55 protein-coding genes (2 of these 55 only partly in view) are annotated in these 56,636 nt (G+C 63.3%); 36 read left to right on the forward strand and 19 right to left on the reverse strand.

All coding sequences use genetic code 11. The features are described from left to right. The 18 genes from EN807_RS01065 to EN807_RS01155 all read left to right on the forward strand — a co-directional run. Positions 1-40: the 3' end of an ABC transporter permease gene (locus EN807_RS01065; protein WP_135933547.1), read on the forward strand. It extends 968 nt beyond the left edge of the window; only the last 40 of its 1,008 coding nucleotides appear in the window; the start codon falls outside the window, past its left edge; its stop codon occupies positions 38-40. After that, complete coding sequence (locus EN807_RS01070; protein WP_135933548.1) at positions 33-881, forward strand: ABC transporter permease; 849 nt, start codon at positions 33-35, stop codon at positions 879-881. The genes EN807_RS01065 and EN807_RS01070 overlap by 8 nt, the downstream gene beginning before the upstream one ends. After that, positions 878-1,762: an ABC transporter ATP-binding protein gene (locus tag EN807_RS01075; protein WP_135933549.1), complete on the forward strand. Its 885-nt coding sequence runs from the start codon at positions 878-880 to the stop codon at positions 1,760-1,762. Before EN807_RS01070 ends, EN807_RS01075 begins: the two co-directional genes overlap by 4 nt. Beyond that, the gene (locus EN807_RS01080) at positions 1,755-2,585 is read left to right on the forward strand and encodes an ATP-binding cassette domain-containing protein (RefSeq protein WP_135933550.1); all 831 of its coding nucleotides are present in this window, start codon (positions 1,755-1,757) and stop codon (positions 2,583-2,585) included. Before EN807_RS01075 ends, EN807_RS01080 begins: the two co-directional genes overlap by 8 nt. A gap of 106 nt (positions 2,586-2,691) precedes the next feature. Continuing rightward, positions 2,692-3,303 carry a VOC family protein gene (locus EN807_RS01085; protein ID WP_135933551.1) on the forward strand — a complete coding sequence of 204 codons (612 nt, stop codon included), beginning with the start codon at positions 2,692-2,694 and terminating at the stop codon, positions 3,301-3,303. Between the two features lie 141 nt (positions 3,304-3,444). Then, the gene (locus EN807_RS01090; protein ID WP_135933552.1) at positions 3,445-5,739 is read left to right on the forward strand and encodes a bifunctional salicylyl-CoA 5-hydroxylase/oxidoreductase; all 2,295 of its coding nucleotides are present in this window, start codon (positions 3,445-3,447) and stop codon (positions 5,737-5,739) included. Further along, a complete protein-coding gene (locus EN807_RS01095) occupies positions 5,736-6,512 on the forward strand; it encodes an SDR family NAD(P)-dependent oxidoreductase (protein WP_135933553.1) in 777 nt (258 codons plus the stop codon). The genes EN807_RS01090 and EN807_RS01095 overlap by 4 nt, the downstream gene beginning before the upstream one ends. Then, a complete protein-coding gene (locus EN807_RS01100) occupies positions 6,506-6,976 on the forward strand; it encodes a MarR family transcriptional regulator (protein WP_029357027.1) in 471 nt (156 codons plus the stop codon). The genes EN807_RS01095 and EN807_RS01100 overlap by 7 nt, the downstream gene beginning before the upstream one ends. Continuing rightward, the gene (locus EN807_RS01105; RefSeq protein ID WP_135933554.1) at positions 6,973-7,785 is read left to right on the forward strand and encodes an enoyl-CoA hydratase family protein; all 813 of its coding nucleotides are present in this window, start codon (positions 6,973-6,975) and stop codon (positions 7,783-7,785) included. Before EN807_RS01100 ends, EN807_RS01105 begins: the two co-directional genes overlap by 4 nt. A 126-nt stretch (positions 7,786-7,911) precedes the next feature. Beyond that, entirely contained in the window at positions 7,912-9,060 is a 1,149-nt protein-coding gene (locus tag EN807_RS01110) for an acyl-CoA dehydrogenase family protein (protein ID WP_135933555.1), read from the forward strand. 77 nt (positions 9,061-9,137) lie between these two features. After that, positions 9,138-9,533 carry a RidA family protein gene (locus EN807_RS01115; protein ID WP_135933556.1) on the forward strand — a complete coding sequence of 132 codons (396 nt, stop codon included), beginning with the start codon at positions 9,138-9,140 and terminating at the stop codon, positions 9,531-9,533. Between the two features lie 371 nt (positions 9,534-9,904). Further along, complete coding sequence (locus EN807_RS01125; RefSeq protein ID WP_135933557.1) at positions 9,905-10,633, forward strand: GntR family transcriptional regulator; 729 nt, start codon at positions 9,905-9,907, stop codon at positions 10,631-10,633. 171 nt (positions 10,634-10,804) lie between these two features. Then, positions 10,805-11,944, forward strand: a complete 1,140-nt coding sequence (locus EN807_RS01130; RefSeq protein WP_135933558.1) for an aminotransferase class V-fold PLP-dependent enzyme — start codon at positions 10,805-10,807, stop codon at positions 11,942-11,944. A gap of 99 nt (positions 11,945-12,043) precedes the next feature. Next, positions 12,044-12,841, forward strand: coding sequence for an ABC transporter substrate-binding protein (locus EN807_RS01135; RefSeq protein ID WP_135933559.1), 798 nt, complete (start codon positions 12,044-12,046; stop codon positions 12,839-12,841). Positions 12,842-13,034: 193 nt separating this feature from the next. Next, positions 13,035-13,709: an amino acid ABC transporter permease gene (locus EN807_RS01140; protein WP_135933560.1), complete on the forward strand. Its 675-nt coding sequence runs from the start codon at positions 13,035-13,037 to the stop codon at positions 13,707-13,709. A 57-nt stretch (positions 13,710-13,766) separates the two neighbouring features. Continuing rightward, entirely contained in the window at positions 13,767-15,047 is a 1,281-nt protein-coding gene (locus EN807_RS01145) for a cysteine desulfurase-like protein (RefSeq protein ID WP_135933561.1), read from the forward strand. 461 nt (positions 15,048-15,508) lie between these two features. Beyond that, complete coding sequence (locus EN807_RS01150) at positions 15,509-16,204, forward strand: RNA polymerase sigma factor (protein WP_135933562.1); 696 nt, start codon at positions 15,509-15,511, stop codon at positions 16,202-16,204. Between the two features lie 216 nt (positions 16,205-16,420). Then, complete coding sequence (locus EN807_RS01155) at positions 16,421-17,773, forward strand: hypothetical protein (protein ID WP_135933563.1); 1,353 nt, start codon at positions 16,421-16,423, stop codon at positions 17,771-17,773. A gap of 130 nt (positions 17,774-17,903) precedes the next feature. Here the strand turns inward: EN807_RS01155 and EN807_RS01160 are convergent, their stop codons facing one another. Genes EN807_RS01160 through EN807_RS01180 form a run of 5 tightly spaced genes read right to left on the reverse strand, consistent with a single transcriptional unit; the run spans position 17,904 to position 23,186 of the window. Continuing rightward, on the reverse strand, positions 17,904-18,734 hold the full coding sequence (locus tag EN807_RS01160) for a dipeptide ABC transporter ATP-binding protein (protein WP_135933564.1): 831 nt from the start codon (positions 18,732-18,734) through the stop codon (positions 17,904-17,906). Continuing rightward, positions 18,731-19,606: an ABC transporter ATP-binding protein gene (locus tag EN807_RS01165; protein WP_135935741.1), complete on the reverse strand. Its 876-nt coding sequence runs from the start codon at positions 19,604-19,606 to the stop codon at positions 18,731-18,733. Before EN807_RS01165 ends, EN807_RS01160 begins: the two co-directional genes overlap by 4 nt. Positions 19,607-19,608: 2 nt before the next feature. Next, positions 19,609-20,526, reverse strand: a complete 918-nt coding sequence (locus EN807_RS01170; RefSeq protein ID WP_135933565.1) for an ABC transporter permease subunit — start codon at positions 20,524-20,526, stop codon at positions 19,609-19,611. A 1-nt stretch (position 20,527) separates the two neighbouring features. Further along, positions 20,528-21,535 carry an ABC transporter permease subunit gene (locus EN807_RS01175; RefSeq protein WP_135933566.1) on the reverse strand — a complete coding sequence of 336 codons (1,008 nt, stop codon included), beginning with the start codon at positions 21,533-21,535 and terminating at the stop codon, positions 20,528-20,530. A 58-nt stretch (positions 21,536-21,593) separates the two neighbouring features. Further along, a complete protein-coding gene (locus EN807_RS01180; RefSeq protein ID WP_135933567.1) occupies positions 21,594-23,186 on the reverse strand; it encodes an ABC transporter substrate-binding protein in 1,593 nt (530 codons plus the stop codon). A 149-nt stretch (positions 23,187-23,335) separates the two neighbouring features. Between EN807_RS01180 and EN807_RS35365 the strand changes: the two genes are divergently transcribed. From EN807_RS35365 to EN807_RS01190, 3 genes are all read left to right on the forward strand, one after another. Further along, complete coding sequence (locus EN807_RS35365; protein WP_164783741.1) at positions 23,336-23,494, forward strand: hypothetical protein; 159 nt, start codon at positions 23,336-23,338, stop codon at positions 23,492-23,494. Positions 23,495-23,617: 123 nt separating this feature from the next. Then, on the forward strand, positions 23,618-25,480 hold the full coding sequence (locus tag EN807_RS01185; RefSeq protein WP_135933568.1) for a long-chain fatty acid--CoA ligase: 1,863 nt from the start codon (positions 23,618-23,620) through the stop codon (positions 25,478-25,480). Positions 25,481-25,565: 85 nt separating this feature from the next. After that, positions 25,566-26,225, forward strand: coding sequence for a 50S ribosomal protein L11 methyltransferase (locus tag EN807_RS01190; protein WP_135935742.1), 660 nt, complete (start codon positions 25,566-25,568; stop codon positions 26,223-26,225). A gap of 10 nt (positions 26,226-26,235) precedes the next feature. Here the strand turns inward: EN807_RS01190 and EN807_RS01195 are convergent, their stop codons facing one another. Continuing rightward, positions 26,236-26,958, reverse strand: coding sequence for an HAD family hydrolase (locus tag EN807_RS01195; protein ID WP_135933569.1), 723 nt, complete (start codon positions 26,956-26,958; stop codon positions 26,236-26,238). 3 nt (positions 26,959-26,961) lie between these two features. Then, a complete protein-coding gene (gene pgi, locus EN807_RS01200) occupies positions 26,962-28,605 on the reverse strand; it encodes a glucose-6-phosphate isomerase (RefSeq protein ID WP_135933570.1) in 1,644 nt (547 codons plus the stop codon). 364 nt (positions 28,606-28,969) lie between these two features. Between pgi and EN807_RS01205 the strand changes: the two genes are divergently transcribed. Continuing rightward, positions 28,970-30,463: a PLP-dependent aminotransferase family protein gene (locus tag EN807_RS01205; RefSeq protein WP_135933571.1), complete on the forward strand. Its 1,494-nt coding sequence runs from the start codon at positions 28,970-28,972 to the stop codon at positions 30,461-30,463. 183 nt (positions 30,464-30,646) lie between these two features. Beyond that, the gene (locus EN807_RS01210; protein WP_135933572.1) at positions 30,647-32,236 is read left to right on the forward strand and encodes a trimethylamine methyltransferase family protein; all 1,590 of its coding nucleotides are present in this window, start codon (positions 30,647-30,649) and stop codon (positions 32,234-32,236) included. 21 nt (positions 32,237-32,257) lie between these two features. On the opposite strand, the gene EN807_RS01215 is transcribed toward EN807_RS01210, so the two are convergent. Genes EN807_RS01215 through EN807_RS01225 form a run of 3 tightly spaced genes read right to left on the reverse strand, consistent with a single transcriptional unit; the run spans position 32,258 to position 34,959 of the window. Then, positions 32,258-32,656: a hypothetical protein gene (locus tag EN807_RS01215; RefSeq protein ID WP_135933573.1), complete on the reverse strand. Its 399-nt coding sequence runs from the start codon at positions 32,654-32,656 to the stop codon at positions 32,258-32,260. Between the two features lie 54 nt (positions 32,657-32,710). Next, on the reverse strand, positions 32,711-34,078 hold the full coding sequence (gene chrA, locus EN807_RS01220; RefSeq protein ID WP_246683991.1) for a chromate efflux transporter: 1,368 nt from the start codon (positions 34,076-34,078) through the stop codon (positions 32,711-32,713). 56 nt (positions 34,079-34,134) lie between these two features. After that, complete coding sequence (locus EN807_RS01225; RefSeq protein WP_135935743.1) at positions 34,135-34,959, reverse strand: chromate resistance protein ChrB domain-containing protein; 825 nt, start codon at positions 34,957-34,959, stop codon at positions 34,135-34,137. Between the two features lie 189 nt (positions 34,960-35,148). Between EN807_RS01225 and EN807_RS01230 the strand changes: the two genes are divergently transcribed. Continuing rightward, complete coding sequence (locus EN807_RS01230; RefSeq protein ID WP_135933575.1) at positions 35,149-35,568, forward strand: GFA family protein; 420 nt, start codon at positions 35,149-35,151, stop codon at positions 35,566-35,568. A gap of 175 nt (positions 35,569-35,743) precedes the next feature. Here EN807_RS01230 and EN807_RS01235 read toward each other — a convergent pair whose 3' ends face one another. Next, positions 35,744-37,549, reverse strand: a complete 1,806-nt coding sequence (locus EN807_RS01235; RefSeq protein WP_135933576.1) for an IlvD/Edd family dehydratase — start codon at positions 37,547-37,549, stop codon at positions 35,744-35,746. A 157-nt stretch (positions 37,550-37,706) separates the two neighbouring features. Between EN807_RS01235 and EN807_RS01240 the strand changes: the two genes are divergently transcribed. Beyond that, entirely contained in the window at positions 37,707-38,168 is a 462-nt protein-coding gene (locus EN807_RS01240; protein ID WP_135933577.1) for a carbon monoxide dehydrogenase subunit G, read from the forward strand. A gap of 130 nt (positions 38,169-38,298) precedes the next feature. On the opposite strand, the gene EN807_RS01245 is transcribed toward EN807_RS01240, so the two are convergent. Next, entirely contained in the window at positions 38,299-39,492 is a 1,194-nt protein-coding gene (locus EN807_RS01245) for an Mrp/NBP35 family ATP-binding protein (protein WP_135933578.1), read from the reverse strand. Positions 39,493-39,734: 242 nt separating this feature from the next. Here EN807_RS01245 and EN807_RS01250 point away from each other — a divergent pair, with 242 nt between their 5' ends. The 9 genes from EN807_RS01250 (at position 39,735) to EN807_RS01290 (ending at position 48,181) form a co-directional block, all read left to right on the forward strand. Next, the gene (locus EN807_RS01250) at positions 39,735-40,112 is read left to right on the forward strand and encodes a VOC family protein (protein ID WP_135933579.1); all 378 of its coding nucleotides are present in this window, start codon (positions 39,735-39,737) and stop codon (positions 40,110-40,112) included. A 95-nt stretch (positions 40,113-40,207) separates the two neighbouring features. Further along, a complete protein-coding gene (locus EN807_RS01255; protein WP_135933580.1) occupies positions 40,208-41,107 on the forward strand; it encodes a LysR family transcriptional regulator in 900 nt (299 codons plus the stop codon). Positions 41,108-41,241: 134 nt separating this feature from the next. Continuing rightward, entirely contained in the window at positions 41,242-41,721 is a 480-nt protein-coding gene (locus EN807_RS01260) for a formate dehydrogenase subunit gamma (RefSeq protein WP_135933581.1), read from the forward strand. Beyond that, complete coding sequence (locus EN807_RS01265; protein WP_135933582.1) at positions 41,718-43,274, forward strand: NADH-quinone oxidoreductase subunit NuoF; 1,557 nt, start codon at positions 41,718-41,720, stop codon at positions 43,272-43,274. The genes EN807_RS01260 and EN807_RS01265 overlap by 4 nt, the downstream gene beginning before the upstream one ends. 12 nt (positions 43,275-43,286) lie before the next feature. Further along, positions 43,287-46,199: a formate dehydrogenase subunit alpha gene (gene fdhF, locus EN807_RS01270; RefSeq protein ID WP_135933583.1), complete on the forward strand. Its 2,913-nt coding sequence runs from the start codon at positions 43,287-43,289 to the stop codon at positions 46,197-46,199. Between the two features lie 2 nt (positions 46,200-46,201). Then, positions 46,202-47,029 carry a formate dehydrogenase accessory sulfurtransferase FdhD gene (fdhD, locus tag EN807_RS01275; RefSeq protein ID WP_135933584.1) on the forward strand — a complete coding sequence of 276 codons (828 nt, stop codon included), beginning with the start codon at positions 46,202-46,204 and terminating at the stop codon, positions 47,027-47,029. Further along, the gene (locus EN807_RS01280) at positions 47,019-47,339 is read left to right on the forward strand and encodes a formate dehydrogenase subunit delta (RefSeq protein WP_135933585.1); all 321 of its coding nucleotides are present in this window, start codon (positions 47,019-47,021) and stop codon (positions 47,337-47,339) included. The genes fdhD and EN807_RS01280 overlap by 11 nt, the downstream gene beginning before the upstream one ends. A 125-nt stretch (positions 47,340-47,464) precedes the next feature. After that, the gene (locus tag EN807_RS01285) at positions 47,465-47,617 is read left to right on the forward strand and encodes a hypothetical protein (RefSeq protein WP_245477779.1); all 153 of its coding nucleotides are present in this window, start codon (positions 47,465-47,467) and stop codon (positions 47,615-47,617) included. A 120-nt stretch (positions 47,618-47,737) separates the two neighbouring features. Continuing rightward, positions 47,738-48,181, forward strand: a complete 444-nt coding sequence (locus EN807_RS01290; RefSeq protein WP_246683992.1) for a nuclear transport factor 2 family protein — start codon at positions 47,738-47,740, stop codon at positions 48,179-48,181. Between the two features lie 100 nt (positions 48,182-48,281). On the opposite strand, the gene EN807_RS35370 is transcribed toward EN807_RS01290, so the two are convergent. The 7 genes from EN807_RS35370 to EN807_RS01325 all read right to left on the reverse strand — a co-directional run bounded on the left by EN807_RS35370 (position 48,282) and on the right by EN807_RS01325 (position 55,806). Further along, positions 48,282-48,791: a hypothetical protein gene (locus EN807_RS35370; RefSeq protein ID WP_189522315.1), complete on the reverse strand. Its 510-nt coding sequence runs from the start codon at positions 48,789-48,791 to the stop codon at positions 48,282-48,284. 261 nt (positions 48,792-49,052) lie between these two features. Further along, on the reverse strand, positions 49,053-50,480 hold the full coding sequence (locus EN807_RS01300) for a gamma-aminobutyraldehyde dehydrogenase (RefSeq protein ID WP_127318205.1): 1,428 nt from the start codon (positions 50,478-50,480) through the stop codon (positions 49,053-49,055). A gap of 29 nt (positions 50,481-50,509) precedes the next feature. After that, positions 50,510-51,325, reverse strand: a complete 816-nt coding sequence (locus EN807_RS01305) for an ABC transporter permease (protein WP_065005983.1) — start codon at positions 51,323-51,325, stop codon at positions 50,510-50,512. After that, positions 51,315-52,280, reverse strand: coding sequence for an ABC transporter permease (locus EN807_RS01310; protein WP_135933586.1), 966 nt, complete (start codon positions 52,278-52,280; stop codon positions 51,315-51,317). Before EN807_RS01310 ends, EN807_RS01305 begins: the two co-directional genes overlap by 11 nt. A 133-nt stretch (positions 52,281-52,413) precedes the next feature. Next, positions 52,414-53,412 carry an ABC transporter ATP-binding protein gene (locus EN807_RS01315; RefSeq protein WP_135933587.1) on the reverse strand — a complete coding sequence of 333 codons (999 nt, stop codon included), beginning with the start codon at positions 53,410-53,412 and terminating at the stop codon, positions 52,414-52,416. Between the two features lie 189 nt (positions 53,413-53,601). Further along, the gene (locus EN807_RS01320; RefSeq protein WP_135933588.1) at positions 53,602-54,753 is read right to left on the reverse strand and encodes an ABC transporter substrate-binding protein; all 1,152 of its coding nucleotides are present in this window, start codon (positions 54,751-54,753) and stop codon (positions 53,602-53,604) included. 126 nt (positions 54,754-54,879) lie between these two features. Further along, a complete protein-coding gene (locus EN807_RS01325; protein WP_127318221.1) occupies positions 54,880-55,806 on the reverse strand; it encodes a LysR substrate-binding domain-containing protein in 927 nt (308 codons plus the stop codon). Positions 55,807-55,894: 88 nt separating this feature from the next. On the opposite strand from EN807_RS01325, the gene EN807_RS01330 reads away from it, so the two are divergent. Continuing rightward, a complete protein-coding gene (locus EN807_RS01330; protein WP_135933589.1) occupies positions 55,895-56,344 on the forward strand; it encodes an Rrf2 family transcriptional regulator in 450 nt (149 codons plus the stop codon). Beyond that, on the forward strand, positions 56,334-56,636 hold the 5' end (the start) of the coding sequence (locus EN807_RS01335) for an NAD(P)/FAD-dependent oxidoreductase (protein WP_135933590.1). The gene runs 594 nt beyond the window's last position; the window shows 303 of its 897 coding nt (coding positions 1-303); its start codon is at positions 56,334-56,336; its stop codon lies beyond the right edge, outside the window. Before EN807_RS01330 ends, EN807_RS01335 begins: the two co-directional genes overlap by 11 nt.

Consider the following 56,636-nt stretch of genomic DNA (forward strand, 5'->3'; position numbering starts at 1 on the left):
GATGTATGCGCTGCTCAATCCGAGGCTGCGGCATGGATGAGGGCCGCATTTCAAGACATGGCTCGGGCGCAAGGCTGTGGCTGGCCGGCGGCTGGCTGCTGCTGGCTTTGCTTGCCGCGATCTTCGCGCCGCTGATCGCACCGCAGAACCCGCTGGCGCAAGATCTGATGTTCGAACGCCTGCCGCCCTTTTGGATGAGCGGCGCGGAGCCCGGCTTCTGGCTCGGCACCGACAGCCTCGGCCGCGATCTCCTGTCACGGCTGATCTTCGGCGCCCGCATCGCCTTCATCGTCGCCTTCGCGGCAGCCTTGGCCGCCTGCCTGGTCGGCTCGACGCTCGGGCTGATCGCAGGTTATTTCGGCGGCTGGGCCGATCGCATCATCTCGCGCATCGTCGACGTCTGGATGGCGTTTCCGCCGGTGCTGTTCGCCATCCTGCTGGTTGCCGTGCTCGGCACCGGTCTGAGCTCGGTCATTATCGCCATCGCGGTCATCGACTGGACGCGCTTCTGCCGGGTGATCCGTGCCGAGACCATGGGCCAGGCGCGCATGGACTATGTCGAGAACGCCCGCATCGCCGGCTACGGCCGCATCGGCATCATGCTGCGCGAAGTGCTGCCCAACGTGGTGCCATCGATCGTCGCGCTGCTGTCGCTCGAAATGGGCATCGCCGTGATCGTCGAGGCGATCCTGTCTTTCGTCAACCTGTCGATCTCGACCGACGATCCGACCTGGGGAGGCATCATCGCCGAGGGCCGCCTGTCGATCCATCAGGCGTGGTGGGTGCTGGTGTTCCCGCTGGTCACCCTGATCCTGACCGTGCTGTCGTTCAGCCAGTTCGGCGAGGGTCTCAAGGCGCGTTTCGATCCGGTGCTGCGATGAACGCAGCCGCTTGCCTCGACATCACCAACCTCAGCGCCGTGCTGCCGAATGGCGCGCGCGTGCTGCGGTCGGTGTCGCTCTCCGTTCAACCGGGCGAAGTCCGAGCGCTGGTCGGCGAGAGCGGCGCCGGCAAGACGATGATCGGCAAGGCGGTACTCGGCGTGCTGCCACCCAGCGTGCGCGTCGTCGAAGGCGATATGCTGCTCGAGGGCGAGGACCTCGGCCGGCTGCAGCCAAAGGCGAGGCGCACGCTGATCGGAGCGCGCACCGCACTGATCCCTCAAGACCCGCTGACCGCGCTCAATCCATCGCGCCGCATCGGTCCGCAGATGACCGACCGGCTGGTGCGCATCCTCGGATGGAGTGGGCCGCGAGCCGACGTCCGCATCCGCGAATTGCTCGACGAGGTGCAGATCCGAGACCCCGACCGCGTCCTCAAATGCTATCCGCACGAGCTTTCCGGCGGCATGCGCCAGCGCGTGCTGATCGCCGCAGCATTCGCCGCCGAGCCCCGGCTGATCGTCGCCGACGAGCCGACGACGGCGCTCGACGTGACCGTGCAGAAGCAGATCCTGCGGCTGATTGCGCAGTTGCAGCGCGAGCACGGCACGGCGATCCTGTTCGTCACCCATGACCTCGGCGTCGTCGCCAAGGTCAGCCAGAAAGTGTCGGTGCTCTATGCCGGCAAGGTGGTGGAAGAGGCCGAGACGGCAGCACTCTTCGCAGCGCCGAAGCACCCCTACACAAGAGCGCTGATGGCGGCGACACCGCGCTACACCGATCCATTCGCCTCGCTGAAACCGGTGGACGATGCGGTATTGGCCGGACTGGCCTCGGAGATCGCCGCTGCCGACCAGGCCTGGAGACGGCACCATGGCTGAGCCGGCGTTTTCCGTGCGCGGCCTGAAGGTCACGTTGCCCGATATGACGCGCAAACCACTGATCGGCCGGGCGCCGATGGTGCAGATCCTGAAAGGGCTGGACTTCGACCTGCCCAGGGGAGCGGTGACCGGCATCGTCGGCGAATCCGGATCGGGCAAATCGACGCTCGGCCGCGCTTTGGTGCGCCTCTTGGAGCCGAGCGCCGGCAGCATCATCTTCGACGGCCGCGATATCACGCATCTGCCGGAGGCGGAGCTCAGGCCGCTGCGCCGCAACCTGCAGATGATCTTCCAGGATCCGATGTCGTCGCTTAATCCGCGCCGCACCATTTTCAGCATCATCGCCGCCCCACTCAGGCAAAACGGGTTTGGCGACAATCTGAAGGGGCGTGTCGCGGAGGCGCTGCAGCGCGTCGGCCTGCCGCAAAGTTTCGCCAGCCGCTACCGTCACCAACTGTCGGGCGGCCAGCGCCAGCGGGTCGGCATTGCCCGCGCTTTGGCGCTGTCGCCGAAATTCGTGCTGGCCGACGAGATCGTCTCCGGCCTCGACGTCTCGACGCAGGCGCAAATCCTGACGCTGCTGGAAAATCTGGCCGCCGAAATGGGCCTGACAGTCGCCTTCATCAGCCACGACCTGTCAGTCATTCGGCGGCTTTGCCGGCAAGTGATCGTCATGCGCGAAGGCGTGATCGTCGAGGCAAGCGCGACGGACGCTTTGTTCGAGAAGCCACAGCAGGCCTACACGCGCGATCTTCTCGAAGCCATCCCGCTGCCCGAGATCGATGACGGCTGGCTGCTGCCCGCGGCGAAGGCGCCGGCATGACATCGGTCGCAACGATCATTCACAGCACATCTCATTCGCACGCCGAAGAGCGGGCCTCGGGCGTGCGCCCGGCAAGTCACCCATGTCCCGCGAGAGGATGACTGAGATGAAGAATGCACTCCTAACTGCAACGCTTGCGGCCGCCGTCCTGGGCACTATCGGTGGAACCATCAGCACAGCCTCAGCCGATTCCATTCCTGGCATGCGCGGACACGATCACACCGGGGTTACGGTGCCCGACATGAAGCAGGCTGTCGACTTCTTCACCGAGATTGTCGGCTGCAAGAAGGCAATGTCCTTCGGCCCGTTCGCCGACGACAAGGGCACGTTCATGCAGGATCTTCTGGGCGTCGACCCCAAGGCGGTGATCGAGGAGATCACCCTGGTCCGTTGCGGCCACGGTTCGAATATCGAGCTGTTCAAATACACAGCGCCGGACCAGAGAGACCTGCAGGCCCGCAACAGCGACATTGGCGGCTTCCACATCGCCTTCTATGTCGACGATATCGCTGCCGCGAAAGCCTATCTCGATGAGAAGGGCGTCAAGACGCGTATGGGGCCGCTGCCGGTTACCGAAGGCCCGGCGGCTGGACAGAGCATCCTCTATTTCCAGGCGCCCTGGGGCTTGCAGCTGGAAGCGATCAGCTATCCCAACGGCATGGCCTATGAAAAGGACGCAGAGACGGTGCTGTGGAGCCCGAAGACCCCGGAAAAATGATCCGGCAAGCGCGTGCTTGCGGGTCTGACCGCAGGCACGCCATAGGCATCTGAGACGAATCGCTTCAATTATGAAACTTCAAGCTTGAAATAATTTCCCTGAGGCACGATACTGGGCGAAAGCGAAGAGGAGATCGCACGAATGAAGGTTGCGGTTCTCGGCGGCGGACCAGCCGGCCTCTACTTTGCCATTTCGATGAAGCTCAGGGACGCCGCACACGAGGTGACGGTGTTCGAGCGCAACCGCGCCGACGACACATTCGGCTGGGGTGTCGTGCTGTCGGCCGAAACGCTCGACAATCTGACCAGGAACGATCCGGTCAGTGCCGTCTGGATCAGGAAGCATTTCGCCTATTGGGACGACATCGCCGTCATCCATGACGGCGTGCGGACGGTCTCGACCGGCCACGGCTTCTGCGGCATCGGCCGCAAGCGCCTGCTCACCCTGCTGCAGCGGCGGGCGCGCGAGCTCGGCGTCAAGCTGGTCTTCGAGACTGATATCGCCGACCCCAAGACGTACATGGAGAGCCACGATCTGGTGGTCGCCGCCGACGGTCTGAATTCGAAGGCACGGAGCGCCTTCGTCGACGTGTTCAAGCCCGATATCGACACCCGCAAATGCAAGTTCGTCTGGCTCGGCACGCAACAGAAGTTCGACGATGCCTTCACCTTCATCTTCGAGAAGACGGAGCATGGCTGGGTGTGGGCGCATGCCTACCAGTTCGACAAAGACACCGCGACCTTCATCGTCGAATGCAGCGAGCAGACCTGGGGGCGCTTCGGCTTCGGCGCGATGTCGCAGCAGGAATCGATCGCCGTCTGCGAACGGATCTTCGCCAGGCATCTCGGCGGCCACGCGCTCATGACCAATGCCAATCACATCAGAGGTTCGGCCTGGATCAATTTTCCACGCGTGCTGTGCGAGCGCTGGTCCTACAAGAATCTGGCGCTGATGGGCGACGCGGCGGCATCAGCGCATTTCTCGATCGGCTCCGGCACCAAGCTGGCGCTGGAAAGTGCGGTGGCGCTGGCCGACTATGTCGAGGCCGAGCCCGACCTCGAGGCCGCATTCCGCAAATATGAAGACGCCCGCCGCACCGAAGTGCTGAAGCTGCAGTCGGCGGCGCGCAACTCGCTCGAATGGTTCGAGGAGGTCGAACGCTATCTCGGCCTCGACCCGGTGCAGTTCAACTATTCGCTTTTGACGCGCTCGCAGCGCATAAGCCACGAGAATTTGCGGCTGCGCGACGCCGAATGGCTGGCCGGCGCCGAAGAGTGGTTCCAGCGCCAGGCGGGCGCCGGCGGCAATAGCCTGCGACGGGCGCCGATGTTCGCGCCTTTCCGGCTGCGTGACATGGCACTGCAGAACCGCATCGTCGTCTCGCCGATGGCGCAGTACAAGGCCGTCGACGGCTGCCCGACCGACTGGCACTTCGCCCACTATGCCGAACGCGCCAAAGGCGGCGCCGGCCTCGTCTATATCGAGATGACCTGCGTCAGCCCGGAAGGTCGCATCACACCAGGTTGTACCGGTTTTTACGCGCCCGAACATGAGGTCGCCTGGAAGCGGCTTGTTGATTTCGTCCATACCGAGACCGAGGCAAAAATCTGCGCGCAGATCGGCCATTCGGGCGCCAAGGGCTCGACCCGGCTCGGCTGGCAGGGAACCGACGTGCCGCTGACATCAGGCAACTGGCCTGTGATGGCGGCGTCGGCGGTGGCATGGTCGCCTGAGAATCAGCTGCCGAAGGCGATGGACCGCGCCGACATGGAAATGGTGCGCGACCAGTTCGTCGCTTCGGCCGAGATGGCGGCGCGCTGCGGCTTCGACATGCTGGAGATCCACGCCGCGCACGGCTATCTCCTGTCCTCCTTCATCACGCCGCTGACCAACCAGCGGACGGATGCCTATGGCGGCTCGCTCGAAAACCGCATGCGTTATCCCTTGGAAGTCTTCCATGCCGTGCGCGTCGCCTGGCCGGCGGAAAAGCCTGTTTCAATGCGCATCTCGGCCAATGACTGGGTCGGCATTGAAGGCGTGACGCCAGCCGATGCGGTCGAAATCGCGCGGCTGCTGCATGAGGCCGGCGTCGACATCTGCGACGTGTCGGCCGGCCAGACCTCGGCCGAGGCAAGGCCGGTGTATGGCCGCATGTTTCAGACGCCGTTTTCCGACCGCATCCGCAATGAGGTCGGCATGGCGACCATGGCGGTCGGCAACATCTACGAACCGGACCATGTCAATTCGATCCTGATGGCCGGCCGCGCCGATCTCGTCGCGATGGCAAGGCCGCATCTCGCCGATCCCTACTGGACGCTGCATGCGGCCGTCACGCTCGGCGACCGCGGCGTCAAATGGCCAGATCCCTATCTGCCTGGCCGCGACCAGATCTACCGGCTGGCCGAGCGCGACGCGGCAGCGGGGCTGAAAGTATGAGCGCCATCGCAAGGATAGGGGGACGGCATGCGCTCGTCACCGGCGGCGGCTCCGGCGTTGGTCGGGCCATCGCGCTGGCGCTCGCCGACGCCGGCGGCATCGATGTCACCATCTGCGGCCGGCGCGAGGCTGCACTTGCCGATGTCGCCAGGGGAAATGAACGCATTTTCGGCATCGCCGCCGACGTCACCAATGAGGCGGCGATGGCGTCGCTCTACAGCCAGGCCGAGGCGGCGCGCGGACCGATCGATATCGTCGTCGCCAATGCCGGCATGTCCGACAGCGCCCCGGCGCAGAAGACTTCGCTCACGGACTGGCAGGGCACGCTCGACGTCAACCTGACCGGCGCATTCCTGACGGTGAAGCCGGCGCTGGCCGGCATGGTCGCACGGAAGACAGGCAGGATCATCTTCGTTGCGTCGACGGCCGGGCTAAAAGGCTATCCTTATGTCGCCGCTTACGTTGCCGCCAAGCATGGCGTCGTCGGCCTGATGCGAGCGCTGGCGGTCGAGACGGCCAAATCCGGGGTGACGGTCAACGCCGTCTGCCCGGGCTTCGTCGAAACCGAGATGCTGGAAGGCGCCATCCAGCGTATCATCGAAAAGACCGGTCGCACGGTTGAAGAAGCAAGGACGAGCCTTGCCTCGACCAACCCGCAAGGCCGCTTCATCCAGCCCGAAGAGATTGCAGCAGCGGTGCTGTGGCTGTGCGGCGATGCTGCCCAATCGATCACCGGACAGACGATTTCGATCTCGGGAGGCGAGACATGGTAGCCGGTCCCCTGCCCGCGCCGTCCGGACCCGGCAAGGATCGGCTGCGGCTGTGGGTGCGGCTGTTGCGCGCCTCGCGCAGCATCGAGGCCGAGCTGCGCGAGCGCCTGCGGCAGGAATTCAACACGACGCTGCCGCGCTTCGACGTGATGGCGGCACTCTACCGCGCGCCGGAAGGCATGTTGATGAGCGACCTGTCGCGCTTCCTGCTGGTGTCCAACGGCAATGTGACCGGTATCGTCGACCGGCTGGTTTCGGAAGGGCTGGTTACCCGCGCCCGGCGCAATGGCGACCGCCGCACCTCGATGGTGCGGTTGACGGAGGAAGGTTCGAAGGCGTTCGCTGTGATCGCCGCCGCGCATGAAAGCTGGATCGGCGAGCTGCTGGGCAATGTGAGCGAGGACGAGGCGCGCCGGCTGACCGGCATGCTGAATTCCTTCCGCAGCAATTGGGAGGGACGGGAATGACAAAGATGGCCGGCCGCAAGCCGAAGCATTTCCTCTGGCAGGTCGAAGGCAAGGTCGCGACAATCCGGCTCGACCGGCCGGAGCGCAAGAACCCGCTGACCTTCGAAAGCTATGCCGAGCTGCGCGATACTTTTCGCGACCTCGTCTATGCCGACGACGTCGATGCGGTGGTGTTCCTGCCCAATGGCGGCAATTTCTGCTCGGGCGGCGATGTTCACGACATCATCGGCCCGCTGATGAAGATGGACATGAAGGAGTTGCTCGCCTTCACCCGAATGACCGGCGATTTCGTCAAGGCGATGCTGAACTGCGGCAAGCCTATCATTGCGGCGGTCGACGGCGTGGCGGTGGGCGCCGGTGCCATCATCGCCATGGCGTCCGATATCCGCATCGCGACGCCTGAGGCCAAGACCGCGTTCCTGTTCACGCGTGTCGGTCTTGCCGGCTGCGACATGGGCGCCTGTGCGATCCTGCCGCGTATTATCGGGCAGGGCCGCGCCGCAGAACTGCTTTACACCGGCCGGACGATGAGCGCGGCGGAAGGCGAGCGCTGGGGTTTCTACAACCGGCTGGTCGATGCGGCGGCACTTGACGCCGACGCACTCGACATGGCCGCGCGCATCGTTTCCGGCCCGACCTTCGCCCACGGCATCACCAAGACGCAGTTGAACCAGGAATGGTCGATGGGCCTCGACCAGGCGATCGAGGCGGAAGCGCAGGCGCAGGCGATCTGCATGCAGACCGGTGATTTCGAGCGGGCGTACGAGGCTTTTGTGGCCAAGGAAAAACCGGTGTTCGAGGGTAATTGAGGATGTTTTCTTCAATCAGAATGGACACGTTGGCGGGACAGCGCCCCCCTCTGGCCTGCCGGAATGTCCGGCAGGACAGAGGAGGGCGCCGTAGAGCGCGAGGCCCGAAGCATAGCGGAGGCAGAAATGCCTGACCGGTCCTTCCTCAACTGGCCGTTCTTCGAGGACCGCCATCGCGAGCTTGCCGAGCGGCTGGACGCCTGGTGCGCGAAAAACCTGCCGGTCGCGCATGACGATGTCGATGCCGCCTGCCGCGCGTTGGTGGCGAAGCTCGGCCAAGACGGCTGGCTGAAACCAACGGCGCTCGACACGGACAACCCCGGGCCGCTCGACGTGCGCACGCTGTGCCTGACGCGCGAGACGCTCGCCCGGCATGACGGGCTGGCCGACTTCGCCTTCGCCATGCAAGGGCTCGGCACCGGCGCGCCCAGCCTGTTCGGCACGCCCGACCAGCAGCGCTGGCTGGCGAAGACCCGCGCCGGCGAAGCGATTTCCGCCTTCGCGCTGTCGGAGCCACGCTCGGGATCAGACGTCGCCAGTATAGAGATGACTGCGACGCCTAACGGCGACGACTATGTTCTGTCAGGCGAAAAGACCTGGATTTCCAATGGCGGCATTGCCGATCTCTACGTCGTTTTCGCCCGCACTGGCGAGGCGCCCGGCGCCAAGGGGCTTTCCGCCTTCATAGTGCCTGCAGACACCGAGGGCCTCACTATCGCCGAGCGGCTGGAGGTGATCGCGCCGCATCCGCTTGCACGCCTGTTCTTCGACAATGTCCGCGTTCCGGCCTCGGCATTGATCGGCAAGCCGGGCGACGGTTTCCGCATCGCCATGTCGGTGCTCGACGTGTTCCGCTCGACGGTCGGCGCGGCGGCACTCGGCTTTGCCCGGCGCGCGCTGGACGAAAGCATCACAAGAGTGGCCGAGCGCAAACTGTTCGGCGCTGCGATGGCCGAGCTGCAGATGGTGCAGGGCCACATCGCCGACATGGCGCTTGATGTCGATGCCGCCGCCCTGCTGGTCTACCGCGCCGCCTGGGCAAAGGACATGGGCGCCGCCCGTGTCACCCGCGAGGCGGCGATGGCCAAGCTGTTCGCCACCGACAAGGCGCAAGAGGTGATCGACAAGGCCGTGCAGCTGTATGGCGGCGACGGCGTCCGCAAGGGCAACATCATCGAGAGCCTGTATCGCGAGATCCGTGCGCTGCGCATCTATGAGGGCGCGTCCGACGTGCAGAAGGTGGTCATCGCCAGGCAAGTGATGGGAGCGGCCTGAGACCGAGCTTGCGACAGAAAATTGCTCGTTTCGAATTTTGAACATTGCGACCGGGTTTGAGTATCGGGAGGCTTGACATGCACACCATCCTGCAGCCGGAAGGCTGGGCGAAACCAATCGGTTACGCCAATGGCGTCGCCGCGCGCGGGCAGCTGATCTTCATCGGCGGCCAGGTCGGCTGGACCGGGCAAGGCCAATTCGAAACCGATGATTTTGTCGGCCAGGTGCGACAGACGCTTACCAACATCGTCGCGGTGCTCGCCGAGGCCGGCGCCAAGCCTGAGCATATTACCTCGATGACCTGGTACTTTACCGACAAGGCCGAGTATCTGGCCAACCTCAAGGGGATCGGCGAGGCCTATCGCGAGGTCATCGGACGACATTTCCCGGCCATGGCCGCCATGCAGGTGATGGCGCTGGTCGAAGATCGCGCCAAGGTGGAGATCCAGGCGACAGCGGTGATCCCGGAGTAACGATAGCCCTCTTGAGGTAAGCAATTGTCGAAGTAGGCGCCGCCCCTCACCTGCCTGCCGGCATCCTCTCCCCGTAAACGGGGCGAGGGACGCTTTCACCAACGATTTCGCCAATCACCAGCGCTGCAGAATCAAGTGCCGAGGTTCCGGCCGGCTTCTTTCTCCCCGTTCACGGGGAGAAATGCCCGGCAAGGCAATGAGGGGCAGCACCAACATTCGGAACTTCGATCGTCATTGCCTCGGCCTTGACGGCCGAGTGACTTGGCTCCCCGCATATTCTGTGATCAGATGATCACGTCCTGCTTAGGCTGGGCGATCAAAGCGTGCCGCTTGCACATAGCTTCTGTCGAAACCCAAGGAAACCAAAAACCGTGGCTCTGGGATTTGAACCTGTATCGGGACGTGTGACCGTCCAGGATGGTGTCTACCAGCAGCTTCGGCATGCCCTGATGGTCGGCAGCTTCGATCCGGCCCAGGTGCTGACCATCGCCTCGCTGGCCGAAGCCTTCGGCACTTCGAACATGCCGGTGCGTGAGGCCTTGCGGCGGCTCGCCGCCGAGAATGCGCTGGAGATATCGCAGAACGGCTCGGCCTGCGTACCGGTCGTGACCCGCGCGCGGCTCGACGACCTCTGCCGGGCGCGTGTCGCCGTCGAAGGGCTGGCGGCCGAACTCGGAGCGCCGCGCCTGACCACTTCCGACATAACCACATTGCAGCAGATCACTGCCGACCAGCAGGCGATCGGGCGCAACGGCAGCGTTTACGAGCTGATCGCCAAGAACCAGCAGTTTCACTTCACCATCTACCGCGCCTCCGGCTCCGACGTGCTGTTCCAGCTGATCGAGACCCTGTGGCTGCGCTTCGGCCCCTATATGCGGCTGTTGTCAAACCATGTCGCGCCTTTGATGCGCGCCGGCACGATGGAGCCGTCCGGGCGGCACACCGCGATCATCGCAGCACTGAAGGATCGCGATTTTCCTCGTGCCCGCGAAGAGGTGGTTGCCGACATCAGGTCGACGCAGGAGACGCTGCGCGCGATCTGCCCCGACGTGCCGGAACCCAGGCCGGTCGAGTTCGCTGGATTCGGCAAGGCCTCCTGAAGCTCCGCTGCGGGTTGAACGCAAGATCGATGCCGGAAAGCGCCGAGCCGCGACCGCTCGTGGCCGGAAAAAATCGTCCGATTTTCGCTATTGGATCGCATTTCTTTCGCGGCCAGCGATTGAACCAGATTTCGTTCTGTGATCACATGATCACGAGGGAGCAAAAGCGTAGTGTCTGGTTATTTTCTCTACCATTCGATCGGAACGTTTCCCGGCAAAGCGGAGCGCATGGCTGCTGCCCTGTCGGAATTCTCGGGCGTCTGGTCGGCAGAAGACGACGGCCAGTGGCCGGCGGCCCTTGCCGCGCGGCAGCGCTTCGTCGATGCCTGGGGCCGGCTGATCGAAGCCCCGCAAGGTACCCTGACCACCGCCGAGAACGTCACGTCAGCCCTCTACAGCCTGATCGGCGCCCTGCCGTCAGAGCGTCTGGCGGGAAAGCGCCTGCTGGTCGCGGCCGACTGTTTTCCGAGCCTGCACTTCCTGCTTACCGGACTTGCCGACCGCTTCAACTTCGTGCTCGACACCGTGCCGCTGCGGCCGGGCGAGAGCTGGGTGCGCGACGAGGATTTCATCGCCCGCTGGCAGGACGATGTCGGTCTGGCCTTGCTGACCTTCGTCACCTCGACGGCCTCGCACCGCTGCGACGTGGCGCGGCTCGCAGAGCATGGCCGGGAGATGGGCAGCATCGTCGGTGTCGACATCACCCAAGGGGTCGGCGTGACGCCCTTCTCGATTGCGAAGACGCCAGTCGATTTCGTCGTCTCGACCTCATTGAAATGGCTGTGCGGCACTTCCGGCGCCGGCATCCTGCAAGTGGCGCCCGATCTTTTGGCAACATGCCGGCCTGAGCTCCGCGGCTGGTTCAGCCAGCCGAACCCGTTCTCCTGGGATCTCGACAGTTTTTCCTATGCCAGCGATGCGCGCCGTTTCGACCATGGCACGCCGGCCATCCTGGCCAGTGTTGCATCGCTGCCCGGCCTCGAATGGGTCGCCGAGACAGGCATCGACGCTATCCGCGCACAGAACGGCAACATGACCGAGCGCATCATAGGTTACGCGCTGGACAATGGCTGGGCGGTCCGCTCGCCGCTCGATCCAGACCAGCGCGGCGGCAGCGTCATGCTGGCCTTGCCGCAAGGCGTCGACCCGGTGAAAACGGTGTCGACGCTGCGCCGCGAGCGACTTTACTGCGACGCGCGCGGCGCGACGCTCAGGCTGTCGCCCGGTATGGTCACCACGGACGACGCGGTGGACGCACTGCTGCAGCGTCTGCAGCAGTTGATCGGCTCGCGGCAACGCCGCGCATCCTGACTTCAGGCGCCGCCTCGCCTGCAGTGCCCGGAAATACGGCGCTGAAAGCGGCGGACGTGAAAAGCGCCACAGGGAGTGGCCGAACCAGAGGGAACGAAAATGAGCTTCACTCGCCGTAATTTGCTTCTTCTCGCTGCCGCCCTCGGCATTGCCGCCGGCCCGGTCGCCGCCTATGCCCAAGAGACGCTGAATGTCGGCGCCTATCCGACCAATCCGCCTTTCGAATACAAGAACGAAAGCGGCGCTTTCGAGGGTTTTGAAGTCGACATCGTCAACGAGGCAGCCAAGCGCATCGGCATGACCACCGAAATTGCCGACCTCGGATTTCAGGCGCTGTTCGCCGCCACGACGTCGAAGCGCATCGATGTCGCCATCTCATCGATCACGATCACCCCTGAGCGCTTGAAGTCGCAGGCGTTCACGCAGCCCTACTATGATTCCGACATGGGCATCGCCGCCAAGGCCGACAGCCCGATCAAGTCCGAGGCCGACCTCAAGGGCAAGATCATTGGCGTGCTGTCCGGCTCGACCGGCGAAGCCTGGACCAAGCAGCACCAGGAGGCCGGCGGGTTCAGCGAGGTGAAGGGCTACGACACGCAGCAGAACCTGCTGCTCGATCTCAGCGCCGGTCGCGTCGACGCTGCAGTCAGCGACATTCCGGGCCTGGAATACTCCTTCACCCGGATGAAGGACCTCGCCGTAAAAGAGCGTATCAAGACCGGCGAGCAGTACGGCCTGATGATGGCCAAGGACCACCCGCTGCTCGGCAAGCTGAACGACGCGCTGACGGCGATGAAGAAGGACGGCACACTGGCCGCGATTCACAAGAAGTGGTTCGGCAGTGACGCACCCGCCGATTCTTCGACTGTCAAGGAAATGCCAATCCCGAAGGCCTGAGCGGCAGCGGCTGAAATCGAGCCGGCTTTCCACACCGGCACGATTTCACGGACAGCGTTGCTCGCCCTCCTGGACGTGCAACGGACGCCGTAGCCCTTCGACTTTCACTCATGATCCGTTCCGAAACCCGATTTCGGGTTTCGGCAGCATGCTTTAGCGTCGCGGGACGCCAAATCTTTCGGGAATGCTCCCCATGTCGCTGCTCGAGACCTTCTTCAACGCCGATGTCATGATCTCCAGCCTGCCGGCGCTGCTGCGCGGCTTCCTGAACACGCTGCTGCTCGGGCTGTTGAGCATCGGCATCGGTATTCCCGTCGGCCTGGCGATCAGCCTGATACGGCTCTACGCGCCGAAGCCGCTGCGGCTGCTGGCGGTCGGCTATATCGATATTTTCCGGGCGATGCCGGTGCTGGTCGTGCTGATCCTGATCTACTACGCGCTGCCGTTCCTCGGCATACGCCTGTCGTCCTGGACCTCCGCTGTAACGGCATTCGCCATCATCATGGCGGCTTATTCGGCCGAGGTGTTCCGGTCCGGCATAGAAAGCATTCCGCGCGGCCAGTTCGAGGCGGCGCAGGCACTCGGCCTGCCGTTTTTACTGACCTTGCGCAAGGTGGTGCTGCCGCAGGCGATCCGCGTGGTCATTCCGCCGATGACCAGCAACTGCGTTTCGATGTTCAAAGACACCTCGCTCGCCTCAACAGTGGCGCTGCCCGAATTGCTGAAGGAAGCGACCAACGCGCAGTCGCTCTACGCCAACCCGTCGCCGCTGATCGGCGCGGCGCTGGTCTATCTCCTCTTTCTCTGGCCGATGGTCCGCCTCGTCAGCCTGCTGGAACGCCGTTTCAAAACCGAAAAGACCCGCTGACGTCGCCAGTTTCCCATCTGTCAATTTCCCGTATCAGGCACTTCGCAGGAGACAATCTTGAACAAGCATCAGACCCACAATGCGAGCAACGTCTCCGCAATCTTCCCGGTCGACACGATCCGCTCCATGTTTCCAGCCCTGCAGCAGGCCGGCGACTTCATCTTCATGGACAATGCCGCCGGCGCGCAGATCCCGCAAAGCGTGCTCGACGCGGTAACCAACCATCTGGTCGCGCACAATGTGCAGCGCGGCGGCCGCTATAGCCGCAGCGTCACTGTGGACCAAGCGATCGCCGATGCGCGCGAAAGCGTGGCGCTGCTGATCAACGCCTATAGTCCTGCGGAAATCTGTTTCGGCATGAACGCCACGTCGTTCATTCGCCTCGTCAGCCTCGGCATCGGCCAGATGCTTCAGGAGCGAGACGAGATCGTCATCACCGACATGGATCACGACGCCAACATCGCGACCTGGCTGGCGCTGGCGCCAGCCGGCGCGAAGTTCAAATGGTGGCGGATGCGCGACGACGGCAATCTCCATGTCGACGATTTGCGCCCGCTCATCTCCGACCGCACCCGCCTCGTAGCTAGCACGGTGACGGCGCATTCGATCGGCTCGATCGTCGATGTCGCTGCGGTGGCTGACATTGCGCATGCGGCCGGCGCCGAAGTGTTCCTCGACTGCGTGCATTACGGGCCGCACGGGCTGATCGACGTGCAGGCCTGGGATTGCGACTATCTGGTCTGCTCCGGCTACAAGAATTTCTCGTCGCATATGGGCTTCCTGTGGGGCCGCTTCGAGACGCTGAAGCGGCTGCCGACCTTCCGCGAGGATTTCATTCCCGACGAGCCGCCCTACAAGGTCGAGGCCGGCACCTTCATCTACGAGAACGTCTCCGGGATGGATGCCGCGGTGCGCTATCTCGAATCGATCGGCCGCAACTTCCTGGCCGAGAACAACCGGTCGCGGCGCGACAATATCGTCGCCGGCATGAACGCCATCCGCGACTATGAGCTGGTGCTGGCGCGCAAAATGCTCGGCGTGCTCAAGGAGTGCGGCGCGACGATCTATGGCGTCACCGACGAGGCCCGCCTCAACGAGCGGGTGCCGACCTTCTGCTTCAACATCGGCGCGCTGTTGCCGCAGATGATCGTCGAGGCGATGGCCGAGATGCAGATCGGCATCCGCGATGGCCATATGTACGCGCCGCGGCTGATGAAGCGACTGAACCTCAGCATGGACAGCGGCGCCATCCGCGCCTCGCTGGTGCATTATAACACGGTCGGGGAAGTCCGGCGCTTCGGCGAGGCGCTGCGCGCCGCCATCGCAAAGCTGTCTTGATCGGCGTCTGGAGCGAGATGCATTTAGGTTGAACTCTCGCTCTATCTGTTTTTAGCCGCGCGAGTGCTTCCATTTGGCTGCAAAACGCTCCAGGTCAAAACTCGATTATCTTGCAGCCGCCAATGGCTACGAGGCGTCAGGAACGCGCCAGGTCAGCTCGTTGCGGAGAAGCTGGCCGAACACCCGCTATGGCGCAAAGCGGTCGCTCGTCACATCAGCACTCCATTGCATTCCGCCTCTCGGCGATAGCAGCCATCGTCTCAGGTTCGATGCACGGATCACGCGCCGCCGCTGCATGCGATTGCGATAGGGATGTACAATTCTCAGTAATCGGCGCCATTATCCACAGTTGGTCTTGGCAGCGCACAGGCCGTGCAGGACGCGAACATCTCTTCGGCAGGCACTCTCGTGTTGAGCTGGCCCGCACGCCACAGGTACCGGTGAAGCGCTTGGAGAGCACCATGACGAAGCCGATCGCACCGACCGAGGCAGTGAGAGTGGAAGACCTCGACGATGCGGCATTGGTCGATCGCGCGCAACAGCGCGACGGGGCTGCTTTCTGGTTGATCATAAAACGTCACAACCAGCGCCTCTATCGAATCGCTCGCGCCGTCCTAGATGACGACGCCGAGGCGCAGGACGTGCTCCAGGAGACCTACATCCACGCCTTCATGCATTTGTCCGAATTCCGCGCGGAGGCACAGCTCTCCACCTGGCTCACCCGGATCACGCTGAACGAGGCGCTGGGCCGCCGCCGGCAAAGGCGACCGACGGTCGACGTAAAGGCGATCAAAGCCATGCCCGCTCCGTTCAGCGCATACAACGCTGACCCGGAGGAGGCATCCGCCCTCGCCGAGATCCGCCGCCTGCTGGAACGCGCGGTCAGTGACCTTCCGGAGCACTTTCGCATCGTGTTTGTTATGCGCGATGTCGAGGAAATGAGCACTGAGGAGACGGCCCTCCTTCTCGGTTTGCGACCTCAGACTGTGAAGACTCGGCTGCATCGCGCGCGCCGGCTGCTGCGTGAGACGCTGCGGGACAAGCTTGCCACCGTGTTTACCGACACCTTTCCCTTTGCGGGCGCGCCTTGTGACCGCCTCATGCAATCGGTCCTCGACCGGCTTGGAATTAGTCTTCTGCAATTGCAGGCTCACTAGGCGGCAGAGCGACCGAGCACGGGTTGCGCGAGTCGTGCCGACTTCATCTTTAATCGCTCCTCGGAGGTCCTCCGGCGGGCAGCGGCGAAGTCGGGAACCTTTTGACAGTTGGGACCATCCAATGCTCATCGGCCGCAGAGCGCCGGTGAAGATCTGTGTTGGATCCGGCCAACCATGGAGGCTGCCGACCGGCAAATCTATTAGGGAGGACTGCCAATGCTCATGCGTGTTAAGGTAATCGCCTGCTTTTCCGTTCTCGTGCTCTCCTCAACTCTGATACCGACCGCTGCCCAAATGAGCGCGAAGGGATCGACAAGCGGGAAGGATTTTGACGACGCGGCCGCTGAGCAGGCTAAGCAGTATCTTGAAGAAGGCCGCGAGACATTCCGCTTCGATACGTTCGGCAGCGAGGATTTCTGGGGTGGAAAGCTCAAGCTTCACGACGCGATCGCTGGCGATAAGCTAGGTGGCGCAGGACCAGGGCTCAGCCCGCAAAAGGCCCTCGAACTCGGCCTGAAGGTCGATGTGAACGCCATCCCGAAGGATGTGGCCGAGGCACTTAACAAAGGTGAAGTCGATCTCGCGGACCCGGCCACCACGCTTCTCCTGCTCAAAGCCAACGCCGTTGTCGGAGTAACCGGTTTTTTTGGCGAGGACGGGAAGACGCTGACTTCCGTCGGCATTCAGTGCGCGGTGTGCCATTCGACGGTCGACGACTCATATGCGCCGGGCATCGGGCACCGACTCGACGGCTGGCCCAACCGAGACCTCAATATAGGGGCGATCGTGGCCTTGGCGCCGGATCTGACCGCCTTTGTAGAAATGCTGCAGATCCCCGAAGCGGAGGTGAAGAAGGCAGTAGAGGCTTGGGGGCCGGGAAAATTCGATGCGGAACTGAATCTCGATGGCAAGGCCTTCCGGCCAGACGGCAAGACTGCCGCCACGCTCAATCCGCCGGCCTTCGGGCTAGCGGGCGTAAACAACCACACGTGGACCGGCTCCTGGGGGACGGTGAGCTACTGGAACGCCTACGTAGGCAATCTCGAAATGCATGGGAAAGGCGTGTTTTACGATCCGCGGCTGGACGACGCCGAGAAGTATCCGGTCGCCGCCAGAACGAAGCAAGGCCACAAGCAGGACAGCGAAGACCGGATTACTGCCAAGCTGCCCGCCCTCCACTTCTACCAGCTCTCTCTGCCAACCCCAAAGCCGCCGGAAGGCTCGTTCGACAGTGCCGCTGCAGAGAACGGGATGGCGCTGTTCAACGAGAAGGCCAGATGCGCCACCTGCCATGTCCCGCCAATCTTCACGGAGCCGGGCTGGAACCTGCACACGGCGGAGGAGATCGGGATCGACGATTTCCAAGCGATGCGCTCTCCTGACGAGAGGTACCGAACCGCGCCGCTGCGTGCCCTGTGGGATGTCGAGAAGATCCACAAAGGCGGGTTTTACCACGATGGGCGGTTCGCCACGCTTGGTGACGTACTCGAGCACTACAACAGTCATCTCGGCCTCAATCTGACCGATCGGGAAAAGAGCGATCTAATCGAGTATCTGAAATCGATTTGATCTGAGGTTCGGCGTGAATCCGGTATTCCCTTTGCCAGTGCTAATGGGCTCGCTTCTTGACCTGCTGCTCTGCTTGTTGAAGGTCGCCTTCGGTCAAACTCGGTCATCTAGGAGTAGTTGGGCTTTGACTCTAGGCGGCCTTCTTCTTCGCCAGCCTTGCCTTGATGCTGGCCACGTCGGCGCGCGGCGTCGCCGCGAACAGCGTCTTGGTGTAGCTGTGCTTGGGGTCGGCAAAGACCTCGTCGCGGGAGCCATATTCGACGGCCTCGCCGAAATACATGACCATCACGTCGTCGGCGATGTAGCGCACCACCGACAGGTCGTGGCTGATGAAGACATAGGTCAGCTTGAACTCGTCCTGCAGGTCGGCGAGCAGGTTGAGTACCTGCGCCTGCACCGACAGATCGAGCGCCGAAACCGGCTCGTCCAGCACCAAAAGGCTCGGATTGAGCATCAGCGCGCGGGCAATGGCGATGCGCTGGCGCTGGCCGCCCGAGAACATGTGCGGGTAGCGGTTGTAATGTTCCGGTCCGAGGCCGACCTTCTTCAGCATCTTCATGGCGAGATCGCGCCGTTCGTCGGCCGGCTTGTCGGTGTTGATGAGCAGCGGCTCGCCCAGCACGTCGCCGATCTTCTGGCGCGGATTGAGCGAACCATAAGGGTTCTGGAAGACGATCTGCACCTTGCGGCGCATCTCCTTGGTCAAGCCATCCCTGGCGATGTCGACCTTGTTGCCGTCGATGAAGAGCTCGCCTGATGTCGCCGGATCTATCAGGGTGATGATGCGGGCGAGCGTTGACTTGCCGCAGCCGCTTTCGCCGACGATGGCCAGCGTCTTGCCCTTGTCGACGCTGAACGAGACGGCCTTGACCGCGTGCACTGTGCGCGAGGGACGAAACAGGCCGCCGCCGACATGATAATCGCGCACGATGTTCTTGCCTTCGAGAACCGTCACACTCATGGCGTGGCTCCCGTTGGAGAACCGGCTCCCGCAGCAGAGGGGGCCGGTTCGAACAGCATGTCGGAAATGGTCGGCAGCCGGTCGCCGACGGCGTTCTCCGGCAGCGCCGACAGCAGCGCGCGCGTGTAGTTGCTCTTCGGCTGCTCGAACAGCGACAGAACGTCGGCCTCTTCCATCTTGCGGCCCTTGTACTGGACGATGACGCGGTCCGCGGTCTCGGCCACCACGCCCATATTGTGGGTGATCATGATCAAGCCCATGCCGTATTTGGCCTGCAGCCCGACCAGAAGGTCGAGGATCTGCTTCTGGATGGTGACGTCGAGCGCGGTGGTCGGCTCGTCGGCGATCAGCAGCTTCGGATTGCAGGCAATGGCGATCGCGATCATGACGCGCTGGCACTGGCCGCCCGACATCTGGTGCGGGAACGAATTCAGCCGCTCTTCCGGATCGGCAATGCCGACCAGCTTCATCAGCTCGATGGCGCGGGCCCGGCGCTGGGCGCGGTCCATGCCCATATGGAAGCGGAGCACCTCCTCGATCTGAAAGCCGGCGGTGAAGCATGGATTGAGGCTGGCGATCGGCTCCTGGAAGATCATCGAGATGTCCTTGCCAACGATCTTGCGGCGCTCGGACAGACTGAGCTCAAGCAGGTCGATGCCGTCGAAGGCCATGCGGTCGGCCTTTACCGTCGCCGTATTCGGCAAAAGCCCCATCACCGCCAGCATCGCCACCGATTTGCCGGAGCCGGATTCGCCGACGATCGCAAGCACTTCGCGCGGCTCGATCGACAGGTCGATGCCTTGCACGGCCATGAACGGTCCGGCTGCGGTATCGAAGGACACGGTGAGGTTCTTGATCTCGAGAAGAGGCATGGTCACGACCTCTTCAGCTTGGGGTCGAGGGCATCGCGCAGGCCATCGCCGATCAGGTTGATGGCAAGCACGGTGATTAGAATGGCAAGGCCGGGAAAGGTCACCACCCATGGCGCGCGCAGGATGAACTCGCGCGCCGTGGCCAGCATCGTGCCCCATTCCGGCGTTGGCGGCTGCGCACCGACGCCAAGGAAGCCGAGAGCCGCGGCCTCGAGAATGGCGTTGGAGAAGGACAGCGTCGCCTGCACGATCAGCGGTGCCATGCAGTTCGGCAAGATCGTCTTCACCATCAGCCTGAGATGACTGGCACCGGCCACCTTGGCGGAGATCACATATTCGCGGTTCTTTTCGGCCATCACCGCCGCGCGCGTGAGCCGCGCGAAATGCGGCTGCAGCACCAGCGCAATCGCCAGCATGGCGTTGAACAGGCCAGGCCCGAGGATCGCCACCAGAACCAGGGCGAGGAGCAGCGACGGGAAGGCCAGAATGACGTCCATGATGCGCATGATCAGCGTATCGACCCAGCCGCGGAAATAGCCGGCGAGCACGCCGAGGACGATGCCGCTGGTCAGCGAGAAAACCACGACGACCAGACCGATGAACAGTGAGAACCGCGCCCCGAAAATCAGCCGCGAAAGCATGTCGCGGCCAACCGCGTCGGTGCCGAGCAGGAACATCGATTTGCCGCCCTCCTGCCAGACCGGGGGCGTCAGCAGCGCATCGCGAAACTGTTCGTCAGGCGAATGCGGCGCGACCAGCGGTGCGAAAATCGCGATCAGCACCAGAGCCGAGAACACGACAAGGCCGATGACGGCGCCGGTGTTCATCGAGTAGTAATGCCAGAACTCGGTGAAGGCGCGCTGCCGGCCGCCGGTCGGAATGGCGGCGGCGGTGGCTTCTGCCGTGGTTTGGTCGGTCATCTCACTGCACCCGGATACGTGGGTTGATGACGGCGTAGAGCACGTCGACGATCAGGTTCACCGCCATGACGATCAGGGCGATGATCAGCAAGCCGCTCTGGACGACGACATAGTCGCGCTTGGCGATCGCGTCGATCATCCACTTGCCGATACCGGGCCACGAAAAGATCGTTTCGGTCAGGATGGCGCCCGCCATCAGCGTGCCGACCTGCAGGCCGATGGTGGTAACGACGGGGATCAGCGCATTGCGAAAAGCGTGGAGCCCGATGACGCGGCGCGGCGCCAGGCCCTTGGCGCGGGCGGTGCGGACGTAGTCCTCGCCCAGCACCTCCAGCATCGCCGACCGCGTCTGGCGCGCTATAACGGCGAGCGGAATCGTCGCCAGCACGATCGCCGGCAGGACCAGATGACTGGCGGCGGACCTGAAAGCGCCGCTCTTGCCGGAGATCAGGCTGTCGATCAGCATGAATCCCGTCGTCGGCTTGAAGAAATACTGAAGGCCGATGCGGCCGGAAACCGGCGTCCAGCCGAGATAGCCGGAGAAGAAGATGATGAGCAGCAGCCCCCACCAGAAGATCGGCATCGAATAGCCGGTCAGAGCCACACCCATCGTCGCCTGGTCGAACCATGATCCGCGCTTGATCGCGGCGAAGATGCCGGCGGGAATGCCGACGAGCACGGCAATGATCAGCGCGATCGTTGCCAGTTCCAACGTCGCCGGAAATAGTGCCTGGAATTCACCGAGCACCGGCCGCTTGGTCGCGATCGAAATGCCGAAGTCGCCGGTCAGGACCCTGCCGATATACTCCAGATACTGGACGACATAAGGCCGGTTGTAGCCAAACCGCTCGATAAGCTCCGCATAGCGTTCGGGGCTGACGCCGCGCTCGCCGGCCAGGGCCAGGATCGGGTCGCCCGGCAGAAGCCGGACGAAAGCGAACGCAGCCAGCGATATGCCGAACACGGTCGGGATGATCAAGGCGAGCTTGTGGAGGAGATAGCGGAGCATCTTACTTCATAGAACGGCGGCGCCGGAAGTCCAGCGCCGCCGTCCAATCTCTGAGGAGTTATTCGGTGACGTCGACGCCGTCGAACCTATGAATGCCGAGCGGGTCCATGACGAAGCCGGTAACTTTCTTGTTCATCGGCATGAAGACCTTGGAATGGGCGATGGTCAGCCATGGCGCCTCACGCTTGAACACGACCTGAGCTTCCTCGTAGATCTTGGTGCGCTCGGCGACGTCCGTGGTTGCCTTGCCCTTCTGCAGCAGAGCCTCGAAGTCCTGGTTGCACCAGATCGCATAGTTGGACTGGCCGATGGCATCGCAGCCGAGCAGGAACAGGAAGTTGTCCGGATCGCCATTGTCGCCGGTCCAGCCGAGCTGGAAGGCGCCGTCACGATCCTTCTGCTTGCCGCGTTCGCGATACTCGGTCCATTCGTAGCTGACGATCTCGGCCTTCACGCCGATCTTGGCGTAGTCGGCCTGGATCAGTTCAGCGACTCTTTTGGCGTTCGGATTGTACGGGCGGCTGACCGGCATTGCCCAGATCTTCATCGAGAGATCCGTGACGCCGGCATCGGTCAGCATCTTCTTGGCCGCGTCAGGGTCGTACGGATCGTCCTTGATGTCCTTGTTATAGGACCACATCGTCGGCGGGATCGGGTTTATGGCCGCCTGGCCAGCGCCCTGATAGACCGCATCGAGAATGGCCTGCTTGTTGACAGCCATGTTGAGGGCCTTGCGGACCTCGACCTTGTCGAAGGGCGGCTGCGTCGTGTTGTAGGCCATGTAGCCGATGTTCAGGCCTTCCTGCTCGTCGACCTTGAGGTTTGGGTCAGCCTGCAGGCCGGCGATGTCGGCCGGCGCCGGGTACGACATGATATCGCACTCGCCTGCCTTCAGCTTCTGCGCGCGCACGGCCGGATCGGTCGTGATGGCGAAGATCAGATCGTCGATTTTCTGGCGGCCGCCATAGTAGCCGTCCCATGCCGCATAGCGGATGACCGCATCGACCTGGTAGTCGACGAACTGGAACGGACCGGTGCCGATCGGCTTCTGGGTGAATTGCTGCCTGGTGCCGGCCTTGTCGAGTTGGTCGGCATATTCCTTGGAGACGATCGAAGCAAAATCCATGCCGAGGTCCGGCAGGAAAGCGACCTCAGGCTTGTTCAGTACGAATTTCACCGTCAGGTCGTCGACCTTGACGATTTCCTTGAGAAGATCCGGGAAGCCCATGCCGGCAAAATATTCCCAGCCGGTGCCTGCCAGATAGTCGAACCACGGGTTTTCCTTCTTCCACTGGCGTTCGAAGGAGAAGATCACGTCGTCGGCGTTGAGATCGCGCGTCGGCGTGAAGTAGTCGGTGGTCTGGAACTTCACACCCGGCCGAAGCTTGAACGTGTATTCGAGACCGTCGTCGGAAACCGTCCAGCTCTCGGCGAGGCCGGGGGTGATGGTGGTCTTGCCGTGTTCGAACTCGACCAGGCGCGAATAGATGGTGCGCGAAGACGCGTCGAAGTCGTTGCCACCGCTCCACGGCGACGGGTCGAAGCCGGCCGGCGACGCCTCCGAGCAGTAGACAAGCTGTTTCGCATTGGCCATGCCGCCGAGGACGCTTGCGGCCAGCAACGCGGCCGCAAAAGTCAGTTTCTTTTTCATGGAGGACTCCCTGATGTTCTTCCAAGCCCCTCTATCAGGCTCGCGAAGCGCGCATATAAGCACCGTTTTTCCGGCTTTGGAACACCCCGTTTGCCTACCCCATGGGAAGCAGAATTCAGTTCTTCGGAATCCGCGAGAAAGAGAATGAAATGTCAATTTCTGCCGATCACGGTATTATTAACGACTGCATTTTTTTATTGATCTTCAACCCGGCGTTGGTGAGGAACCGCGACCATCGGCTTGTCGTCGGCGCAGAAGATTTTCTTTCCCGTCTTGCCGCAGGGGCAGACTTGCACGGCTGCCGATAGTCGCAATACATAGATGGCAGGCTGGATTTCCTGGATGCCGGCAGCAGCGGAGGATGTCTCTTGTCATTCGGAGGCAACGCGGCGGGTAAGCAGAGACAATAAGAACAACCGAGGGAGGGACAGGTGGCAAAAGCACCAAGGACAACGGCCCCCGCGAAAACGAGGGCCAAAACTGCCGCAAAACCGGCCAGCTCCGACAAGCCAAAGGCGCCGACGGCCAAAGCCGTTGCCAAGCCGAAAGCGGCACCGACATCGGCAACATCGGCGTCGAAGCCGGGTCCGGCCGAGAGATTGCCGAAAGCGGTTGGCGCCGGATCGCCGGAAAGGCCTTGGCTCAAGAGCTACCCGAAGGTCGTTCCTGCCGAAATCGGCGCCCTGCCCTTCGGCTCCATCGGCGATCTGCTCGCCGACGCCTGCAAGCAGTATGCCAGCCGGCCGGCCTTCACCTGCATGGGCAAGACCATCACCTATGCGGAAGTCGAGCGGCAATCGGCCGCCTTCGGCGCCTATCTGCAGTCTACGGGACTGCCGAAAGGCGCACGCGTGGCGCTGATGATGCCGAACGTGCTGCAATATCCGGTGGCGATGATGGCAGTGCTGCGTGCCGGCTATGTCGTGGTCAACATCAACCCGCTCTACACGCCGCGCGAGCTGGAACATCAGCTCAGGGATTCAGGCGCTCAAGCCATCGTCATTCTCGAAAATTTCGCCAACACCTTGCAGGCGGTGATCGCCCAAACGGCTGTCAAGCATGTCGTGGTCGCGGCGATGGGCGACATGCTTGGCGGCCTGAAAGGAACGATCGTCAATCTCGTCGTGCGCCGCGTGAAGAAGATGGTCCCGGCCTGGTCGCTGCCGGGCCATGTCAAGTTCAACGCTGCGTTGAAAGCAGGCACCGGCATGAATTTCAAGCCGGTGAAGGTCGCTGCCGACGATGTCGCATTCCTGCAATATACCGGCGGCACCACCGGCATCTCGAAGGGCGCGGTACTGCTGCACAGCAACGTGCTGGCCAATGTGGCGCAGAACGCGCTCTGGATCGAGGACGCCTTCACGGTCAAGCCGAAACCGGCGCATCTCAACTTCATCTGCGCGCTGCCGCTCTACCATATCTTCGCGCTGACGGTGAACGCACTGATGGGCATGCAGCTCGGCGGCCAGAACATACTCATTCCCAATCCGCGCGACATTCCCGGCTTCGTCAAGCAACTCGGCAAATATCCGATCCACATCTTTCCAGGCCTCAACACGCTGTTCAACGCGCTGCTCAACAATGAAGATTTCCGCAAGCTGGACTTCAAGCCACTGATCCTGACGCTGGGTGGCGGCATGGCGGTGCAGAAGGGTGTTGCCGAACGCTGGAAGGCGTTGACCGGCTGCCCGGTCACCGAGGGGTACGGGCTTTCGGAAACCTCGCCGGTGGCCACCGCCAACACATTCAGCAATGGCACCTTCACCGGCACGATCGGCCTGCCGCTGCCCTCGACCGAGATCGCCATCCGCGACGACGACGGCAACGATTTGCCGCTCGGCGAAGTCGGCGAGATCTGCATACGCGGACCGCAAGTGATGGCCGGCTACTGGAACCGGCCGGACGAGACCGCCAAGGTGATGACCAAGGATGGTTTCTTCAAGTCGGGCGACATGGGCTTCATGGATGAGCGCGGCTACACCAAGATCGTCGACCGCAAGAAGGACATGATCCTTGTGTCCGGCTTCAACGTCTATCCGAACGAACTCGAGGAAGTCGTGGCCCTGCATCCGGGCGTGCTCGAAGTGGCGGCGATCGGTGTGCCGGACGAGCATTCAGGCGAAGTGCCGAAGCTGTTCGTCGTCAAGAAGGACCCGTTGCTGACCGCTGAGGTGCTGACCGTCTATTGCCGCGAGAACCTGACCGGCTACAAGCGGCCAAAATACATCGAGTTTCGGACCGAACTGCCGAAGACGCTGGTGGGCAAGATTCTGCGGCGGGCGTTACGGGGATAGGAGAATTTTGGGCGATTGCCTTACTGTCGACGACGCGGCGGACACGCTTTCCCGTCACGATCCGCTGACATTCATAAAGGCGAACATGCGTATCGCCCCTGTTCCTGCGCTTCCCGAAATCCGGCTTTATGCAGCCCATCCCGCGAGCGGTCTGTGGCGGCTCACGCATCAAGTAGGACAAGCAGCCGAGCCGGAAGAAGAAGGAACCGAAGCCGACGAGGACGGGCCCGAGCCGCAGCCACCTTACTGGGCCTATGCCTGGGCCGGCGGCGCGGTGCTTGCCCGCTACATCCTCGATCGGCCGGAGTCCGTGGCCGGGCTTCGCGTGCTCGACCTTGGCGCCGGGTCGGGCCTCGTCGGCATCGCCGCGGCAAAGGCTGGAGCGCGCGAAGTGCTCGCGTCCGAGATCGACCGCAACGGCGTCGCCGCGCTCGGTCTCAATGCCGCGGCGAACAGCGTCGCAATCACAGTCGTCGGCCAGGACATCACCGCTGGTCCGCCGCCGCCGGTGGATGTCGTGGCAGCCGGCGACTTGTTTTATGGGCAAGATCTCGCCGACCGGGTCATCCCCTTCCTCGACCGCTGCCTGGCCGCACGCATCAATGTGCTGATCGGCGACCCGGGCCGGGCCTACCTGCCCCGCTCGCGGCTTCGGCTGCTGGCCGAATACCGCGTGCCGGATGTCGGCGAAGCAAAAGGCGCGGCGATGAAGCCGAGCGGTGTCTTCTCGTTCGAGCCGGAGTAGCCCTGCGAGTTCAGGTCGTTTCCTTGACCCTTGCCGAAAGAAAATCAGGCAGGTCGGCAACCGAATCCAGAATGACGTCGGCGATCTGCGATAGCGATTCCCGCGTGCCGGTGCCGGAGAGCACGCCGATTGCCAGACCGCAGCCGCCGGCCCGCGCCATCTCCAGATCGTGGCGATTGTCGCCGACCATGGCGATCGCGGCCGGTCTCAGGCCGGTCAGGTCCGAGAAGGCAAGGATCGTATCGGGCGCCGGTTTCGGATTGGCCACCGCGTCGTAACCATAGGCGGCATCGAACAGCTGCGCGACGCCGAGCGTCAGCAATGTCTTTTCCGCGCCAGTGGTCGAATCGTTGGTGGCGACGCCGAGCCGGTAGGATTTCCTGTGAAGAACGCCGAGCGTCTCGACGATGCCCGGCAGCGCCACCGCCATCGCCGAGCCCTGCACCGAGGTGATCTCGTTGAAGCGGGCGACGGCAAGCATCTGGTCTTCATCCGAGAGCCGCGGAAACCAAAGCTCGACGACATCCATGTTGGTGCCGGAGGCAAAGATGGAGTCGGGCTTGAAGCGTTTGGTGGCGAAATCGTAGCCCGCCGCGGCAAGCAGCCTGTCGGCCTTCCAGCGGTCGCCCTCCGAGGCATCCATAGCCATGAAATCAGCAACGCCGAGCCATGTAGCGTTGAAGTCGACAAGCGTGCCATCCTTGTCGAATAATATTCCCTTGATCTCGGCCAAGCCCTACTCCGATCCGCGCAATCGGTGGATATGTCCCACTAGTCCGGCGGTCGAAGCGTCCCGCTTTGCGGCATTCTCCTTGCCTTCCACGACAGGCAGCAGGCCGGTCGCCAGTTCCTTGCCGAGTTCGACGCCCCACTGGTCGAAGGAATTGATGTTGAAGAGCGTGCCTTCGACGAAGACGCGGTGCTCATAGAGCGCGATCAGCCGCCCGAACGTATGCGGATCGAGTTGTCTGTAGAGGATCGTCACCGAGGGCCGGTTGCCGGAGAAGACGCGGTGCGGGGCGATCCTGTCAACCTCGGCAGGCGTCATGCCTTTTGCCAGCATCTGCGCGCGCGCTTCCTCAAGCGTGCGACCCTTCATGAAGGCCTCCGACTGCGCCAGGCAGTTGGCGAGCAACAGATCGTGGTGATGCTTGAGATCCGGCTCATGGCCGATGGCGGCTGCGAGGAATTCGACCGGAATGAAATCGGTGCCCTGGTGCAGCAGCTGGAAGAAGGCGTGCTGGCCATTGGTGCCGGGCTCGCCCCAGACCAGTGGGCCGGTCGGCGTCGTCACAGCGCCGCCGTCGAGGGTGACGCTCTTGCCGTTCGATTCCATGTCGAGCTGCTGCAGATAGGCCGGCAGCCTGGACAGGCGCTGGTCGTAGGGGATGACGGCGCGGGCCGGGTATTGGCAGATCACCCGATGCCACCAGCCGACCAGCCCCATCAGCACCGGCAGGTTCCTGGCCAGCGGCGCCGTCTGAAAATGTTCGTCCATAGCATGCGCGCCGTCGAGAAAGGCGCGAAAATTCTTCGGGCCGACGGCGATCATCACCGGCAGGCCGATCGCGCCCCAGACCGAATAGCGTCCGCCGACCCAGTCCCAGAAGCCGAAGACGCGGTCGGAAGCGATGCCGAACTTGGCCACCAGCTCCAGCGCCGTCGAGACGGCGGCGAAATGCTTGCCGACCGCTTCCTTGCCGAGCGCCTTCTGGACCCATTCGCGCGCCGTCTCGGCATTGGTCATCGTCTCGACCGTGGTGAAGGTTTTCGAGGCGACGATGAACAGCGTGGTTTCGGCGGAAAGGCCCTTCAGCGTGTCGTGGATATGAGCGCCGTCGATGTTGGAGACGTAGTGCGTGCGCGGCCCGTCGTGATAGGGTGCCAGCGCCAGCGTCGCCATGGCCGGGCCAAGGTCGGACCCGCCGATGCCGATGTTGACGATGTCGGTGATCTTCTTACCTGTGGCGCCGGCCGCCATGCCGGAGCGCACGGCATCGGCGAAGACGCCCATCGCGTCGAGCACGGCGACAACCTCCGCCTTCACATCTTGACCGTCGAGCACGATGCCCTTGCCGTTCAGGTTGCGCAGGGCGGTGTGCAGCACGGCGCGGCCTTCGGTGACGTTGATCTTCTTGCCTGAGAACATCGCGGCGCGCCGGCCTTCGAGATCGGCGGCTCCCGCCAGCATCCCCAGCATATCCATCGTCTGCGCATCGACCGCGCATTTCGACCAGTCGAACAGCAGGTCGCCGTCGGTGGCGGAGAATTTTTCGAAGCGCTGCGGATCAGCGGCGAAAGCCTCGCGCATGCTGCCCGATTTGGCCGCACGGTGATCGCGCAGGGCGTCGAGCTGTTTTTGAAAGGACGATTGATCCACTGCCTCACTCCGAGCCTTGAAATGCCTACATACCAGACCGGATGTTTCCGGCGCGTGTCGTCGCGTCCAAACTATCTAGCCGAAATCAACTGGTTTCAATGCGCAGCGATGACGCACGGCGTCATGCCAGGGATGACGCGTTGCGTCAGGCCAGGGGATGACGCGTTGCGTCAGGCCGCGATGACGCGTTTGCGTCACGCTGGGATGACGCGTTGCGTCACGTTGGGGGTGCCGCAGTGCAGCGAAGGATCACTGGCGTAAATCCCAGCGATCAGAAAAATTGATTGGCGCAACAGCTTGTGCCACCGGTACATTCGACTGGTCCAGCCAAGTGAAAAAAGCTGGCCATCGAGGAACATCTTCCATGCCACAGCGAAACGACACGGCCATATGGTCCGGCCTGTTCCGGATTTCGGCGGAATCCGGCCAGACCCTGCAGGCACAGATCCGTCAAGCGATCGTCGCCGCCATCCTCGACCGGCAAATCGCCGCCTCGATGCCGCTTCCGTCCTGCCGGATCCTGGCCGAGAAACTCGGCGTGGCGCGCGGCACCGTGGTGCTGGCTTTCCAGCAACTCGTCGACCAGGGTTTCCTGGTGGCGCGCGAACGGCGCGGCCATTTCGTCAATCCGGACGTGCTGGCAACGCCGGCCAAACCGCACCAGAAGGCGCCCGACCAGGCCAATGAGATCGACTGGAAGGCGCGCCGACAGATCGCGGCCAGCGACATGCCGCCGCCGGCCAAGCACGACAACTGGATCAAGTCGTCCTACCCCTTTGTCTATGGCCAGTTCGATCCGGCACTGTTCCCGACCGCCGAGTGGCGCGAGTGCAACCGCATGGCGCTCGCCGTGCTCGAGATCCGCAACTGGGCGTCCGACATGGTCGACCGCGACGATCCGCTGCTGATCGAGCAGATCCAGGCGCGGCTGTTGCCGCGGCGCGGCATCTTCGCCAATCCCGATGAGATCATCGTCACGCTCGGTGCGCAGAATGCGCTCTACATGCTGGCGACGCTGCTGATGACCAAGGGCTCCAAGGTCGCCATGGAAGACCCCGGCTATCCCGACGCACGCTCGATCTTCCGGCTGGCGGGCGCCGATGTCACACCGGTCCCGGTCGACCACTCCGGCATCGTAACCGCTTCTATTCCCAGTGATTCCGGCTTCGTCTTCGTGACGCCCAGCCACCATTGCCCGACCATGGTGCCGCTGTCGGCGGAGCGCCGGCAGGACCTGCTGGCGCGCGCCAATCGCCACAACCAGATCATCATCGAGGACGGCTATGACAGCCAGCTTCTGGACGAAGCGCCGCAGCAGGCGCTGAAGAGCCTCGACCGTTCGGGCCGCGTCATCTATGTCGGCTCGATGTCGAAGACACTGGCTCCGGGCCTTAGGCTCGGCTACATCGTCGCCTCGGCCGGGCTGATCTCCGAGCTTCGTGCGCTACGCCGCTTCATGCTGCGTCATCCGCCGGCCAACAATCAGCGCGCGGTCGCACTGTTCCTTTCGCTTGGCCATCACGAGGCGCTGGTGCGGCGGCTGTCGAGCGCCTTCGACGAACGGCGCAAGCGTCTGATCCATGCGATTACCGCCTTCTTGCCGGAGTGGCGTTCGACCGATTCCGCCGGGGGCGCGTCGCTCTGGCTCGAGGGCCCGCGCGGCACCGATTCGCGCGGTCTGGCCGAGGCCGCCGCCTCGCGCAGCGTCATCATCGAGCCTGGCGACCGTTTCTTCGACCGCACCGAAAAGCCGTCGCGCTTTATGCGGCTGGGCATCTCCTCGATTGCGCTGCAGCACATCGAGCCCGGCATCCGCGAACTGGCGACGGCAGCCGGGCGCAGGCCGGCGGCGGCTTGATGCCTCGTTCGGGCCGTGACGGGATCGAGCACGGTTCCTAGCGCTCTGGCATATGTGACGGGCCCGGCTGGCTCATAGGCTGTGCCAATGCCGGCGGCATAGTTCGAGGCATAAGGGGACGAAGCAGGCCGATGGTGGACCAACCACCGCAGCCGCTTCGCAGCTAAAGGTGGAGTGCCTCCCATGTCAGTGGCTGTTGAGAAGCCGGATATGCCCTCGGACCAACGTTCGCGGCGTTCCGGCGGGCGCGAAGCGCGTCGCGCCATGCGGGCGGCGCCACTTGCCGACGATATCAAGCCGGTACGCGCCGGCCTCGAAGGCGGAAGCTACGGGCCGCTCAGCGATATCGACCGCGAGCGCATCCACGAAGCGGTGCTGACGCTGCTTGAAACGGTCGGTTTCGCCAATGCTATCCCATCCTGCATCGAGGCGCTGACCAAGGCCGGCGCCACCCTCGGCGAGGACGGCCGCATTCGTTTTCCGCGCGCGCTCGTCCTCGATACCATCAAGAAGGCCGCACGCCACTTCACCCTGCATGGCCAGGATCCCAAGCACGACATGCTGATCCAGGGCAAGCGCGTGCATTACGGCACGGCAGGCGCCGCGGTGCATCTGGTCGATGTCGAGAAGCGCGAGTATCGCGAGTCGCTGCTGCAGGACATCTATGACGCCGCCCGCATCGTCGAAGGACTCGACAACATCCATTTCTTCCAGCGGCCGATGGTGCCGCGCGACATTCCCGATCCGCTCGACATGGATTTCAACACGCTCTACGCCTGCGTGATGGGCACGTCGAAGCATGTCGGCACATCCTTCACGGTGCGCGAGAACGTCAAGCCGGCGCTCGACATGCTCTATGCGATTGCCGGCGGCGAAGAGAATTTTCGCGCGCGGCCTTTCGTCTCCAATTCGAACTGTTTTGTCGTGCCGCCGATGAAATTCGCCGAGGACGCCTGCGGCGTGCTCGAGGCCTGCGTCGAAGGCGGCATTCCGATCCTATTGCTGTCGGCCGGCCAGGCGGGCGCCACGGCGCCGGCAGCGATTGCCGGTGCGGTAGTGCAAGCGGTGGCCGAGGTGCTCGCCGGCCTTGTCTACGTCAACGCCATCAAACCCGGGCATCCGGCGATCTTCGGCACCTGGCCGTTCGTCTCGGATCTCAGGACCGGCGCCATGTCGGGCGGCTCGGCCGAGCAAGCGGTGCTGACGTCTGCCTGCGCCCAGATGGCGCAGTTCTACGACTTGCCGGGCGGTTCGGCCGCCGGCATGACGGATTCGAAACTGCCTGATATTCAGTCCGGTTACGAAAAAGGCATCACCGATGTGATGGCCGGCCTTGCCGGCCTCAACCTTGTTTACGAATCGGCCGGCATGCACGCCTCACTGCTCGGTTTCTGCCTGGAAAGTCTGATCATCGACAACGACATGCTCGGCCATTGCCTGCGCTGCGTGCGCGGCATTGAAGTGACCGATGAGTCGCTGTCGTTAGACACCATCGCCGACGTCTGCCTGAAGGGGCCGGGTCACTATCTCGGCAACGAGCAGACGCTGCGGCTGATGCAGACGGAATATTACTATCCGGCGGTCGGCGACCGCTTTTCGCCGAAGGAGTGGAACGAGAAAGGCAGGCCCGACATCTTGCAGCGGGCGATCATCGAGAAGAAACGCATCCTCGCCGAGCGCTTCCCGCGCCATGTCCCGAAGCTGGTCGACGATAAGTTGCGCGCCCGCTTCGGCAATCTGATCCATCTGCCGCGCAGCGGCATGGGCGGCTGAGAACGCTTCTCGTCAAAACGGTCAGTCGGCCCTCAACCCGTAGCGCTCGACGACTTCGCCACTGATCAGCTTGGCATGCAGCGTCATCAGTATGATTTGCGCATCGAAGCTGTCTTCGGCCTCAAGTGCCGCCTCGATCCGGCGCTCCGCACCCAGCCTATGTTGAAGGCCGTTGAATTGCTCGAATGCTTCCGGTCCGGCAATACAATAGCCAAGCAGCTGCGCCACCGGTGGATAGGCTTGTGGTGGCGGCTCGTCAGGCCAGTGGTCCTTCATCAGATTGACGATGGTGAGCTTTGCTCCCTCCGGCACAAGGGCGGGATGAAGGTCGACGCCGCGTAACGCGGCGTCGAGTTGCCTGAGGTCGCCTGATCGGCCGAACATTCCGAGGAAGCCTAGGGAAGAGCGTCGTCGCGCCATGATGTTGCTATCCGAATGCCCGAACTACAATGAAGCGACGGCCGCACGGAGCCGCTACCCGCTCGCTGCCAGCAACAAAACACCAGCGAGGGCCGATCCCGCAAGCGTCGGCAGCATGCCGATCTTCAGCTTCAGAATGGCGATCATGGCAGCACACGACAGCAGCGCCGCGCGCCAGTCGATGGATGAGAGCACCGGCACGTCCATTCCAAGCCCGATGTTGCGCACCTCGCCGAAAATGACGTGCAAGCCGAACCACAGAGCGAGATTCATGATGACGCCGACGACGGCAGCGGTGATCGCGCCCAGTGCCGCCGACAGTGCCTTGTTGCCGCGCAGGGCTTCGATGTAGGGCGCACCGAGGAATATCCAGAAGAAGCAAGGCGTGAACGTCGCCCATAGGGTGAGCATCGCCCCAAGCGATCCTGCAAGCAGCGGGCTCAACGATCCGGATTGGCGGAACGCGGCAAGAAAGCCGACGAACTGCAGGACCAGAATGAGCGGACCAGGCGTGGTTTCGGCAAGCCCGAGGCCATCGACCATTTCACCGGGTGCGAGCCAGCCGAAGGACTCGACCGCTGCCTGCGCGACATAGGCAAGGACCGCATAAGCGCCGCCGAAGGTGACGACCGCCATGACGCTGAAGAAGCCACCGATCTCAGTCCACACGCTGGTGGATCCGGTGAACGCCCAGATCAGCAGCACGGGGCCGAGCCAGATCGGCAGCCAGATCGCAATGATGCGCGGCGCATGCCATCGCGTCGGCCTGGTGTGGGCCAGCTCGCCGCGCTCGAACATCAGGTCGACCGCGCCCTTGATGTCGGGAACCGCGTCTTTGCCGTGTGCCGCACCGGAAAAAAGGGCCGGCGCAACACGGTTTCCAATCCAGCCCGTCACGCCGGCAAGCAGGATGATGAGCGGAAACGGCAGGTTCAATGCATAGATGGCAATGAAGGCGGCGAGCGCGATCGAAACCATGACCCGGTTCTTCAGGGCCCGACGTCCGATCCGGATCATCGCCTCGATCACGATGGCGAGCACGGCTGCTTTCACCCCGAAAAACAGCGCCTCGACGAGCGGAGCGTCGCCATACAGCGCATAGAGGATGCTCAAGGTGAGCATCACAAGCGCGCCCGGCGCGACGAAGAGGATCCCGGCGACCAGGCCGCCGATCGTCCGGTGCAGCAGCCAGCCGATATAGATGGCGAGTTGCTGGGCTTCAGGGCCGGGCAGCAGCATGCAGTAGTTCAACGCATGCAGGAAACGTTGCTCGCCGATCCAACGCCGTTCCTCGACCAGCTCCTTGTGCATGAGCGCGATCTGCCCGGCCGGCCCGCCGAAGCTGACCAGGCCGATTTTCGCCCAGAGCTTTACGCCTTCGCGGAAGGTTGGCGCAGCCGGCGCTTCGACGATCTCGCCCATTTTCTCCGAAGCCCCCATTTTGTCAGAAGCCCCCGCTGTGTCAGAAGCCCGGGCGCTCATAATGGCTTGCTCATGCTCACGCTTGGCCAGTTGTGCGTCTCCTCGGTGGCGTCGCGGCACCATCGGAAAAACGCATCGTAGAGCAGCATGCCTGCCTCCAGCTGTTCCAGATCGTCGCGAAACATCCGCGACAGGCCAAGCGAGGCGGCCAGGAATCCGGCCGCCTGGGGAACCAGATCGAGACTTGCAGTGTCGGCTGCGCGCACAATCATGGCGAGGCGATCGAGCGGTTCGGATTCGAGTCCGAACTCTTCGATCATTGTGTCGAAGGTGCAGCGTTCGCCGCGGTGTGACCAGAACACATCGTCGATGTCGAAAGGCACGGCCTGAAAGCGATCTGCAGTGGCCAACACTTCGGCCGCCTCGACAAAGAGAAAAACAGCGCTCGGATCGACGAAACGCCGGATAAGCCAGGGGCAGGCGATGCGATCGACCTTCGGGCGGGTCCGCGTCACCCACACGGTGCGGCCCTTTTCATCGCGGGGCGGTATCTTGCCGGCATGGACCAAAAACCCCTTGGCATCGCGCCAGGCCTCGAAACCGCCTTCGAGGGATTCGGCGGCAATGCCGTCATGCCGCAGCCATGCGGCCACGCCTTGCGAGAGCTTCTGCCCTTTTTGGCAGACGACCGTCACTCGGCGGCCGGCGAATTCAGATGCCCAGGTCGATACGGTTTTGAAATCACGCCGGTTTGAGGCCGGCAGCAGGCGCGGATCGGCGTTGTAGTCCTCTTCGATGCGAACATCGATGATCGCGGGCGCACCCGGCAGACCAATCAGACGGGACAGTTGCGATACGGTGATAGCGGTTGTCGACGGCATGGCGTCCACCTCCTTGAGAGAGAAGCTTGGACGCGAACGTTGGGCTGACGCCTCACGGGGTCGTCGCGATGCACCCCTTGCCATGATCGTGGATTTGTAGCGCCCGCTTGTCAAGCGCCATCCTTGCAGCAGAGGATGCTATGGCTCCGAGCCGGTTTGGCCGAGCCAGAACACGTCTGGAGGAGAACCATGAAAAAGACCTATCACGGCAGCTGCCATTGCGGCGCGGTCCGTTTCGAAGCCGAAATCGACCTCGCCGAGGGTATCCGCAAATGCAATTGCAGCTTCTGCTGGAAACTCGGCTACCGGAAGTCCTTCGCGGCCTATGAGGCCGTGCGGGTGACGGATGGCCGCGACCGGATGCGGGAATACAAGGCGACGCCGTCGAACTGGCCGGAAGGCGACATCAACCACTATATGTGCCCGAACTGCGGCGCGAATTTTCTCTCGCGCGGCTATCTCGACTTCATGGGCGGAAATTTCTGGGCGGTGAACGTCGCTTGCCTCGATGACGTCACCGAAGAGGAACTCGCCGCATCACCAATTGTCTACGAGGACGGCAAGCGCGACAGGCAGGACAAAGCGCCGGAGATCACCGGCTATCTCTGAGCGGCGGGCCCAGCAGACATATAGCGGCGGCTTGATCGGTTCAAGCCGCCGCCAGCGGAAAGCGCCGCAGACGGGCGTCTAAAGCGCGTCGTCTGAAACAGGCGACGCCCTTTAGACCTTTGTTTTTATGCATGTCGTTGTCCCAAAGCCGCTGCACACTTTTGGGCGACATGCATTAGTGATTGTCCCGCGGCACGCCGCGGGTGTGCGCCACATCCTGGTATTTCACCGCCGGCTTCAGCACCATTCCTTCGGAAAACTGGTCGACCATGCCGCGCTGGATCTCCTGCCATGGCGTCTGGTGCTTGGGGTAGTGATAGCCGCCACTGTTCTGCAGCTCGGCGCGACGGCGCGTGATCTCGTCGTCGGTGACGAGAATGTCGGCGGTGCCCTTGCGCAGGTCGATGCGGACGCGGTCACCGGTCTTCAACAGCGCCAGCCCGCCGCCTATGGCGGCTTCGGGCGAGGCGTTGAGGATCGACGGCGAGCCCGACGTGCCCGACTGGCGACCGTCGCCGATGCAGGCCAGCGCATGAATGCCTTTCTTAATGAGATGGGCCGGCGGCTGCATGTTGACGACTTCGGCGCCGCCCGGATAACCGATCGGGCCGGCGCCGCGCATGAATAGGATCGTGTGCTCGTCGATGCCTTGCGCCGGATCGTCGATGCGGGCGTGGTAGTCTTCGGGCCCGTCGAAGACCATGGCGTTGCCTTCGAAGGCCTCGGGGTCCTTCGGGTTCGACAGATAGCGTTCGCGGAATTCGGGCGAGATACCGCTGGTCTTCATAATCGCCGAATCAAACAGATTACCCCTAAGATTGATGAAGCCGGCATTGGCTTTCAGCGGCTCGGCGACGGTGCGGATGACGTCGAGATTCTCGTTGACGGCCCCACTGCAATTGTCGCCCATCGTCTTGCCGTTGACGGTCATGGCGTCGGGATGGGGCAACAGCCCGGCCTTCATCAGTTCGGCCACCACCGCCGGCACGCCACCGGCATGATGATAATCCTCGCCGAGATATTCGCCCGACGGCTGCAGGTTGACGATGAGCGGTATTTTGAGGCCGACCTGCTGCCAGTCGTCATTGTCGAGCGGCACGCCGAGATGGCGTGCGATGGCGTTGAGATGGATCGGCGCATTGGTCGAGCCGCCGATGGCCGAATTGACGACGATGGCATTCTCGAAGGCCTGTCGGGTCATGATGTCGGAGGGCTTCAGATCCTCATGCACCATGTCGACGATGCGTTTTCCCGTCTCATAGGCGATCTGGCCACGCTCGCGATAGGGAGCGGGGATCGCGGCCGAGCCCGGCAGCTGCATGCCGAGCGCCTCGGCCAGCGAATTCATGGTGGTGGCGGTGCCCATAGTGTTGCAATAGCCGGTGGACGGCGCCGAGGAGGCGACGATGTCCATGAACTCGTCATAGCCGATTTCGCCTGCCGACAGGCGCTGGCGCGATTCCCAGACGATGGTGCCGGAGCCGGTGCGCTTGCCCTTGTGCCAGCCGTTCAGCATCGGGCCGACCGACAGCGCGATAGCCGGAATGTTGACGGTGGCCGCTGCCATCAGCATGGCCGGCGTCGTCTTGTCGCAGCCGATGGTGAGCACGACGCCGTCGAGCGGGTAGCCGTAGAGCACCTCGACCAGGCCGAGATAGGCGAGGTTGCGGTCGAGTGCGGCGGTTGGGCGTTTGCCCGTCTCCTGGATCGGGTGGCATGGGAACTCGAAAGGGATGCCGCCCATCGAGACGATGCCCTCGCGCACGCGCTTGGCCAGCTCGATATGATGGCGATTGCAGGGCGACAGATCCGAGCCGGTCTGGGCGATGCCGATCAGCGGCTTGCCCGACATCAGTTCGGCACGCGTCAGCCCGTAATTCAGATAGCGCTCGAGGTAAAGCGCCGTCATCCCCGGATTGTCGGGATTGTCGAACCACTCCTGCGAGCGAAATTTCTTTTTCTGCGTGGGGGCGCCGGCCATCATGGTCTCCGTATTTGTATGACAAATCGATATGACAACGCGCGAGAGCAGGCAAGAGGCACGCGCCATCCGATTCCGGACTTTGGTGCGATAGACATACATCGGGCCCCACGCTAGACGGGATCGGGGTTTGTCAATTCGTGTCCGGGAGATTTTGATGGCTTTGGTGATCGAAGGCGAGGAACGCATCGCCGCACCCCTGCACAAGGTGTGGGAAGCGCTGAACGACCCGGACGTTCTGAGGCAGACCATTCCGGGCTGCCAGAGCCTCGAAAAGAAGTCCGACACCGAGTTGGGGGCGACCGTGATGCTCAAGATCGGCCCGATCAAGGCGACGTTCAACGGCGAGGTGATGCTGAAGAACCTCAACCCGCCGCATTCCTACACCATCCAGGGCGAGGGCAAGGGCGGCATCGCCGGCTTCGCAAAAGGCGGCGCCGATGTGACGCTGACCGCCGATGGGCCGGAGGCGACAATCCTGAAATATGCGGCCAAGGCCGATGTCGGCGGAAAGATCGCCCAGCTCGGCAGCCGGCTGATCGAATCGACGTCGAAGAAACTGGCCGGGCAGTTTTTTTCGAGTTTTGGCGAGAAGGTCGGCGGCTCCCCTCCCCCTTGAGGGTGGCCCGTAGGCCGGGTGGGGTCCGCGGCGACGCGCTCCACCTCTCTTAGTCCCAGTTGAAGGTCGGGGCAGTTGACGCGACCCCTCCCGCCTCGCTACGCGAGGCACCCTCCCCTCAAGGGGGGGATCACTCAAACACGATGCTCGGCACGGCAGCCTCGGCCGCGCCGCGTTCTTCGTTGACTCTGCCCCAGACCTTCGAGGCGATATCGCGGTAGATCTTCGCCTCGGCGCCATCGGGCTTCGAGACCACCACCGGCGTGCCGGCATCCGAGCTTTCGCGGATGCCCATTTCGAGCGGTACTTCGCCGAGGAAAGTCACGCCGAGACGCTCGGCCTCGCGGCGCGCGCCGCCATGGCCGAAGATGTCATAGCGCTTGCCGGTGTCGGGGGCGAGGAAATAGCTCATATTCTCGACGATGCCCAACAGCGGCACGTCGACCTTCCTGAACATGTTGAGGCCTTTTCGCGCATCGATCAAGGCCAGGTCCTGCGGCGTCGAGACGATGACGGCGCCGGCCAGCGGCACCTGCTGGGCCATGGTCAGCTGCGCGTCGCCGGTGCCGGGCGGCATGTCGACGACGAGCACGTCGAGCGGACCCCACTCGACCTCGCGCAGCATTTGCGTCAATGCCGACATCACCATCGGCCCGCGCCAGATCATCGGCGTCTCCTCATCGACGAGGAAGCCCATCGACATGACCTTCAGGCCGTAATTCTCCATCGGCTTCAGGACCTTGCCGTCGACGGTCTGCGGCCGGCCATGGATGTTGAGCAGCCGCGGCATGGACGGCCCGTAGATGTCGGCGTCGAGCACGCCTACCCTCAGGCCGTTGGCGGCGAGGCCAAGCGCCATGTTGACGGCAGTGGTCGACTTGCCGACGCCGCCCTTGCCGGAAGCGACAGCGATGATCGCCTCGATGCCGGGCACGCCGCGCTTGCCCTGGCTGTGCGAGGCTGGAGCATGCGGGGCCGGACGTGGCGCGGCAGCGGGTGCGGCCGGCGGCGCGGGCCTGGGGGCGGGTCTCTGCGGAACCGGAGCCTCCATGCCGCCCCCCTTCTTTTCCGCAGTGAGGGCAACCACGGCGCCGGCGACACCGGGGATCGCCTTGACGACACGCTCGGCGGCGGCGCGCAATGGCTCCATCTCCTGGGCCCGGGCAGCCGGCACCGTGATCGAGAAGAACACCTTGGCATCGGCAATGAAAATTTCGGAAACCATGCCGAGGTCGACGATGTTGCCGGTGAAATCCGGTCCGTTGACCGTCTTCAGGCGCTCGATGACGATTTCCTTGCTAACGTTTTCCTGGACGGCGGGCATCAGCTTTTCCTCTGTTTTCCGCCTGAGATAATGCAGTTCCCGAACAGAACCAAGCGGCGGAACGACACGCACGGGCCATAGCTTCAAAAACTTGGCGTCTGCTCGTAGGGATTTGCGGGAGTCGAAACGTCCTTAGGGAAGAGGCACGCCGATAGCGCAAGCTGCGGTCGCCGGAAGACGAAGCAGCCCTATCTTGTTGCAGGGCTTCGGGCGTGCTCGCCAGCAAGGAAAGGAGACCAATCATGCTCGCAAACAGCAACGCAACGGCCAATCTCGCGGTGAAGGACCTGGCCAAGGCCAAGGCCTTCTATGAAGACGTTCTGGGCCTGACGGAGGTTCACAACGAGGGTGGCGAACTGATCGTCTACAAATCCGGCGACACCAGCATCAATGTGTATCACTCGAAGTTCGCCGGAACCAACAAGGCGACGGCGGTGACCTGGATGGTCGGCGACGAGATCGGCAATATCGTCAATTCGCTGAAATCGAAGGGCGTCGCCTTCGAGCACTATGAGATGCCAGGCTTGACGATGGAAGGCGATGTCCATGTCGGCTACGGCATGAAGGTCGCATGGTTCAAGGATCCTGACGGCAACATTCTGAACCTTGTGGACAGGTAGGCTTGGACGGCGGCGAAGCTTTGCCGCATGAGGATTTCGCCAAGCAAAACAGCATGCATCTGGCGCAGCCTCACTTGGCCGGGTAGCGTCCGCTCATGATCGACAAGCTGGAATTCTTCATCGCGCTGGCCAGGGAAGAGCATTTCGGCCGGGCGGCGGAGGTGTGCGGCGTCACCCAGCCGACGCTTTCGGCCGGCATCAAGCAGCTGGAGGGCCAGCTCGGCGTGATGCTGGTTCTGCGTGGATCACGCTTTCAGGGGCTGACGCCGGAGGGAGAACAGGTGCTGGTGTGGGCGCGCCGCATCGTCGGCGACACCCGCACCATGCGCGAGGAGATGCGGGCGGCGCGCCACGGCCTCTCGGGGCGCATCCGCATCGCCGCCATCCCGACGGCGCTGGCCATGGTGGCGCGGCTGACGACACCTTTTCGGGCAAAACATCCCGGCGTCACCTTCTCGGTATTGTCGCGCACCTCGATCGAGGTGCTGTCGCTCCTCGGCAATTTCGACATCGACGCCGGCATCACCTATCTCGACAACGAGCCGCTGGGGCGGGTGATCAGCGTGCCGCTCTATGACGAGCGCTATCAGCTGATCACCGCGGTCGGAAACCCCTATTCCGAGCGCGACAAAGTGACATGGGCGGAGCTCAGCCAGCTGCCGCTTTGCCTGTTGACGCCGGACATGCAGAACCGCCGCATCATCGACCAGCACCTTGCCGAGGCCGGCACACAGGTGCGGCCGACGCTCGAATCCAATTCGATGATCGTACTGTTCTCGCATATTCGTACTGGCAAATGGTCGTCGATCATGCCGCTCAACCTCTCGGAAACATTCGGCTTTTCGGAGCCGATCCGGGCCATTCCGATCGTCGAGCCGGATGCCAGCCACACCGTTGGGCTGGTGGCGACACCGCGCGAGCCTCACACACCGCTGGTCTCGGCGCTGCTCGACGAGGCGATGGCGCTGGCAGACGATTTCCGCGCCCGCCAGTAAGCTAGAGATTGCCGGACGGCCGGCATCGATAGAAGATTTCTATCGAGCAACGGATCAGCTTTATTGATTTGGTGGGTTTCCTCTGATTTCCTAAGCACTTAGCGGAAGATTACTACGACCAGGGAGGGCGCTGCATGACGATGCAGCCTGCAAGTACCGAGATCGCGTCGCGCACGGCGGCGATCGTCCAGGAGCTGAAGGGCCTCGAAGGCCCGCTGTTGCCGATCCTCCACGGCATCCAGGAAGAGTTCGGTCATGTGCCGCTGGACGCGCTGCCGGTAATCGCCGAGGCGTTGAACATCTCCAAGGCGGAGGTGCACGGCGTCGTTACCTTCTATCATGACTACCGCCGCCACCCGGCCGGGCGGCATGTGCTGAAGCTTTGCCAGGCGGAAGCCTGTCAATCGATGGGCTCGGACTTGATCGCCGCCAAACTCAAGCAATTGCTGGGCATCGGCTTCCACGAGACGGCCCGCGACGGTTCGGTGACGCTGGAACCAGTCTATTGCCTCGGCCTTTGCGCCTGTGCGCCATCGGCGATGCTGGACGGCGAAGTGATCGGCCGGCTCAATGACGAAAAACTCGACGAGATCGTTGCCGAGGTACGTTCATGATCCCGCGCATCTACATTCCCGGCGATTCCGGTGCACTGGCGCTCGGTGCGGAGAAGGTCGCCAAGGGGGTTCATGCGGAACTGGCCGATCGCGGCATTGAGGCCAAGATCGTGCGCAATGGTTCGCGCGGCGCCTATTTCCTCGAGCCGATGGTCGAAGTGGCGACAGACAAGGGCCGCGTCGCGTACGGGCCGGTGAAGCCTTCCGACGTCAAAAGCCTGTTCGACAGCGGTTTCCTCACCGGCGGCTACCACAAGCGCTGGCTGGGCGCACCCGACAAGATCCCGTTCCTGGCCAAGCAGACGCGCCTGACTTTCGCGCGTTGCGGCGTCACAGATCCGTTGTCGCTCGACAATTACAAGGCGCATGGCGGGCTGAAGGGCCTGCAAAACGCGGTGGCCATGACGCCGGCCGATGTCGTCAGCCAAGTGACCGAGTCCGGCCTGCGCGGACGTGGCGGCGCCGGCTTCCCGACCGGCATCAAATGGAAGACGGTGCTCGATACCACGGCCGACCGCAAATATATCGTCTGCAATGCCGACGAGGGTGATTCGGGCACATTCGCCGACCGCATGATCATGGAAGGCGACCCGTTCGTGCTGATCGAAGGCATGACCATTGCCGGCATCGCGACGGGCGCTGCCAAGGGTTTCATCTATATCCGCTCGGAATATCCGCACGCGGTAGCGGTCATGCAGAAAGCCGTCGAGATCGCCCGCAAGGCCGGCCTGCTCGGCCTTAACGTGCTGGGTTCTCCAAATAGCTTCGATATGGAAGTCCGTGTCGGTGCCGGCGCCTATGTCTGCGGCGAGGAGACCTCGCTGCTCGACAGCCTCGAAGGCAAGCGCGGGCAGGTGCGAGCCAAACCGCCGCTGCCGGCGCACAAGGGCCTGTTCGGCAAGCCGACGGTGATCAACAACGTCATCTCGCTGGCTTCGGTGCCTGTCATCATGGATAAGGGGGCAGCCTTCTACAAGGATTTCGGCATGGGCCGTTCGCGCGGCACCATCCCGATCCAGATCGCCGGCAACGTCAAATATCCCGGTCTCTATGAGGCTGCGTTCGGCATGACGCTGGGCGAGATCGTTGATGATATCGGCGGCGGCACCGCGACAGGACGTCCGGTCAAGGCCGTGCAGGTCGGCGGCCCGCTCGGCGCCTATTTCCCGCGCGCGCTGTTCGATACGCCGTTCGACTACGAAGCGTTCGCCGCCAAGGATGGCTTGATCGGCCATGCCGGCCTCGTCGTGTTTGACGACAGCGCCGACATGCTGAAGCAGGCGCGCTTCGCCATGGAATTCTGCAGCATCGAAAGCTGCGGCAAGTGCACGCCCTGCCGCATCGGCTCGACGCGCGGCGTTGAGGTGCTGGACCGGCTCGCTCAGAACATCGAACCCGAGAAGCAGATCGCGCTGGTCACCGACCTTTGCAACACGATGAAGTTCGGCTCGCTTTGCGCTCTGGGCGGCTTCACCCCATATCCGGTGATGAGTGCACTCAACCATTTCCCCGACGACTTTCGGCCGACGCCGGTCGCCGAAGCAGCGGAATAGGAGCGGACAGGCATGAACGCGGCATTCGACATCAAATCGCTGGTCCAGGAAATCGACTACGGCACGCCCGCTTCGGAAGCGGAACAGCAGGTGACGCTGACGGTCGACGGCAAGTCGGTGACCGTGCCGGCGGGGACCTCGATCATGCGCGCTTCGATGGAAGCGGGCGTCGAAATCCCCAAACTCTGCGCGACCGACATGCTGGACTCGTTCGGCTCCTGCCGGGTCTGCCTCGTCGAGATCGATGGACGCGGCGGTACGCCGGCCTCCTGCACGACGCCGGTCGGCGAAGGCATGGTCGTGCACACGCAAACCGACCGCCTCAACGCCATCCGCCGCGGCGTGATGGAACTCTATGTCTCCGACCACCCGACCGGCTGGAACGAGAAGGCCGGCACAGGCGCCAGCGAGTTCGACAAGGTCGCCAGCACGGTCGGTCTGACCGAGAACCGCTATGGCGTTGACGGCCGCAACCACGTCAAGCAGGAGAACGGCGTAGCGCCCGGCCATGGTTCGCTGGCGGTCGACTACATCGCCCGCGATGAATCCAATCCTTATTTCACCTATGATCCCGCGCAATGCATCGTCTGCTCGCGTTGCGTGCGGGCCTGCGAGGAGGTGCAGGGCACCTTCGCGCTTACCATTGAGGGCCGCGGCTTCGAATCACGCATGGTCGCCGGCATGCACGAGGACTTCATCGCGTCCGAATGCGTGTCCTGCGGCGCCTGCGTGCAGGCCTGTCCGACCGATGCGCTGCGCGAGAAATCAGTACTTGCCAAGGGCCTGCCGGAGCGCTCGGCCGTCACCACCTGCGCTTATTGCGGCGTCGGCTGCTCGTTCAAGGCCGAGGTCAAGGGCGACGAGGTCATTCGCATGATGCCCTACAAGGAGGGCAAGGCGAACCACGGCCATTCCTGCGTGAAAGGTCGTTTCGCTTATGGCTATGCTACCCATAAGGACCGCATCCTGTCGCCGATGATCCGGGAAAAGATCACCGATCCCTGGCGGGAGGTGAGCTGGGAAGAGGCGATTGCCCATACGGCCAAGGAATTCCGCCGTATCCAGTACCAGTACGGACGCACCGCGATCGGCGGCATCACCTCCTCGCGTTGCACGAACGAGGAGACCTATCTCGTCCAGAAGCTGGTGCGGCAAGGCTTCCGCAACAACAATGTCGACACCTGCGCGCGCGTCTGCCACTCGCCGACGGGCTACGGGCTCGGCCAGACCTACGGCACCTCGGCCGGCACGCAGGACTTCGACTCTGTCGATTACACCGACGTTGCCGTCATCATCGGTGCCAATCCCGCTGCCGCCCATCCGGTGTTCGCCTCGCGGCTGAAGAAGCGGCTGCGCCAAGGCGCCAAGCTGATCGTGCTCGATCCGCGTCGCACCGAGATGGTCAAGTCGGCACATATCGAAGCGGCCTATCACCTGCCGCTGAAGCCCGGCACCAACGTGGCGGTGCTGACGGCGCTGGCGCATGTCATCGTCACCGAAGGTCTTTTCGACGAAGCCTTCATCCGCGAACGCTGCGACTGGGCGGAGTTCCAGGACTGGGCTTCGTTCGTCGCCTTGCCGGAAAACAGCCCAGAAACCGTCGGCAGATTGTCTGGCGTCGATCCCGAGCTGATCCGCGGCGCGGCACGTCTCTACGCCACCGGCGGCAACGGCGCGATCTATTACGGCCTCGGTGTGACAGAACACAGCCAGGGCTCAACCACGGTGATGGCGATCGCCAACCTGGCCATGGCCACCGGCAATATCGGCCGGCCGGGCGTCGGCGTGAACCCGCTGCGCGGCCAGAACAATGTGCAGGGCTCGTGCGACATGGGCTCCTTTCCGCACGAGTTGCCCGGCTATCGCCATATCTCCGGCGAAGCCGTGCGCGACATCTATGAAAGCCTGTGGGGTGTGAAGCTGGACGACGAGCCGGGCCTGCGCATTCCTAACATGCTGGATGCCGCCGTCGACGGTAGCTTCAAGGGCATCTACATCCAGGGCGAGGACATTCTGCAGTCCGATCCCGACACCAAGCATGTCGCCGCCGGCCTCGCCGCGATGGAATGCGTGGTCGTGCACGACCTCTTCCTCAACGAGACGGCGAACTACGCGCATGTCTTCCTGCCGGGCTCGACCTTCCTCGAGAAGGACGGCACTTTCACCAATGCCGAGCGCCGCATCAACATGGTGCGCAAGGTTCTGGAGCCGAAGGCGCGCTACGCCGATTGGGAGGCGACGCAGGAGCTTGCCCGTGCGGTCGGGCTGGACTGGAACTATCAGCATCCCTCCGAGATCATGGACGAGATCGCCAAAACGACGCCGAGCTTCGCCGGCGTCTCCTTCGAGCTGCTCGACCGTGTCGGATCCGTGCAATGGCCCTGCAACGAGAAGGCGCCGCTCGGAACCCCGATCATGCATATCGATGGTTTCGTGCGCGGCAAGGGCAAGTTCATCCGCACCGAATATGTAGCGACGGACGAAAGGACCGGCCCGCGCTTCCCGCTGCTACTCACTACGGGCCGGATTCTCTCGCAGTACAATGTCGGGGCGCAGACCAGGCGCACCGAGAATGTGATGTGGCACGCCGAAGACCGGTTGGAGATCCATCCGCACGATGCCGAGAACCGCGGCATCCGCGAAGGCGACTGGGTGCGGCTGGCGAGCCGTTCCGGCGAGACGACACTGCGCGCGCTGATCACCGACCGGGTGTCGCCGGGCGTGGTCTATACAACCTTCCACCACCCGGACACGCAGGCCAACGTCATCACCACCGACTTCTCGGACTGGGCGACCAACTGTCCGGAATACAAGGTCACGGCCGTGCAGGTGGCGCCGTCCAACGGGCCGACCGAATGGCAGAGGGATTATAACGAGCAGGCCCGCCAGAGCCGGCGCATCGCCCCGCTGGAAGCGGCGGAGTAGTCTTGGCCGCGCGCCGCAAAGCAACGACGCAGATCTCCCGGCTGGCGCATCGCGCCAGCGGCACCACAGCCGCGAACCGCATGGTTCCGGAGGAAACGCCGGTGGCGTTCTCCTTCGCCGGAACCACGCACGCGGTGATGATGGCGAGCCCCGCCGATTTCGAGGATTTCGCGCTCGGCTTCTCCCTGACCGAAGGCATCATCGCCACCCCGCAAGAAATCGAGGCGATCGAGGTCGAGGATCACGGCGCCGGGATCGACATCCAGATCAGGCTGAAGGACCAGGCCAATACGCGCTTCGAGGCGCGGCGCAGACGGCTGGCCGGCCCGGTCGGCTGCGGGCTGTGCGGCATCGAGTCGATCGAGGTGGCGATGCGCTCGGTCGACGCCGTCGGTTCGAATCTTACGCTCGCAGCCGACGATATCGTCCGCTCGGTCAAGCTGCTGTCCAAGGTGCAGCCGTTGCACGCCGAGACCGGTGCGGTCCACGCCGCCGGTTTCTACATCCCCGGCAAAGGCATCGTCATGGCGCGCGAGGATGTCGGCCGCCACAATGCGCTGGACAAGCTGGCCGGTGCGCTGGCGAGAGCCGGCATCGACGGCGCATCAGGGGCCGTGGTCGTGACGTCGCGCGTGTCGGTGGAGATGGTGCAGAAGACAGCGGCCATCGGCGCCGCCTTCATCATCGCCGTCTCGGCGCCGACCGCGCTTGCCATCCGCACGGCAGAAGAGGCCGGCATGACGCTGGTGGCGCTGGTGCGCGGCGATGATTTCGATATTTTCACTCACCCCAGTCGTGTGGTTTCCGGAGTTGCCAAGCATGTCGCATGACGAAGAACACATCATGAGCACCGGGGAAAAGCTGGTGCGCATGGCCAACCAGATCGCCGATTTCTTCCATTCCAAGCCGCGCGAGGAAGGCATTGCCGGCGTTGCCGAGCACATCAACAAGTTCTGGGAGCCGAGGATGCGGCGGCAGCTATTCGAGATGCTGGACGGCGGCGGTGAAGGCTTCAACGAACTCGTTGTGGCTGCTTCCGCCAAGATCAAGCGGCCCAAGACCCCAGAACAGGCCGATACGAGCATCGGCTACACCGGGCGTGGGCCTGCGCAGGCCGAGAGCGCCGCTCCGCAGAAATAGTCCGACAACCGCCTCCCGGTCGCCAAAGGTCTTATATACCCACTCTCTAAAGTTTGGCTGCCGCAAACGGTACGCCTCTGCTATAGTTGGCGACAAGAAATCGTCTGGCCGGGCGGGACATTTGCGTGAGGCCGATCGAAACTCGATATGCCCTTAGCGGCGACGTGCGGATCGCCTATCAGGTGGTCGGCCAAGGCTCGTTCGATCTCGTCTTCGTGCCGGGCTTCATCTCAAACCTCGACCTGCATTGGGAAGACGAGGCTACAGCCGTCTGTTGAAGCGGCTTTCGGCGTTCTCGCGGCTGGGTAGTGTCTCAGTTTGAAATCCGGCGGTCTTGGCGCGCCGCTCGCTCTCGCCATTCATGTGCGATATGATTGGTTTTTTGGTAACCAAGTTTGGTGGGCGTTGAAATGTTGAACTCCGACCTAACGAAATTCATCGAGCAGGACCATCTGGCGTTGGGCGCTTTTGTGAAGGGCGATCCTGAGCCCCTAAAGAGCCTCTATTCGCGTCGCGACGACGTGATAATCGCGAACCCGTTCGGTCCACCGGCTAAGGGATGGACAAAAGCGGCTGAGACGATGAATCGAGCTGCCACCAACTACCGGGACGGCGAGATCATTGGCTTTGAGCGCATCTCCGAGTACGCCACGGCGGACTTGGGATACATCATCGAGATCGAGCGGTTCCAATCGAAAGTCGGCGGTGCCGAAACAGTGGTGCCGATTGCGCTTCGGACCACCACCATCTTCCGGCGGGAGGATGGCGCATGGAGGATCGTCCTGCGTCACACCGACCCGATAACGTCGGCGCGGTCGGCGGCATCCATAGTTGGGCAATAGAAGATGCCAACCGGACTTAAAGGCCAGAAACGCCCCGCTGGTGATCGGCAATGCCGTCCGCGTCATGCGTATTGCCGTAGGTGAGGCAGCCGATGAACTCCTAGACGATGGCAAAGACCCGGCTGCGGAAGGCGCTGGGCGCGAAGGGCGGAAAGAAGCATGGCGGGGTCACTTCGAGCGGCTGTCCGGCAAGCCCGACGGCGGCCGCCGCCCTGGCGCGCATGAATGCCGCGATAGACGTACGCGGCGTCGTGGCGGCGATCTGCGCTCCGACGCTGCTGATCCATCGCCGCAACGAAGCGCGGTCGATCCCGACGCCAGCCGCTTCCTGGCCACGAAGATCGCGAATGCGCGGCTGGTCGAGGTGCCCGGGCGCGATCATCCGATCTGGACTGGCGATGTGGAACGGGTTGCCGACCTGATCGAGGAATTGCTGACCGGCGAGCGCGCCGTGGCTGAGGCGGAGCGCGTGCTGGCCGCTCTTCTGGCGACCCGCATCAATGATACGGCGCGGCTCGGCGACCGCATGGGGAGCGAGCGCAACCAACGCTTTCAGGAAACATGGCGGCTGTTGGTCGGGCGCCATGGTGGCAGCGCGGCAGGTATGCATGGCGAGCTGATGATGTCGCGCTTCGACGGCCCGGCACGTGCCAAACGCTGTGCAGGGGCGCTGCACGAGGCAGCAGCCCTATGTCGTGTCGGGCACCAGCCTATGGAACATCTATTGCATCGTGGAGTAGCAGTTCTTCTCGCGGTGACCGGGAGAGATGCCGACAGGCGGATGAGGGGTGGCGCCAGCTTGCCAAAGGCTTGTGCTGCCCCTCATCCGGCCCTTCGGGCCACCTTCTCCCGTCAACAGGGAGAAGGGAGACTACCCGTGCGCAACCATCACATGGCGGACGGCCGTGTAGTCTTCCAAGGCATAGAGTGACATGTCCTTGCCGTAGCCGGACTGTTTCAGCCCGCCATGCGGCATCTCATTGGTCAGCATAAAATGGGTGTTGATCCAGGTGCAGCCATATTGCAACCGAGCGGCTGTCGCCATGGCGCGCGAGACATCCTTGGTCCACACCGAGGACGCGAGGCCATAGTCGCTGTCATTGGCCCAGTTCACCGCCTCGTCGACCTCGGAAAAGCGGGTAACGGAGACAACCGGCCCGAATACTTCGCGGCGCACGATCTCGTCTTCCTGCAGCGCGCCGGCGACGACGGTTGGCTGGTAGAAGAAGCCGGAGCCCTCGCCCGGCTTGCCGCCGGTGGTGATCTCGATGTGCTTCAGTTCCGAGGCGCGCTCGACGAAGCTCGAGACGCGGTCGCGCTGGCGACGTGAGATGAGCGGCCCGATCTCGTTCTCGGTGTCGTCGGGGCGGTTGTATTTGATGGTTGAGACGGCGGAGGAAAGGTCGGCGACGAGCTTGTCGTAGATCTTCTTGCCGGCATAGATGCGGCAGGCGGCAGTGCAGTCCTGGCCGGCATTGTAGTAGCCGAAGGCGCGCAGGCCATTGATCACCGCGCCGAGGTCGGCATCGTCGAAGACGATGACCGGCGCCTTGCCGCCGAGTTCGAGATGCGTGCGCTTGACCGATTTGGCTGCGGCCTGCAGCACCTTCTTGCCGGTGGCGACGTCGCCGGTGATCGAAATCATGTTGACTTTCGGGTGGTTGATCAGCGTGTTGCCGACGCTGTCGCCGCGGCCGAGCACAACGTTGACGACACCTTCCGGCAGGATTTCAGCGAGGATCTTCGCCAGCTTCAGCGAGGTCAGCGGCGTCTGCTCCGACGGCTTGAAGACGACGGTGTTGCCGCCGGCAATCGCCGGCGCCAGCTTCCAGGCCATCATCATCAGCGGATAGTTCCATGGCGCGATCGAGGCGACGACGCCGATGGCATCGCGGCGGACCATCGAAGTGTGACCGGGGATGTATTCGCCGGCGACCTGGCCGGGCATCGAGCGGACAGCGCCGGCAAAGAAGCGGTAGCAGTCGACGATCGCCGGGATCTCGTCGTTGAGCACGGCATTGATTGGCTTGCCACAATTGAGCGCCTCGAGGGCAGCGAAATCTTGTGCCGCGGCCTCGATGCGATCGGCGATTTTTAGGAGATAGCCGGAGCGCTGCGCCGGTGTGGTGCGCGACCACGTGACGAAGGCCTTTTCGGCCGCCAGCACCGCTGCCTCGATCTGCGCCTGGCTCGCTTCGGGCAGGTTGAGGATGGTGGCCCCCGTCTTCGGATTGAGGATCGGCTCCTCGGTTTCGGTGCCCTTCTCGAATTTCGAGCCGATCAGCATTTTGGTGTCCATGGAAGTCTCTCCCTTATGGATTCTTGACGTCATTTGCCCGAACCGGCGATCTGGTCGCCGTCGCGGGTGAGGTAATAGGCGACGAGGATGGGCAGCAGCGTCACCAGCACCACGACCATGGCGACGACATTGGTGACCGGGCGCTGGCGCGGACGGATCAGCTCTTCCAGCATCCAGATCGGCAGCGTCTGCTGCTGGCCGGCGGTGAAGGTGGTGACGATGACCTCGTCGAACGACAGCGCGAAGGCAAGCATGCCGCCGGCGAGCAGGGCCGTGGCGATGTTGGGCAGCACGACATGGCGGAAGGTCTGGAAGCCGTCGGCGCCAAGGTCCATTGATGCCTCGATCATCGAGCCGGAGGTGCGGCGAAACCGGGCGACAGCGTTGTTGTAGACAACGACGACGCAGAAGGTGGCGTGGCCGAGCACGATCGTCCAGAACGAGAACGGAATCTCGGCCAGCGAAAAGGCTGAACGCAGCGCGATGCCGGTGATGATGCCGGGCAGCGCGATCGGCAGGATGACCAGCAGCGAGATGGTTTCGCGGCCAAAGAACCGTGTTCGCGACACGGCGGCCGCGCAGAGCGTGCCGAGGACCAGGGCGACGAGTGTCGAGATAGCGGCGACACGGACCGACAGCGACAGCGACTGCCACACGTCCGGGCGGTTCCAGGTGACGGCGAACCATTGCGTCGTCAGCCCCGGCGGCGGCCAGACGAAGCTCCTTTCCTCGGTCGTGAAGGCATAGATGAAGATCAGGAATATCGGCAGATGCAGGAACAACAAGCCGCAGGCAGCGGCGATCTTCAGGCCGAGAGGAGCGGATGGTGAGCCATCAGAGCGCATCGAAGGCCCCCATGCGCTTGGCGCCCCAGAGGTAGAAGCCCATGATGACGATGGGCACCACGGTGAAGGCGGCGGCGAGCGGAATGTTGCCGGCGGTGCCCTGCTGCGAATAGACGGCTTGGCCGATGAACAGCCGCGAGGTGCCGATGATCTGCGGGATGATGTAATCTCCGAGCGTCAGCGAGAACGTGAAGATCGAGCCGGCGACGATGCCCGGGAGCGCCAGCGGGAACAGCACGTTGCGGAAGGTCTGGCCGGGCGAGGCCCCGAGATCGGACGAGGCCTCGACCAGGTTGCCGGGCACGCGCTCGAGTGCCGCCTGCACCGGCAGGATCATGAAGGGCAGCCAGACGTAGACGAAGACGATGAAGGTGCCGGTGGACGACACCGACAGGGAATTGCCGCCGACGATCGGTAGCGACAGCCAGGCATCGAGCAGCCATAGAAGATGCAGCTTGGCGAGCAGCCAGGTCAGGATGCCTTCCTTGGCGAGGATGAGCTTCCAGGCGTAGATCTTGACCAGATAGCTCGACCACAACGGCAGCATGATGCCGAGATAGAACAGCGCCTTCCAGCGGCCGCGCGCATAGCGCGCCGCGTAATAGGCGATGGGAAAGGCGATGATCGCGGAGGCGAACGTGACCAGGGCCGCCATCGTCACCGTGCGCAAGATGATGTCGAGATTTGCGGCCTGCAGCAGATCGCCATAGGTCTTCAGCGTGAATTCACGGTTGATGAGGCCGGAGAACTCGTCGATGGAGAAAAAGCTCTGCAAGAGCAGTGCGAACAGCGAGCCGATATACACGATGCCGAGCCACAACACCGGCGGCAGCAGCATCAACAGCAGCAGGAGCTTGGGCCTGCGCCAGAACAGGTCCGACAGCGCGCCGCGCAAGCCGCGCGCGCGAGGAAGGAGGGCTGGGGCAGGTTTTGCCTGGGCAGCGGTCAGAGTCATGGTTTCTTCGACCGGTTGCGTTCCTTCGCGCCCCCCTCTGTCCTGCCGGACATCTCCCCCAGTCCGGCAGGACAGAGGGGGGCGCCGTGAAGCGCCTTGCCTCGGCTATTAGCGACAGTTGCCGAAAGCGCCATCATGCCGGCTCGTCCATAAGATGCAAATGCTCGCGGTTGAAGTTGAGCACGACCGCCTCACCTTCCTTCGGCAAGGCGGCACCGGCCGGCACGATGGCGTGCAGGCGCAAGCCGTCGGCGTCGAGCGCCAGTCTGGTCGTGGCGCCGAGATAATTGGTCGAGACGAGACGAGCGGCAACGCCATCGCCCTTCGCCGCCCGGCCGATGCGAATGGATTCAGGGCGCAGGCTGCCCCAGCGATGCTGGCCGGAATAGCGCTGGACGAAATCCGGCGGCAGCACATTGGACGAGCCGACGAAATCGGCGACGAAGCGCGTCTTCGGGCGCTGGTAGATGTCTTCCGGCGTGCCGATCTGCGTGACCTTGCCGTCGTTGAAGACGGCGACGCGATCGGCCATCGACAGCGCCTCGCCCTGGTCGTGGGTGACGAAGACGAAGGTGATGCCGAGCGCCTTCTGCAGCGACTTCAGCTCCTCCTGCATGTTCTCGCGCAGCTTGAGGTCGAGCGCGCCAAGCGGCTCATCGAGCAGAAGCACCTTGGGCTGGTTGACCAGCGCGCGGGCGAGTGCGACGCGCTGGCGCTGTCCGCCAGAAAGCTGGCTGGGACGGCGGGCGCCGTAGCCGGGAAGCCGGACCAGCGAAAGCGCCTCCTCCGCCGCCTTTTGCCGCTCGGGCTTGCCGACGCCCTTGACCATCAGGCCGTAAGCGACGTTGTCGAGCACGTTCAGATGCGGGAACAGCGCGTAGTCCTGGAAGACGGTGTTGACGTTGCGGCGATAGGGCGGGACGCCTTCGGCGCGTTCGCCGAAAATAGAGATCGACCCCGATGTCGGCTGCTCGAAGCCGGCGATCAACCGCAGGCAGGTCGTCTTGCCGGAACCCGAAGGTCCAAGCATGGCGAAGAACTCGCCCGGCGCGATATCGAGGTCGACCACGTCGACGGCGCGCACGCTGCCGAAATGGCGCGAGACTCTGGCGAACGAAACGGCGGAGGTCATGGGCTGTCCCAGGCTGATCAAATTTCAGGCGACGGCGCTGCCCCTCATCCGCCTGCCGGCACCTTCTCCCCGTATAGTGACGGGGACAAGGGGCTAGCCGCAACGCTCGCGATCCTCCTCTCCCCGTTCTTCACGGGGAGAGGATAAGGGTGAGGGCAGGGCTGCACTCTCACAACGAGCGAGACGAACTCACCGCCCGCCGATGACGCCGATATAGTCCGACACCCAGCGATAGTAAGGCACGCACTGGTCCTGGGTGGCGCACTTCGACACCGGCGTCTTCCAGAACTTGATCTTTTCGAAGTTGTCGAAGCCGTTGGTCTTGCAGCCTTCGTCGCCGAGCAATTCGTTGCCCTTGCAGGCAGCCGGCACCACAGGGAGCGAACCGAACCAGGCGGAGACATCGCCCTGCACTTTCGGCGACAGCGAGTGCTCCATCCACATATAGGCGCAGTTCGGGTGGGCTGCGTCGGCCGCCAGCATGGTCGTGTCGGCCCAGCCGGTGACGCCTTCCTGGGGAATGGTCGAAGCGACGGGCTTCTTGGCGGCAATCAGCGTGTTGACCTGATAGGGCCATGAACCGGAGGCGACGACGCCTTCGTTCTGGAAGTCATCGACCTGGATGGCAGCGTCATGCCAGTAGCGTCCGACCAGCGTGCGTTGGACGCGCAGCAGATCGAGGGCGGCCTTGTACTGATCCTCGGTCAGCTCGTAAGGATCCTTGATGCCGAGCTCCGGCTTGTGGAACATCAGATAATTGGCAGCGTCGGCGATGTGAATCGGCCCGTCATAGGCCTGGACGCGGCCCTTGTTCGACTTGCCGTCGGGCAAGGCCATCTCCTCGAAGACGACGTTCCAGCTCTTCGGCGCTTCCTTGAACACCTCGGTGTTGTACATCAGCACATTCGGTCCCCACTGGTAGGGGGCGCCGTAGTGGACGCCGCCAACCGTGAACCACGGCGCATCCTTCAGCCGGTCGTCGACCGTGTTCCAGCTCGGGATGAGATCGGTGTTGATCGGCTGGACCCGCTTGCCAGCGACGAGGCGCAGCGAAGCGTCGCCCGAGGCGGTGACGAGGTCGAAGCCGCCCTCATTCATCAGCGCAACCATCTCGTCGGAGGTGTTGGCGGTCTTGATGTTGACCTTGCAGCCTGTGTTCTTCTCGAAAGACGTGACCCAATCATAGTTCTTGTCGGTTTCGCCGCGTTCGATGTAACCGGGCCAGGCGACAATGTTGACCTGGCTTTCGCCCTTGCCGAGTTCCTTGACCTGGGCGATCGCCTGGCCGGAGAAGGCCAGCGCGACCGTCAATGCAGTGCACGACTTCAGGAATGAGTTCATCGTCGATCTCCCATTTGAGGGGCCGCACTCTCGCGGCGGCTTTGGTCCCTGATTGTGAAAGTGCTGTGAAATTTCCGGTTTCGCAAATTCATTTGTCAGAAAGGCGATATCGGTTTTTCCGATAGACTAACGACCAATCTTCTCCGGCCGCTGACGGACCATGCGCTGCGATTGTGCAAGCCCGATGAAGTCGCGCGCGGCCTGGGGCAGGCCGGAGCCGCGCCGCCAGACCGTGCCGACCTGAACAACCGGCAAGGAGCCCGAAATATCGCGCGATTCGATGCGGTCGCCTTCGAGCGACCATGGCCGGTAGACGAGGTCGGGCAGCAGCGCCACGCCGGCGCCGGTAGCGACGAGGCTGCGCACCGCTTCGACCGAGCGGGTGCGGAAGGCGACATGCGGCTTAGCGCCGATCGCCGCCAGCAGTTTTCCGGTATTCTCCTCGATCTCATCGACGGTCAGCATGATCAGCGGCTCCGAGGCGATATCGCCAATGCCGATGATGTCGGCGCCGGACAGCGGATGGCCAAGCGGCAGCCATAGCCGATAGGCCGAGACTTCGAGAATTTCGGATTGCAGGGCGGTGCGGTCGCGCAGGTTCGAGGTGACCATGACGGCGATGTCGAGCTTGCCGCCGATCAGCAGATGTTCGAGGTAATCGCCATTGTCCTCGATGGCCGAGATCTCGACGCCCGGATAGGCGCGGCGGTAGCGGGCGAGAAGGTCGGACAGCACATAGCCGGCGACCAGTGAGGTGACGCCGAGTTGGAGACGGCCGCCTGCAACCGCCTGATCGCCGAAGAAGGAGCGGCGCGCGTCGGAAACGTCGGCAAGGATCTTTGTCGCGTGGCGCAGGAACTGATGGCCCTTGTGGGTGATGTTGAGGCCGCGCGGGTGGCGCTCGAACAGTTCGACGCCGAGATCGCTTTCGAGCTCCTTGATCGCTTCGGTGACCGACGATTGCGAGATGGACAGGTTCTGCGCAGCGCCCGACACCGTGCCCTGCTCGGCGACGGCGATGAAGAACTGCAGCTGGCGGATGGTGAAGGCCATCGCCGGACTAAACACGGCGGAGGCGGCGCTGGGAAGTGGGCGGTCGACATCACTTGACGATCGCAAGAATTGTAACTAACTAAGTTACATGAAACGAAACAGCAGACTGTCGTCGACCCTGCACATTCTCGTCCATATGGCCGAGACGCAGGAACACGCGCTGACCTCCGAGCAGCTCGCCACATTCATCCACACAAACCCGGTCGTGGTCCGACGGACCATCGCCGGCTTGCGCGACGCCGGCATCGTCACCTCGGCGCGCGGCCATGGTGGCGGCTGGCAGCTTGGCCGCGCGCCCGAGAGAATTTCGCTGGCCGAGATCAGCGCCGCGCTTGGCGAAACGCTGCTGCCGTTCGGCACCGAGCCGGAAAGCCCCGGCTGCCTTGTCGAACAAGCGGTGATAGCGGCGCTCGATGATTTTCGTGTCGAGGCCGAGAGGCTGCTGGCGGAAAAACTCAGCCGCATCACGCTCGCCGATCTCGCCGCCGATTTCCGCCGCCGTTACGAGTTGATTGGAGTGACCAGCCATGCAGTATGATCTGATTGTCGTGGGCGGCAGCTTTGCCGGCCTGTCCGCCGCCATCCAGGCGGCACGAGCCCGGCGCAACGTCCTGGTGATCGACGCCGGCCAGCCGCGCAACCGTTTTGCCGAGCATTCGCACGGGTTCCTCGGACAGGATGGGCGCGCACCCGGCGCAATCCTGGACGATGCAAGGCGGCAGCTGCTGGCCTATCCGACAGCCAAGCTCGTCGCCGGGTTGGCGGACGAGGCCGCTGCCGTCGGTGCCGGCTTCGAGATCACCACGGATCGCGGCGAGACATTCGGCGCG

It is taken from the genome of Mesorhizobium sp. M5C.F.Ca.ET.164.01.1.1 (assembly GCF_004792125.1).
Taxonomy (GTDB): Bacteria; Pseudomonadota; Alphaproteobacteria; order Rhizobiales; family Rhizobiaceae; genus Mesorhizobium; species Mesorhizobium wenxiniae.

Excerpts from the sequence above, each read along its gene's own strand:
- EN807_RS01070 (WP_135933548.1), top strand. The coding sequence starts at position 33 with ATGGATGAGGGCCGCATTTCAAGACATGGCTCGGGCGCAAGGCTGTGG.
- EN807_RS01075 (WP_135933549.1), top strand. The coding sequence starts at position 878 with ATGAACGCAGCCGCTTGCCTCGACATCACCAACCTCAGCGCCGTGCTG.
- EN807_RS01080 (WP_135933550.1), top strand. The coding sequence starts at position 1,755 with ATGGCTGAGCCGGCGTTTTCCGTGCGCGGCCTGAAGGTCACGTTGCCC.
- EN807_RS01085 (WP_135933551.1), top strand. The coding sequence starts at position 2,692 with ATGAAGAATGCACTCCTAACTGCAACGCTTGCGGCCGCCGTCCTGGGC.
- EN807_RS01090 (WP_135933552.1), top strand. The coding sequence starts at position 3,445 with ATGAAGGTTGCGGTTCTCGGCGGCGGACCAGCCGGCCTCTACTTTGCC.
- EN807_RS01095 (WP_135933553.1), top strand. The coding sequence starts at position 5,736 with ATGAGCGCCATCGCAAGGATAGGGGGACGGCATGCGCTCGTCACCGGC.
- EN807_RS01100 (WP_029357027.1), top strand. The coding sequence starts at position 6,506 with ATGGTAGCCGGTCCCCTGCCCGCGCCGTCCGGACCCGGCAAGGATCGG.
- EN807_RS01105 (WP_135933554.1), top strand. The coding sequence starts at position 6,973 with ATGACAAAGATGGCCGGCCGCAAGCCGAAGCATTTCCTCTGGCAGGTC.
- EN807_RS01110 (WP_135933555.1), top strand. The coding sequence starts at position 7,912 with ATGCCTGACCGGTCCTTCCTCAACTGGCCGTTCTTCGAGGACCGCCAT.
- EN807_RS01115 (WP_135933556.1), top strand. The coding sequence starts at position 9,138 with ATGCACACCATCCTGCAGCCGGAAGGCTGGGCGAAACCAATCGGTTAC.
- EN807_RS01135 (WP_135933559.1), top strand. The coding sequence starts at position 12,044 with ATGAGCTTCACTCGCCGTAATTTGCTTCTTCTCGCTGCCGCCCTCGGC.
- EN807_RS01140 (WP_135933560.1), top strand. The coding sequence starts at position 13,035 with ATGTCGCTGCTCGAGACCTTCTTCAACGCCGATGTCATGATCTCCAGC.
- EN807_RS01150 (WP_135933562.1), top strand. The coding sequence starts at position 15,509 with ATGACGAAGCCGATCGCACCGACCGAGGCAGTGAGAGTGGAAGACCTC.
- EN807_RS01155 (WP_135933563.1), top strand. The coding sequence starts at position 16,421 with ATGCTCATGCGTGTTAAGGTAATCGCCTGCTTTTCCGTTCTCGTGCTC.
- EN807_RS01160 (WP_135933564.1), bottom strand. The coding sequence starts at position 18,734 with ATGAGTGTGACGGTTCTCGAAGGCAAGAACATCGTGCGCGATTATCAT.
- EN807_RS01165 (WP_135935741.1), bottom strand. The coding sequence starts at position 19,606 with ATGCCTCTTCTCGAGATCAAGAACCTCACCGTGTCCTTCGATACCGCA.
- EN807_RS01170 (WP_135933565.1), bottom strand. The coding sequence starts at position 20,526 with ATGACCGACCAAACCACGGCAGAAGCCACCGCCGCCGCCATTCCGACC.
- EN807_RS01175 (WP_135933566.1), bottom strand. The coding sequence starts at position 21,535 with ATGCTCCGCTATCTCCTCCACAAGCTCGCCTTGATCATCCCGACCGTG.
- EN807_RS01180 (WP_135933567.1), bottom strand. The coding sequence starts at position 23,186 with ATGAAAAAGAAACTGACTTTTGCGGCCGCGTTGCTGGCCGCAAGCGTC.
- EN807_RS35365 (WP_164783741.1), top strand. The coding sequence starts at position 23,336 with ATGTCAATTTCTGCCGATCACGGTATTATTAACGACTGCATTTTTTTA.
- EN807_RS01190 (WP_135935742.1), top strand. The coding sequence starts at position 25,566 with ATGCGTATCGCCCCTGTTCCTGCGCTTCCCGAAATCCGGCTTTATGCA.
- EN807_RS01205 (WP_135933571.1), top strand. The coding sequence starts at position 28,970 with ATGCCACAGCGAAACGACACGGCCATATGGTCCGGCCTGTTCCGGATT.
- EN807_RS01210 (WP_135933572.1), top strand. The coding sequence starts at position 30,647 with ATGTCAGTGGCTGTTGAGAAGCCGGATATGCCCTCGGACCAACGTTCG.
- EN807_RS01215 (WP_135933573.1), bottom strand. The coding sequence starts at position 32,656 with ATGGCGCGACGACGCTCTTCCCTAGGCTTCCTCGGAATGTTCGGCCGA.
- chrA (WP_246683991.1), bottom strand. The coding sequence starts at position 34,078 with ATGGGCGAGATCGTCGAAGCGCCGGCTGCGCCAACCTTCCGCGAAGGC.
- EN807_RS01225 (WP_135935743.1), bottom strand. The coding sequence starts at position 34,959 with ATGCCGTCGACAACCGCTATCACCGTATCGCAACTGTCCCGTCTGATT.
- EN807_RS01230 (WP_135933575.1), top strand. The coding sequence starts at position 35,149 with ATGAAAAAGACCTATCACGGCAGCTGCCATTGCGGCGCGGTCCGTTTC.
- EN807_RS01235 (WP_135933576.1), bottom strand. The coding sequence starts at position 37,549 with ATGGCCGGCGCCCCCACGCAGAAAAAGAAATTTCGCTCGCAGGAGTGG.
- EN807_RS01240 (WP_135933577.1), top strand. The coding sequence starts at position 37,707 with ATGGCTTTGGTGATCGAAGGCGAGGAACGCATCGCCGCACCCCTGCAC.
- EN807_RS01245 (WP_135933578.1), bottom strand. The coding sequence starts at position 39,492 with ATGCCCGCCGTCCAGGAAAACGTTAGCAAGGAAATCGTCATCGAGCGC.
- EN807_RS01250 (WP_135933579.1), top strand. The coding sequence starts at position 39,735 with ATGCTCGCAAACAGCAACGCAACGGCCAATCTCGCGGTGAAGGACCTG.
- EN807_RS01255 (WP_135933580.1), top strand. The coding sequence starts at position 40,208 with ATGATCGACAAGCTGGAATTCTTCATCGCGCTGGCCAGGGAAGAGCAT.
- EN807_RS01260 (WP_135933581.1), top strand. The coding sequence starts at position 41,242 with ATGACGATGCAGCCTGCAAGTACCGAGATCGCGTCGCGCACGGCGGCG.
- EN807_RS01265 (WP_135933582.1), top strand. The coding sequence starts at position 41,718 with ATGATCCCGCGCATCTACATTCCCGGCGATTCCGGTGCACTGGCGCTC.
- fdhF (WP_135933583.1), top strand. The coding sequence starts at position 43,287 with ATGAACGCGGCATTCGACATCAAATCGCTGGTCCAGGAAATCGACTAC.
- EN807_RS01280 (WP_135933585.1), top strand. The coding sequence starts at position 47,019 with ATGTCGCATGACGAAGAACACATCATGAGCACCGGGGAAAAGCTGGTG.
- EN807_RS35370 (WP_189522315.1), bottom strand. The coding sequence starts at position 48,791 with ATGCATACCTGCCGCGCTGCCACCATGGCGCCCGACCAACAGCCGCCA.
- EN807_RS01300 (WP_127318205.1), bottom strand. The coding sequence starts at position 50,480 with ATGGACACCAAAATGCTGATCGGCTCGAAATTCGAGAAGGGCACCGAA.
- EN807_RS01305 (WP_065005983.1), bottom strand. The coding sequence starts at position 51,325 with ATGCGCTCTGATGGCTCACCATCCGCTCCTCTCGGCCTGAAGATCGCC.
- EN807_RS01310 (WP_135933586.1), bottom strand. The coding sequence starts at position 52,280 with ATGACTCTGACCGCTGCCCAGGCAAAACCTGCCCCAGCCCTCCTTCCT.
- EN807_RS01315 (WP_135933587.1), bottom strand. The coding sequence starts at position 53,412 with ATGACCTCCGCCGTTTCGTTCGCCAGAGTCTCGCGCCATTTCGGCAGC.
- EN807_RS01320 (WP_135933588.1), bottom strand. The coding sequence starts at position 54,753 with ATGAACTCATTCCTGAAGTCGTGCACTGCATTGACGGTCGCGCTGGCC.
- EN807_RS01325 (WP_127318221.1), bottom strand. The coding sequence starts at position 55,806 with ATGGCCTTCACCATCCGCCAGCTGCAGTTCTTCATCGCCGTCGCCGAG.
- EN807_RS01330 (WP_135933589.1), top strand. The coding sequence starts at position 55,895 with ATGAAACGAAACAGCAGACTGTCGTCGACCCTGCACATTCTCGTCCAT.